Source organism: Sphingobacterium sp. 1.A.5 (assembly GCF_002734235.1).
Classification (GTDB): domain Bacteria; phylum Bacteroidota; class Bacteroidia; order Sphingobacteriales; family Sphingobacteriaceae; genus Sphingobacterium; species Sphingobacterium daejeonense.
Genome location: NZ_PEBA01000056.1, coordinates 57672 through 115342 on the forward strand (window position 1 = coordinate 57672; position 57671 = coordinate 115342).

The following is a 57671-nucleotide window of genomic DNA, read 5'->3' on the forward strand; positions in this document are numbered from 1 at the left end:
ACTAAAGATGACGCACTATGGTATAACAACAAGATCACCATAGACAAAAAGCTCAATAAAGGCAGGGTTTTATTGAATTTCGGTGCTGTTGATTGGGAATGTGACATCTATGTAAATGGAAAGCATGTTGGAAATCATCAAGGAGGATTTGATCCATTCAGTTTTGATATTACAGATGCCATAAAAAAAGGTAAAACACAAGATATCGCCATCCGTGTATGGGATCCTACATCTGACGGACCTCAACCTAGGGGAAAACAGATCAACAACCCACACGGAATTTGGTACACGCCAGTATCCGGAATTTGGCAAACTGTATGGTTAGAATCAGTTCCTGAAACTCATATTGTAAGGACAAAACAGACTCCAGATGTTGACAATTCTGCTTTGAAGGTGTCAACAGAATTATCATCAGCAAAAGCAGGTGATGAAATTTTGGTGGAGGCCTATGATAATAACAACAAAATTGCAGAGGTTAAAGCCAATGCTGGTGAAGAAGCTCAACTGAAAATCAGCAACCCTCAATTATGGTCTCCAGATTCACCAAAGCTTTATGATCTTAAAGTTAAAGTACTGAGAAAGGGTAAAGTTATAGACGAGGCAGATTCCTATTTTGCTATGCGCAAAATCACGTTGAAAAAAGATGCAAAAGGTATCCAAAGGATGTACTTGAACGATAAATTTGTTTTCCATTATGGACCATTAGACCAAGGGTGGTGGCCAGATGGTTTGCATACTGCTCCTTCTGATGAAGCTTTAAAATTTGATGTGGTTAAAACCAAAGAAATGGGCTTTAACATGATCAGAAAGCACATTAAAGTAGAACCTGCAAGATGGTACAGACATTGTGATAGTTTAGGAGTTTTGGTATGGCAAGATATGCCGAGTGGGGATTTAGGCGGTAATATTTGGGATATGAATCCTGGAAAAATTCGCGCTGGTAAACATGATAAAGACCGTACTCCAGAATCTGAAGCTATCTACAGAAAAGAGTGGAAAGCTATTATGTCGACTTTACACAACTTCCCTTCTATTGTTGTTTGGGTTCCATTCAATGAAGCTTGGGGACAGTTTAAATCTAAAGAAATAGTGGATTGGACTATCCAAAATGATCCTTCAAGAATTGTTAATGGAGCATCTGGCGGTAATTTTGGAGCACCTGGACATATTTTTGACATTCACAATTATCCTGACGCAGCGATGCCTAGCCCAGAAATTTATGGAAGTCAATATGTATTGGCTTTAGGTGAATATGGTGGACTAGGATTACCGGTTGAAGGCCATACTTGGCAACAAAAAGATAATTGGGGTTACCAATCGTTCAAAAATGCAGAAGAATTGAAAAAGAGATACAACGAAGTTGTAACTGATCTTAGCAACTTAATACCATTAGGTCTGTCTGCAGGTGTATACACCCAAACTACTGATGTGGAAATAGAAACAAATGGATTGATGACTTATGACAGAAAGGTTATCAAAATTCCTGCAAATGAATTAAAAGAAATTCACGATAAGCTGTATAATAACGCTAGTCAAGTTAAGTAAAATAAAAATGGGCAGGTAAAACTGCCCATTTTTATTTTTGTTATTTACTCAAAGTTCAGTATTAGTACCTCACTTTCAAAGCTATTTTACCTAATTCATCTAGTTCCTCTTGAGAAGTAAAGAAAGATCTTCCGCCTTTTGACAACACTTCCCAAGCAATAGTTGAAACGATATCATCAACAACACCAGGTTCTTTTGAATCCTCAGCTAAATCAAATGTTCTATCGGAAGTCATCTTAACAGGTTGCTCAAAATCTTGATTTACGATTAGCAAATCACCGCGACCATCTATAGCTGCTTGATAAATATCCTGTAAATCTGTCAGAACCTGTCCAGAAGATACGGCTTGTTTTAATTCGCCTATTGCTACTCCACGTTCTTCTTTTTGAATCTCTTTAATTGATTCAAACGCTTGTTTAGCCATATTATCTGCTTCCGAAGCATCATAATTTTTATTGTCATGGCCAATATACATTTTAGGGATATCAGCTACTTCCATCAGCATAGCATAGTTGGGTTCAGTACAGATTACCACAACATCTAAGTCATTGGAGTTATGAACAGCAACAGTTGCTTTGTCAATCTGATTGAAATATTCTTTTAGACGATTTTCAATCTTTTTAGTGTCGGAACCTGATACTTCCAATGGATTTGCGTCAAAAGGGAAATCATCGTTAGTAATTTCTTTTTCAATGGAATCATTTAATGCTTGATATAAATGAGCACCACCTTGAGCCAACGATAAAATCATGTATTCCTTGCTTCTATTCAAAGCCTTGATCAAAGGTTTTACTGCAAAATTATCATCAATAAATACACCTTCCGTGTCAACAGGCCATGGAGATGGGACGATTTCGTCTGTATCTTTAGAAATAAATATATGCAAGCTATCCATCAACTGCAATCCTTCCAAACGTTCAGGAAGCTCGGCAATCTTTTCTAAAATCTCCTCAGATTCTCTCTTCCCAAATTCTTCAATAACCCTGTTTTCAGCCTCTTTGGTAAGATTTTTTAAATTGATACCATTTTTCTCCCTATCTGGGAAAGTTTTATAAGTATTGTATGAAATAGTGATGCTAGGAGATTCATTTTTTTGTGTCAATGAATCAATAATATCTTTTAGTGCCATAAAAATTTTGTGTATAATTTTATATTAATCTTCAATAATATAACAGAAACACAGCGATTTAGTTTTGAAAATTAATGTCTCTCCATTGTAAAACCATGAATTCAACTGCTTCATACAGCAGGAATGCGAAACCCACTTGAAATAAACATTCCTATATTTGCATAAAATTCAAAAATGTGAAAGAGAAAAAAAGGAATTGGCTTCAAAGGCAACTTTTTGAAATAAGAGAGACTATTTTTCCAGAGGATGCAAATGACACAAAAGCTCAGAGAAGAAGTAAACAGGTTGGTTGGGTAATGTTTTTAATATTGATGTCATGTGGACTTACAGCTATGTTAATCGCCGTGTCATTCGCGCACTAGCGTTATTTTTAATAGATCCATTTTTTGTGTTTTATTGTTTATGCTGGATAATTATTCGCTATTTTAGAATATCAGGCAATCCCATTCCCTACCTCAATGATTGGTTAACCGACATTGTTTTTATACCACTTATTGCGGATTTTTCTTATTGTTTGGGGTTATTTATTTTAAGGTTAGAGCATGGTTTTAAATATTCATTAAAGCAACTGTTCCTTTTGGCATTTTTAACTTCCATATTTTTTGAAGTTTTAAGCCCAATGTTTACGGATTATAATACAGCTGATTTTATGGATGCCATCTGTTATTTTCTAGGAGCATGTTTTTTTTATTATATACATCAACCTTATTTGAATAAGAAAATATACAAATACAAAAAACAATTATTTTAAAAGCAACTTAAAATATCCTAACCGTTTATCCTCTTCAAATCCAAAATAAGTATTCCTAAAATAAAGCTCTTGATCTGAATACCAAAAGATATCCTTTAAAGTACACAGGTCAAAACCTTCCTCCGTTAGATGAATTGGTATTCTAGCAAGCACATTATAGGTATCCCCAATTTTTTCCTGAATAAAATAATCGGAGCATTCTTGACCTGGAAACCAACCATTTAATCTGTATTTCTTGCTTGGAGAATATTGGATGTACTGGGGATTTCCGACCTCCATAATATCTATGGACCCATTCTTAAGATCGATAGCGTAATCTGATGTATGTCCACCTTCAAAAAGAACTATATTTTCAGTTGGATAATATCGAACAAACCCTACATACGCAAAATCTTGATTGGACTCAATTTTCAGGGTTTCACCAGAGTCCGCAACGATATAAGAAATATTGGCCCCCTCTTTTAGGGTATCTACCGAATGAGAATCCATGTCGTAGTCGCCAAACTTAACCTTTCCTTTTAACAGTTCTTTAGCTTTTACAAAATCTTCAACATAGACCAAGGTATCTTCATTTACTATTGAGGTTGGTTTATTCTCCATAAACGCTGAAGAATCTATTTTATAGATAGCAATGGTATCATTTTCAAAAATAGCTGTATCAACTTTTACTGTTGTGGAATCAGCAATTTCTGGTGTACTATTTTTTGTTTTTACCTGTTGACATCCTTGCAGGATTAATACAAAGATTAATAAATGGATTGTTTTCATAAAAAATTATAAGTTACCATCTTCCTCCAGCGCCGCCGCCTCCTGAGGATCCGCCACCAAAGCTTCCACCCCCACCACCGGAAGAACCTCCACTAGATGACCCACTGCCGTCACTAGAACTCTTGGTCTTTTTAGGGATGGTAAATATATCAATAACATTCCTATAACTGCAGTTGAGGCATTTTTCTATAGTTTCGCCTGTACCGGTAGCAGTATATGTTGGATTCTTAACTGTTTTATTGATTTTCTCTAAAGTCATATAATGACATTCTGGACATTCTGTAAATCTCTTCTTTATATCCCAAGGAATCAATTGGATTTTGTTTGTTTTTGTGTTTCGCCAAATCTCATATTTCCTGGCTCCGACTTTCTCCTCTTTAATATTCCCTTGATCCAAATAACTGCTTGTCTCTTTCTTGTTTGAGGTTCTCTTAATCCTTTCCCATTCCCCAGATTGATCAGGTGGAGTAAACCTTTTTTTATTCTTAATGGTCTTATTGAAAATCCATCCTAATCCAAATAATGATAATGGAGCTATAATTGAGGGAATTATAGCATAGGCAGAAAACTTCTTTAAAGCTAATTCTTTATCTTTTTCATCCACATAACTTTTATTAATAACTTCCTGTGTGTCAAATATTTTTGCAGATAAAATCAATCCTCCAAGAACAAACGCGAAATAAGGTAGATTTTTAAGTTGATACACCTTTTCCAAATTATTAAACAAGAATGCAAAAATGAAAAGCGTAATAAACATGAGTAATAACATACATCCCAATCCAAAAAAAATCGGGGCAATAGGTCTTAATTTCTTTTTAGGGCTTTTTAATTTCTTACCTATTAGGTGTATATAGACATAAAGGGCCAAAAAAAAACCTACAACCAATAAAGTATTTTTCAAGATTGGATTTTTCCAACTGAAAAACGGCATAGCTTCAGGCATCATCCGCTCCAATTCTTTAATGGAGTCTGGAGATTTTAAAATTTGTGCTATAAATTCACTAGCCTCTAAAACCCCTCTATCGTAATCTTCATTTTTGAAATTTGGCACTAAAAACTTTTCTCCTACTCGTTTTAAATAGGCATCGGGAAATATAGACTCCATTCCATAACCTGAAATAAATCTGTACATTCTTTTATTTTTGGCTATAAACAAAAGCAATCCATTGTTGGTCTCGCTTTTACCAATCCCCCATTTATTAAACAAATCATATGCAAATTGAAAGTCGTCGTCTCCCTCAAAATCATCTACAATAACAAGGGCATATTCCGAACCAGTTGTTTTATCAATATCCAACGATATACTGTCTAGGATAGCAACTGTAGCCTCATCTAATATATGGTCGGGATTACTGACATAATAATCTTGCCCAGCTGCCTTCGGGCTTGGAACTTGGTCTACTGTATAGATCTTTTGTGCTTTCAGGCATGGCACAAAAAATAGCATGAAACCTATTAGTAAAATTACACGGTTTATTTTGTTTAGATTGATCATTATACAATTCATCAGTAATATGTCTTAGAAAGCATGATTAAATTTAAGAAAATAATACATGCTATTATCTAAGATATATTAGTTCATATATATAATGTAGATAAACATTCTGTCATGTAAAACCTGACATATATTAAGAAATTGTAATTAATTGGTTACTAATCAGGTATTAACATTACCATTACAGTTTCTTGACAGAAGAAAATAGAAATGGTCTGTAATTTGAGAATTGTAGTTTATGACAAAATTGCTAAAAATATTAATCATCTTAGGATTGATTATAGGTATAACGTGGTTTGTATGGGAAAGGATAAAACCTGGGCCAACGAAAGAAACTAGACACCAGGTTTTGGTTGAAAAAATCGAAGCTATGGGTAAACTAGAATTAGTGAAGTATAGACTGAGTGATGTGGTCGAGCATAAAAACATGACAGCTTATCTTCCTGATGCAAGTGTATTATTAATAATAAAAGCAGATGCTGTTGGTTGTATTGACTTGAGCAAGTTGACTCCTGAAGATGTTAAAGTAATGGAGGATTCAGTTACCATTAACCTTCCAAAACCTGAAATATGCTATGTTAAGATAGATCACAAATCATCTAAGGTCTATGATACCAAGATGGCTTTCTTCAGAGAAGCTACTTTGGTAGACGAGGCATTTAAGGCTGCGGAAGAGGAAATCACTAGACAGGTGAATAAATCCGATATCCTAGAACAAACCAAAAATAATGCTACCCATGTACTTAGGCCATTGTTGGAAGGACTTGGGTACACCAAAATAAACCTAACATTTGATTAGTAATCTATGAAGGATCTAGAAAAAAAGAATGTATTTAAGGTCTATGATATTGTTGGGGATTGGTTTTTTGAAAACAGAAGCCAATCCCTTATGGAAAAAGACCATCTCGACTCATTGATATCAAAACTGCCTGCAAATGCAAGAATCCTAGATCTAGGTTGTGGAACAGGAAAACCAATCTATGAATATTTAATCCATAAAAAATTCAAAGTCGTCGGAGTTGATGCAAGTGAAAAAATGATTGGTATTGCTAAAAAGAATTTTCCTTCAGGGGAATTCTATGTACAGGATATGAGAGAATTGGCTTTAAATCAAAAATTTGATGCTATTATTGCTTGGCATAGCTTTTTTCATCTTCAGCAACCTGATCAAATAGAAATGTTCTCTAAGTTCAAGGAATTACTTTTTCCAAACGGGTTGCTATTACTAACTACTGGAACTGAAAAAACTGAAGTTTGGTCAGAAATCAATGGTAAGCAACTCTATCATTCATCTCTTTCCACAGAAGATTATAATGAATTGCTGAAAAAGAACAATTTTGAATTGATCAACTATACCGCCAATGATGTTCATTGTGGTGGTGCAACAGTATGGCTTGCCAAATATTTACCCTAAACTTCATGAAACCTTACTTTCTTCATGTTTGGCAAGAAATAAGCCATAATACCAATCAAAGGTAAATAGGAACAAACCAGGTAAATATTTTCTAAGGATGTATGATCTGCCCAATATCCTAAAAAGGCAGCCCCTAGACCTCCCATTCCAAAGGCAAATCCATAAAATAATCCTGACACCATCCCCAATTTTCTTGGAAGCAGCTCCTGAGCATAAACTAAAATGGATGGAAATGCAGATGCCATAATTAAACCAATAATAAATACCAATATTCCAGTCCAGAACAAACTAGCAAATGGCAACAACAAAGTAAATGGAGCACAGCCTAATACCGAGAACCAAATAATATATTTTCTACCCAAATAATCTCCAAGGAATCCTCCAAATAATGTTCCTAACGCAATGGCAATCAAGAAATAAAACAGATATACTTGGGCTTGAACATCAGTAATAGCAAATTTTTCCATCATATAGAACTGCAGATAACTTGTAATACTAGCTATATATACATATTTAGAAAAAATAAGCAGCAATAGAATAAATATGGAGAAGTTAATTGTAGTATTTGATAGGTCAGGTACCTTAATAAGCTTTTTAGTTTGTCCTTTTACAGATTCCAAAACTTGTTTGTACCAAGATGCAATATAGCCCAGAACAAACTGAGCAACAATTGCAATAATTAAAAACCATAGAATATAGCGTTGCCCATGGGGAAGGACAAACAGTGCAAGTAATAATGGTGCTAGCGCCGAGCCAGTATTTCCACCGATTTGAAATATAGACTGAGCCAAGCTTCTTTTCCCACCAGAAGAAAGAAATGCAACCCTCGAAGATTCAGGATGAAAAATGGATGAACCAATTCCAACCATGGTAACCGAGAATAACACCGAATAATAATTATTGGAATAGGCAAGCGCGATAATACCAATAATACTGAAGAACATAGCAAAAATTTGAGAATAAGGCTTTGGATTTTTGTCTGTATATGCACCTACAATCGGTTGCAGCAAGGATGAAGATAATTGAAAACAAAACGTAATTACCCCAATCTGCGCAAAACTTAAATGAAAGTTTTCTTTGAGTAAAGGATATGATGCCGGGATGATGGCCTGAATCATATCATTGGATAGATGGGCTATGGCTATAGCAATTAGTATGGAATACGAAGTTTTGGTTTGATCAAATGAAAAAGTCTTTTGTGGCATAAAATGATAAATAAATTATTTGCTGACTGCAATTATTAAACATCAAAAGTATATCCAGACAATAAATTATTATTGGGAGGGTAAACTAAAACTGAGACAAATGTAAGCCTTAAAATATCGTTAACAAATAAATCAAAGGCTAATTTTAGCTTTAGTAAAAAACATTACGGTAATGTTACAATAAATTAACAATAACCAAAAAAGGCACACCTTGCAGTGTACCTTTTTGGTGTCTATTAGAAAATTATTTCTTCAAGGCGGGCTCAATATCATTGTATACTGCCATATATTTAAAGCCTTCTTTGGAACCATCAGGTATAACATCTCCTTCAACCATCGCCTTGACTCCTCCTTCCTTATTAGGAACCTCAAACACTTTGGAAATCTTTACATGTGAACCTGCTGGAATTTCTGCCTTCAGCTCTGCATTTGGAACTGAACTCTCTCTTGATAAAAAATACCCTGATTTTCCACCATCGGAATGCGTGTAATGATAATAAAACAATGGTCCATTGGTGATGAAAATATTATTTGCAATATCAGCATATTTAGGATCCTTTGTCATATCACCTTTCTGACCTGTACAGGATGCTATCATAAACAAGCCGAACACAATAGCAATTAACTTCAAATTTCTAATTTTCATAATGTATTTTATTAATTTATTCTATTCAATAAATTTCTTCTTAAAAAGCGTTTAGAAAGAATTTTCAGTGACACATTACATATACATAGTCAAAAAATTTATATACAGCTTATATACTAAATTATCTAAAAATCTAATAATCAACAGTAAAACAAAAAAGCCAGGAAAATCCTGGCTTAATTATAATAGTATGTTAGACTTTAAATATTTTGAAAGAACTTAATGACTTCATTTAAGTTAGAATCTTTTAAGATTACCTTTTTATCCTTGTCTAATAGATAAATAGTTGGAGTTGCTTTGATCATATACAACCCTTTGCTTACTACAGATTGATCAGAATCTAAGCCATTGATCCAGTTTGTTGGAATATTTTTTTGGTAATTTTTCCAGATATCCATATCACCATCTGGATAAATAGCTAATATTTTAAGAGCACCATTTTCAAGAACTGAATTAAATCCTTGATTGTTCTTGATATGTTCGATGGTTTCTTCACACGTACTACATCCCGGTTCATAAAACATCAACAATGTAAATGGAGCCTCTATTGACTTTAAATCAGAAGTTGTTCCATCAGTCATTAAATATTTAAAGTCAGTTGCTTCTGTACCTGGCTTGTTTTTGCGCAATAAAGGAAGCAAGGATTCATATTTTGTTACTTCATCCGGAGTTAACTTGCCGGAAGCAATTAATTTATCAAGAACAATTTCATAATATAAATCATTCCTTGCAGGAGAATTAGGATTAGAGAGGTAATTTTCAAATTGATATTTAAAAAAATCGAAGACTTTGGGTTCAATTTTAGCCTCATTCAAAACGTTTTCAACACCTTCCTTTAACGTATCAATTCCTACCAAAGGAAAATGTCCAATATAATCGACTATCGCTTGTTCTCCGTAATTTGGATCAAATACTTTGGCAGTATCTCGGAAATTGAAATCGTCCCAAAAATGAGTGAAAACATAATTGATTTTAGCACTTTCACCTTGGATATTCTCGGGAGCTTTAGGAACAGTATAAGTATTAGATTCTAGTTCTGTTGAATTGCTATTGTCTCCTGATTTTTTGTTTTGATTACATGATGTTGCAAAAAGGACAATTGCAGCCATGAACATGTAGTATAGTCTATTTATTCTCATATGTTTTATTAAGCAAATAAATATATGAATAATCTACTAAGCTAAAAAAAAGAAGCCTTGATATCGGGCGAGACCAAGGCTAATTATTAATAGTTAGTGAATCTAAGCTTATCTATTGAGGGTGTATTTTACTCCTACCGAAGTAGAAGCTGCCCCTTCAAAATTTCTTCCTCCAACCTCACCGTCGAATTCATCACCATATAAATTTCCTCTAATGTCTAGAGTTAAATCCAATGCGTCTGAAAGACGGAATGTTTGCAGGATACCCAAGTTTGGACTGAACTTTAATGATCCTGGATCTGATAGTACTGCTCCAAAACCAATTCCAACATAAGGGATCAGGTTATACAAACGGGCTGGATCATATCCTAAGGCATCGTTTGTCCAGTTGAACATAAAATCTGCATGCACATTGATGAAGTTGAATTTTTGATACTCTAAATTCTGTCCAGCATGAAAAATCTCTCCTGTGCCATACATCGAAGTCTGGGTAAGACCTTTGTAATTAATTCCATTTAATCCAAGTCTTAAACCAAATCTTTCGTTCAACCATTTACCTGCGTAAATTTCAAACTGTGGGGTTATTCTCTTTCCAAATGACAATTGTTTATCGTGGTCACCAAAATAAACTTGCCCCCCTACACTTGCACCCACAAACCAGTGATTTAAATCTGAAGTCTCTTGGTAAACTTTTTCTGCCATGAATTTCGTTTTCCAAGGATCTTTCTCAATAGGTTCCTTCGCGAAACCACCTAAAGCAAACAGCGTTGCTAGAATAATAGTACTTATCTTTTTCATTAATGTTGTTTTATTTTAAAAAGAAGAATTTATTTAAATTTTAATTTTCAAGTTTAGTGATATTCTTTCTTCTTTTTATTATCGCCTCTGAACGTATGGTTTAAGCATTATTATAATAACACCGAAACCTAATTGAAAAAACTTATTTTGAAAAATTAACAGCGTGTGTGACCGAGCATTATTTTCCAAATTTCTCTGAACAACACTACGAATATACAGCCTATTTCAAAAGCAGCAAATTTTTTTAAATCACTTAATTGTACTATTAGTTAATTTTAAAAAACAAATATTTTATTTAGTTTCATCAATTATTTAAAATACCTTCAAATTTAAAGGTTAAAAAGAAATAAAAATATCATATTATGATATGAATCTACTCATAACATTTTTATTTAACAATAAGAACACCTTGGCTTAAATATTATTTGTAAATGATTGACTACAGTAGGTTGACAGCAAATAAAATTCAAAAACCAGTAAAAAAAATTGAGAAATAAAAACAGGCTATCCCCAATGAGATAGCCTTAAACAATAATAATCGTTATACGCTATTCGTTTCTAACACACCTTATATTCTCAGCACCTCCCCAAGAAGACTGAGCCCAATGCTCAAAAACATAATCACCGGTTACTAAAAACTCCCTAGTATCACTTACCCTATAGTTATTAACACCTGTTAAAGCGCCTCCAAAAATTCCAGTTTCATTAACCCAAAAATATCCATCTTGCTTATCATCGCTAAGAAGTCCAAATATCCCCAATGCAATATTGTAATAACCCATTTTATTAATTCTAAGCTTATTACTTGGATAAGGTGCCGCAGTGCCAGTAGCGGTATATTCTACATAATCCGCATTCAGTGTTCTTCCACTATCTTTAACGGCAATCAAATTCCGCGTTTCATCCCCATTAGGCATTCTCCATTTATTTTTTGGATAAACTAAAGTACATGGATCTTGAGCACCGATTGTACCATTAGGGAATGGCGCTTTGAAATTCCAATATTCTTCAGTACTTCTGTTATATGGATCATGAATCTGATGTCTAAATCGATATGCCCTATCTGCTTGACTAAAATATAAATTTGTTCTAGCCCATTTTATCCCGTTTACTGTCAATGGTGATTCAATTAAATCCAAAAACACAGTTCTTCTATAACCCCAGCTTAAGTCTACATTGTCTGAAAACTGCATATTTGTAAATACCCGAGTATCTCCAAGATCCAATTTTAATGTCAATGCCTGAACATTTACTTTAATTGCTGAATTTGCTCCTTGTCCAGCAGTATAATAATAAGCAACCTTAATTGTATCTTTAGTTGCTGCACTAAAAGGAGTAAACACCAAGTTACCTACATCAACTGTAGATGTGGATTCATATAACCCTGTCAACAAATTTAGATTGCCTTTTTTGATATATTCGGAACTTGCGAAACTAGCAGATACGCTTTCAATTCCAGCGAAAGCTCCTCTAGCACTTATTTCCGCACCCACTCTTGCAGTGCGATGGGCAAATTGCACTCTCAAAGGCTTGTCAACAACGCCTTCGCCAGTAACCATTACAGTCCCACTAGCATATAGTAATGGCTTATCTACCTTAGATTCTACGGTTGGAGCTGAAGTATTAGTTACATCCGGAATATCATCTGTACTATTATATGAAAATGCATACCAATTATACTCCACATCTTTACTAACCTCCACATGAGATGCAACGCCAGATTCAGCAGCTACAGATTTAACAAATGTCCCGTTTAAGTAAAGTAATAATCTATATTTTATACCCGGAGTCATGACTGCAGCACGTAATTCAGAGTTTGATCCACTGTTTTTTCGATTGTTTGCCACAATAGATCTTGAATCCCTCTTCTGATCGATCCGCGAACTTATAATAGCATCTAATCCTTCATATGATACTTCTTTAGAGCTTAATATTTCACCATAACCAGTAGAATTCATGGCACTTTTACTAACAGATGTTTTCTTTTCTCCTTCTTCTTCATCATTAACACCTGCAACATCAATACTTAAGGTAGCATCGCCTGTAGGTAGGTCTACAGCCGAATTGGTTTCCTTGTTACAACTAGCTAATAAACTAGAGAACAAAACCCCTAACAATAAAGCCTTAATAAAACTATTAGCATGTGGCCTTTTTAGATTTGATTTCATTTCTTATAATTTCAGATTTTTTATAATTCAATTTCTTGATGCCCAGTACTGTCATACCAATCATCTACCTCTGGAGTATAGTTTCCATCTGTACCATCACCAGGAGTGAATGTAGCCGATGAAGCAAGGATACCTTGCTCTAGCTCAATCTTTAGCTCCACAATACGCGGAGACACATAGGTTTCAATCTTATTTCTTTTCATTCTTGTATTGATAGATATTTAAATTGCCCTGTCAATAAAATCAATCTTAAACGCTTTAACTTTAATTAACTATTTAGACAAACTTTTAATATTAATAAATTATTAACAATTAACACTGCAAACATATATCAATATTTAAACAAATAAATTCCTGTAATTTAAATTATTCACCAATGTAGTAATCTATTTACATTAGAATTTTATGCATAAACCATTGGTTAATTTTTGAGAAATTCAGTAAAAATTTAGCGCTTAAAAAATCTTCTCTACGCTAATAATAATCTTAAGTATTGTTACTAGGAAGTTAACTTCACTTAAAATCAAACTAGTTTTAAAAATATATTAGAATGAAGAAACTAAAGATTAATCGATATATTTCTTAACGTTATTATTTATTAATAGATAAAATAATTTCCTCGCTTAATCGTTCAGCAATACTTATTCAAATAAAAAATCACACAATCCAAGGTGTATGGATAGCAAAAAAGCCACTGATTTTTGGGAACAATCCCGGCAAAACGTCGAGTTGAACCCAATTTTTACTCAAAAATATTCAGTAAATTAGAATATAACCGTTCGAAAGGAGGAAAAACCATGAAGATAATAACAAGGATTTGGCACGGAATAACCAAAAAAGAAGATGCTGATGAGTACCTAAATTATTTATTCGATACAGGTATTAAAGATTACCGCAGCATCAAAGGAAATCTATCCACCAAAGTACTCCGACGGATAGATCACGACATCTGTCATTTTATGACGGTTACTGAATGGGATTCTGTTGATAGTATAAAAGAATTTGCCGGAGAGAAGTTTGAAAAAGCTCGATACTATAAAGAAGACAAAAAATACTTATTGGAATTTGAAGAAAATGTCACTCACTTTGAAACCTATCTGATAGATTAAGTATTTATTACCGGTATCCTAAAAGAAAATGTGCTCCCTACCCCTAATTCACTTTCGACGGAGATCTTTCCACCTTGGTTCTCAATAAAATCCTTGGAAATGGAAAGCCCAAGCCCAGTTCCTGTCCGTACGCTGCCTGGAATCTGAAAATATCGATCAAAAACTTTGTTTTTATAAGCCTCATCAATTCCTTTACCATGATCTTTTACTGAGAAAATCAGTTCCTTAGAGTTATTTTTTAGACTAACTATAATCTTACTGTTTTCAGGAGAATATCGGATTGCATTGGTAATAAAGTTTGTCAAAACCCATGCAGTTTTCTCTTCATCCACATAAATCTTCGGCAATGTCTCATCGATTTGGGTTTCAATGTCAATTTGTTTCTGTTCCGCTTGCATTCTGGTAGCATTTATTGCGTATTGTACAATAGGTATAGGACTGGTGATTTGAGAATATAATTTTATATTGCCGGTCTCAACTTGCGAAACATTGAGCAACTCACTTGTAATCCGCAATAACCTCAAACTATCTTCTTCAATGCCAGAAAGTAGTTTTTTCTGATCGTCAGACAAGGTGCCAGTTCTAGGATGCTTTAACAATTCTGAACTCAATTGTATAGACGCTATTGGCGTCCTGAGCTCATGAGAAACAGTAGCAATAAAATTAGTTTTTGCCACATCTAATTCCTTAAATGCTGTTACATTTTTTAAGACGATCAACTCCCCTATTTTTTGGCTCTTTGTCTCTCCTGTTGGTGTTATTTCCATTGGAATTATTTCCTTGTCGAAATAGGATTCTTTATTGTCTACGACTATTTTAATTGTCGACATTTGGTTTGAAGAATCTGTTAAGTCTCTGATCAGATCGTTCTTCATGATTAAATCACGGGTGTTTAATTGCAGTAAGTCAGTTCTTTTTAATCCAGAAACTTGTAATGCCTCATCATTGATAAAGGTTATTGTTCTATTTTCGTCAAGACCGATTACAGGGTCATGCATACTGTTCACCAATGTTTCGACGCGTTTTTTTTCTTCAAGAATTTGGTCCAATTTACTGTTGGAATATTCCTGAAGTTTCTCTGCCATAACATTAAATGAACCGGCCAATTCAGCAAATTCACTTTTACCCTCTATATACACCCTCTGATTATAGTTCTGACGAGAAATTTCCCTAATACTGTCACTGAGCTTTTTGATAGGATTGGCGATATTACTTGGAAGATTTACAAACAGAACGAAGCCAATTAAAAAACAAAGAGCACCAACAACAGAAATTAGCACAAAGGCATTCCCCGCAGTTTCCTGAGCGTGATCGCTTTTTTTAACGATCGCATCCATATTGACTGTCATAAGCTCTACTAAAGCAGTTCGAAAGTTTTGATTAATAAGGGGATCATTGGGATTGCTTTTCAATTTTTCTAATTGTTGTGATAACTGATCTGTGATTTCCCTCTCACCAGGTTCAGTAACATTCAATTTCTGTTTCTCAAAATTATCCTCAAGCTGCAAAATCGCATCATTTTTTAGTTGAATTTCTTCAGAAGCTTTGAGCATATTTCGTGCATATTCTACTGAATTATAGTTTGCAGATAGCACATTTTCCGTGTCTTTTTTGAGTGAACTGACAAACAGCGTACTTACTGTTGCCTGAATTAGAATCATCAAAAACAACAATCCTATTCCTAAATAAAGTTTAGCTTTAATTTTCATGACAGAATAATTAAGTCCACTTGAATTTTTTCTAATTTTTTCATTAATCTCCTGAACATACCCATGGCCCATAATATTCTTAAGAATGGCCAATACGGTCTACCTATACAGACTGTAGTTATTCTCATCCTTAGTACTTGATCCACTATATTCTCGGGGACATCTTTTCCTTGAACTTGAATAACCTGTCCGCCCAATTCCGTTGCCAATTTAAAATTATTAATTAGATAACGTTGCTTATCCAATGCAATTTTATTGACGCTCTCTTTGGGTGTTTGAATATATAGGATGTACCACTCAGCCTGATAGTAACTAGCCAACCTGCACGTTCTTCGAATTAAATTTTTGGCTTTCTTTTCATCTGTGCCTATACACACCATAAACCTTTCAATTTTATGCTTTGAATCCGAAGGTTTTTCCTTTTCATGTTTTTTGATAGCATGAACTGCAACCTCCTTCAGCGCTAGCTCTCTTAACAACAATAATTGCTCGGATTGAAAGAAGTTTCTTAATGCCGTTTCTATTTTTTCTTTCTTATAGATTTTCCCTTCTTTTAACCTACTCAAGAGATCTTCTACAGAAATATCGACAAATAGAACTTCATCTGCCGATTGAATAACACGGTCTGGAATTCGCTCATAAACTGGTACTGAAAGCATGTCTCCAACTTCTGCTTGAAGACCTTCCAAATGCTGAATATTGACAGCCGATATAACGTTTATTCCAGCATCCAAAATTTCCATTACATCCTGCCATCGTTTCTCATTTTTACTTCCCGGCACATTTGTATGTGCCAATTCATCGACGACTACTACTTCAGGATGCTTCTGTAATACCAGATCCACATCCAAATCATCTAATTCATTTCCTTTATAATAAATTTGCTTTCTTGGCAGCAAGGGTAAACCAGCCAACATTTTTATGGTATCTTCTCTGTCGTGGGTTTCAATATAAGCTATTTGAACGTCAATTCCGTTTCTCAATAAGTCATGAGATTCCTGAAGCATTCTGTATGTCTTACCCACGCCAGCACACATACCAAGATAGATCTTAAACTTCCCCCGACGGGATTGTTTGATCAAATCAAGGAAATGTTCTGCCGATTTACGCTGTGCTTCCATATTATTCTAGAATTTCCAACCTATTGCTGTACTTACAGTATAGGATTTATCATAGCTCTCAGACTTTCGATCTGTAAATGTATTCTCTGTTGAATTCAAACCCCTAAATTCAGTCCGCCACATCAATCCTTTATAAAGATCAACATCTATCCCCAATGAATAACCCAATATATTGGTTCCCAGATTATCAAAGCGTCCGAAAATCACACCATCTTCATCATTGAAATATTCAAGCCTAGCATTGCCTTTCAATTTTGGATGGAACAAATAATTAGATTGCAGTCCAGCATTCCACCACTTAAAATTTTCAGATATGAGGGGTTGTGTTTGAACTCCATAATCCCAATTTGCCAAAAGATTGAATTTGGAATTTATATTTACTTGACCATATAGATCGTGAAAAAATCTAGTACTGTCTGTTCCTTCATCTCCATAATAAGAGCTACTGTTTAGAACAATGGATTCATTTGGTTTGTATTGAATCTGATGACCTAAAGACATTCCCTTACTAGAATTTGGCAATTGAATTCTCTGCCAACCATTTAGTACCAAAGCAGCTAAATAAAACTTGCCATTATCTGTAGTATAAGACAATCTAGCCCCTGTTTCAAAATAAGGCGAATTCTCAGCTGACAAACTTCTAGATAGGCTAATATTGTCCAACCCAATAGCACTCTCACCACCAATATGGGAAGGCAAAACACCAGCATCTATCCATAGTTCATGGTTTTCTAGCAATTTATATCCTAAATTGGCCTCATATACATTCTTCCAAACTCCTTCTTCGGCAGCATAATTGGCATTTATATAACTACCAACTGCCAAAGCTAAGTTGCTCCTAACCCTTGAATTAGAAAAGTTAGCCTTTATCATCGCGAGGTTTACAGACAATTCATTGCTTCTATGATGACTGTAAATAAATCCTGGCCTTTTATGATCTTCCGGTTTATTGAAATCATAGGTATAGTAGCTTTCAACATATCCACCGAAAGTCAAGTTCGATTGTAATGAGTCCTTTGATTCCTGTGCTTCTGCTATGCCTAGTCCTATGAAAAATGTAGCGCATCCTAAAAACTTATTTAACATCTTCCACTCCTTTCTTTCCAGCCATTTTATCTAAGGCAATATTAAGTTCAAGGACATGAACCTTTTCTGGTCCTAGAAATCCTAACAATGGTGATTCGATGTGATTTTCAATTAATCTTAAAAGTTCTGTTTCCTCTATATTTCGCATTTTCGCAATCCTAGGAACTTGAATTTCCAAAGCTTTAACAGAAAGATGTGGATCAAGACCACTACCACTAGCGGTAACTATCTCAGTCGGGATTTGGCCTCTTTTAACCGTTGGATTCTGTGACATAAAATGGGCTATCCGGTCCTCTACCTCCTTTATATATTCTGGATTAGATCCCGACTTGTTGCTACCACCAGAACCTGCTGCATTATAATCGACAGCAGATGGACGTGACCAGAAATACTGGTTTTCAGTAAATTGTTGTCCAATATTTTCGTAATAGGATTTCCCATTGTTTTCAATTAGGAAACCATTTCCATGGTTTGGGCTCAACTGTGCAAAACCCCAAACAACCAATGGATATAATATTGCGAATAAAACAAATGTTAAAATGGTCATTTTAATCGCAGGTAATACATGTGTTTTCATGATTAATTATATAAATACAGATAATAAAACATCTATTAATTTGATGCCGATAAATGGCACGATAAGACCTCCAAATCCATATATTAGGATATTTCTACGCAATAATGCGGATGCTCCTATAGGTTTATAAGCCACACCTTTTAATGCCAAAGGAATAAGCATAGGAATTAGGATCGCATTAAATATAATAGCGGACAAAATAGCGGATTCTGGACTTTTGAGATCCATAATATTTAAGGGTGCCAAGGCTGGAATAAAAGCCACAAAAAGAGCTGGAATAATCGCAAAATACTTGGCAACATCATTGGCGATACTGAAAGTGGTCAAAGTACCTCGGGTCATTAGCAACTGCTTACCAATTTCAACTACCTCAATTAGCTTGGTAGGGTCATTATCCAAATCCACCATATTTCCGGCTTCCTTCGCAGCTTGCGTTCCGCTGTTCATCGCAACCCCAACATCCGCTTGGGCCAAGGCAGGAGCATCATTGGTACCATCACCCATCATAGCAACCAACTTACCCTCACCTTGTTCCTTACGGATATAATTCATTTTATCTTCTGGCTTTGCCTCTGCAATAAAATCGTCAACCCCAGCTTTTTTAGCAATATACCCTGCAGTCAATGGGTTATCACCAGTAACCATAACAGTCTTGATCCCCATCTTCCTCAATCTCTCAAACCGCTCTTGTATACCTGGCTTCACGATATCCTGCAGTTCAACAACTCCCAATGGAATCTCATTTTCTGAAACTACCAGAGGCGTACCTCCGTTTCCTGAGATTTTTTCAACTATATTCATCACCTCATTTGGAAAAGCATGACCAGCACCTTCTACTAATTTTTTGATGGAATCAGTCGCTCCTTTTCTAATTCTTTGGTTACTCATATCTACTCCAGAGCATCTTGTTTCTGCAGTAAACTTGATGAATTTTGCCTCCTCCGATTTAAAAGGAGTAACATCCAAGCCTGCTAATTCTACAATAGATTTTCCCTCAGGAGTTTCATCATACAAGGAGCTTAAAGTTGCTGCTCGTATCAAATCCACATGATCAACTCCCGGAGCAGGATGGAAATTGGTTGCTTTACGGTTACCAATAGTAATTGTACCTGTTTTATCTAATAATAGAACATCCACATCTCCAGCAGTTTCGACAGCGCGCCCTGATTTGGTCAAAACATTTGCCCGCAATGCTCTATCCATACCTGCAATACCAATGGCCGATAATAAACCACCAATAGTAGTCGGTATAAGACACACAAACAGCGAGATAAATGCTGCAATACTTATCGGCACGTTGGAATAATCAGCAAAAGGCTTCAGAGTCACACAAACCAAAATAAAGACTAAAGTAAATCCTGCTAGAAGAATGGTCAAAGCGATTTGATTTGGAGTTTTTTGTCTTTTGGCTCCTTCGACCAAAGCAATCATCTTATCCAAGAAACTCTCCCCGGCAGTTGCAGTTACCAATACAGTGATTTCATCAGACAAAACTTTTGTACCGCCAGTTACAGAACTTCTATCACCACCAGCTTCTCTAATTACTGGTGCAGATTCACCTGTAATAGCACTCTCGTCAATAGTTGCCAAACCCTCAATGATTTCTCCGTCACTTGCTATGATATCTCCAGCAACACATATAAATACATCACCTTTCTGCAATTGTGACGACGAAATTGTCCTACCATCTTTTAATTTTGCGGGAGTTTCCTCTCTTGTTTTACGTAAGCTGTCTGCTTGGGCTTTACCCCTAGCTTCAGCCAATGATTCCGCAAAATTGGCAAACAATAAGGTGATCAGTAATATCAAGAACACTATAAAATTATACCCTAAAGAGCCTTGACTTTTATCCCCCATTAATATTGCGATACATACAACGGCCATCACAACAGTACAGACCACTACAGTAAACATCACCGGATTTCTAAGCATATCCTTTGGATTGAGTTTTATAAAAGCTTCTTTAAAGGATACCATCAATAACTCAGGGTCAAAAAATGGATTATTTGATTTCATTACTATTCTTATTTAATTGTGAAATATTCAGCTATCGGACCTAGGGTCAAAGCTGGAAAAAATGCCAAGGCAGCAACAATTACGATTACGGCGAGTACCATAAAACCAAAACTCCCAGTATCAGTTTTCAAAGTCCCTGCACCTTCAGGGATATATCGCTTTTCTGATAACAACCCAGCAATAGCTACCGGACCAATTATCGGAATAAACCTTCCGAATAGAAGCACAATACCTGTACTGATATTCCACCACAAAGTATTGTCGCCTAAGCCTTCAAATCCACTACCATTATTCGCTGAAGCTGATGTAAATTCATATAGCATTTCTGAGAAACCATGAAAACCAGGGTCATTTGTTGTATTTGCTCCAATACTAGGGTAAGCTGCTGCTATCGCTGTGCCTACTAATATTAGAAAAGGATGAATTAATGCAACCATCATCGCGATCTTCATTTCCCTTGCTTCAACTTTCTTCCCCATGAATTCTGGAGTCCGGCCTACCATTAAGCCAGAAATAAAAACTGCTAGAATGATAAATATGAAAAAGTTAAGTATACCGACTCCATTACCACCATAAAACGCATTGATCATCATGGCCAGCATTTGGTTCATCCCTGATAGCGGCATCGAACTATCATGCATAGAGTTTATGGAACCTGTGGAAATTACTGTAGTTACTATGGACCAAAAGCCCGATGCAGCAGAACCTACACGAATCTCCTTACCTTCCATAGAACCTAAATCTTGATTGATTCCCAAGCGCTCTATAGCAGGACTGCCCTCGCTCTCCATCAAAACATTCGGAACTGCTAAACATAGAAAACCAATAGTCATTACCCCAAAGATCATCCAGGATAGCTTTTTCTTATTTATAAAAAACCCAAGAGCAAATACCATGGCCACTGGGATTATAAACTGAGCCAGCATTTCAACGATATTGGTAAGATAGGTTGGGTTTTCAAGGGGATGGTTTGAATTAGCACCATAAAAACCTCCCCCATTCGTACCCACATGTTTTATAGCGACAAATGCCGCAACAGGACCTCTGGAAACTTCAACGGTATCTCCTTGAAGATTGATCATACTGTCCTTGCCTTCATAAGTCATCGGAGTTCCTTGAAAAACAAGAATTAAGGCAACAATAAAAGAAATAGGCAATAAAATACGGGTACATGATTTCAAAAAGATATCATAGAAATTACCCAATGTTTTACTTCCTTTATCCTTTAATGCCTTGAACAGTACCACTGCCGCAGCAATGCCAACACCTGAGCTGACAAACTGAAGGAACATTAATCCTGTTTGGGAAAAATAACTAACCCCAGTCTCTCCTGAATAATGCTGCAAATTACAATTCACCAAAAATGAAATGACTGTATTAAAAGCCAGATCAGGTGACATATTTGGATTACCATCGGGATTCAGTGGAAGATTTGCCTGGAACATTAAAATCAGCATACCAACCACAAACCAAACAAGATTGATGGTCAACAAAGCGATCAAATGCTCTTTCCAGCCCATTTCCTTTTTCGCGTCAACTCCAGTCAACTTTAGAATTACTCGTTCTAGCGGACCAAATATGCGATCTGAAAAACCTGGTTTATCTGAAAACACATTTGCTATATATTTTCCTAAGGGAATCGCAATAATGATTGTCATGAAAAACATGGCAATTACTCCCCATACATCTGTATTTATTAAATTCATTTTTTATGTCCTTAAAATTTTTCAGGATTCAAGAGCACATACATGGTGTATAGAAAAACCATGATGGCTACAATTAATAATGCTACCATATCTCTAATTTTCTAAAATGGTTTTCATATAAATGGATCTCATTTCTTTGGGAAAACATGCAAGGTGCTTTCTTAAACTTGCTGGCGATTCACTTGTGGCAAGTCGTTCCAAAAACTCATTTTCAATGGCATTTTTAATATGTAGGGATCCACCTCCATATAAAATACCTATGACATGAACAGCCTCCTTAGCAAGTTTCTGATCCTCATCAGACCCATCAAAGTTCATCAAACAATATTCTGCCACATGTTGAAGAATCTCATATTCAGACTCCTCCTTATCATCATGGAAACATCCCGGTATCCACGCTTTTACGGTTGATATTATTTTATTTTCCATAGTTTTAGATCTTATCAAAAAAATCAACTGATTTGTAAAAAATGGCAAAACAAAGAATGCCCAAAATCAATAATGCGATAGTTAAAATCATGTTACTTAATGTGTTTATTTATCTTTTCTATTTCATTTTGACCTTGAATGCCAAACTTGTTCCAATGAAAAACAAAAACACAACAACCAACTGTATACCAAATAATTACAAATATTTTTTAGAGATTGAGCCATAAAAAAACCCTATCATTTTGATAGGGTTCTTATCATTTTGAGAATGATTTATCCGTATTTTAAAACATTAAGAAATCTTATATTCTTCAATTTTTCTATAGAGTGTAGCCACTCCAATTTCCAAAAGCCTTGCTGCCTCAGCTTTATTTCCCTTAGTATAAGCCAATACTTTTTGAATATGCTTTCTTTCAATTTCTGATAGTGACATCTTGGCGCCACTTGCTGTACCTTTATCATCAATGGAGAATTCATAAGGCAGCGACCGTTCATCGAGACTATTTCCTTCTATTAAAATCAAACTTCGTTCAATAACATTCTTTAATTCTCTCACATTACCTTTCCAATTGTGCTTGCCCAAAAGATCAATATATGATTGTTCAACCTCGGGAATTTGAACATTCATTTTTGCAGCATTTACCTTTACAAAGTGCTCAATTAATAGCGGAATATCAGATTTCCTATCTTTTAAAGCGGGTAAGTTAATTGTAAAAACAGAAATCCGGTAATATAAATCCTCCCTAAAGTGCCCTTCTTCAGCTTCCTGTTCTAAGTTTCTATTAGTTGCAGCTATCAATCGAACATTCACTTTTGTAGGGGTTGTTTCGCCGACTTTAAGAAATTCGCCAGTTTCCAAGACACGAAGTAACTTTGCTTGTAGTTCCAATGGCATCTCGCCTATTTCATCAAGAAATAATGTACCATCATTAGCTTCTTCAAATAATCCCTTCTTATCTTTGGCAGCACCAGTAAAGGATCCAGCAACATGGCCAAACATTTCAGATTCTAATAAATCTTTACTGACTGCAGAACAGTTCAAAGCAACAAATGATTTTGAATTACGCTTGCTCTCATAATGGATAGCCTGAGCGAAAACCTCTTTACCAGTTCCAGTTTCTCCCAATAACAAAACAGAAGCATCTGTCTGAGAAACCTTTTTACCCAGATTAATTGCGTTATGGATCTCTTTGGAGTCTCCAATAATTTGATCAAAGGAATATTTTTTGCCTACCTTCTCCTCTAACTTTATAAGTTTTTTTACTAACTCAACTTTTTCAAAAGCTTTATGCAATAATGGAATAACTTTATTATTGTCATCTCCTTTAGTGATGTAGTCGAAGGCACCATTTTTTATGGCCTGCACTCCATCTGGAATCTGACCAAAAGCAGTCATCAATATAACTTCAGATTGAGGTTGATATTTCTTAATCTCTGAGACTGCCTCAACACCATTCCCATCTGGTAATTTAACGTCGCATAAGACAACATCAATTTCCTTAGTCTTCAATATCTGATAACCTGATTTTAAGGTAGAAGCTTGAAATACTTCAAGATCTTCCCATTCTAGTTGGATAATTCTCGCCAATAACTCTCGCAGCTTATCCTCATCATCAATAAGTAAAATCTTCTTATGCATAAACGAAGTTAGTATTTCCAATATGAATAACAATAAAATCCCAAATACTGCAAAATAAAAATCCCGCGGCGGGGAGCCACGGGATTTATCAAACCAATTATTAACCTAAATTATGAAATTTATTACTACTCTAACGCATCTAAACACCAATTCGCGTCAATGAAATTTGTTCTTAACATATTTTAACATTTTAAAAACCCATATTTCTTCCCTTTTAAAGCAAAGTAAACTTTAATACACTGATTTTAAACTCATTAAAAATGCAACAGGATAAAATCAAATTATTTACCTAAATCATGCCTTAAAGGTTATTTTTGCAGGATGTTTACCAAATCAATTTTCTATCTATTTCTAATTCTTTCAATTTGTTTTCAACAAGCATATGCCCAAGAAATATTAAAAGGAAAAGTAGTTCGAATTTCCGATGGTGATACAATTACTATTCTAGATAGTTTGAATCAACAACATCGTATAAGATTGCATGGAATAGATTGTCCCGAAAGAAAACAAGATTATTATCAAGTAGCCAAAGATTATATTGGCCAGTTATGCTTTCAAAAAGAGGTAAATGTAGAAATCCTTAAATATGACCATTATAAACGAGCAATCGGAAAAGTGTATATCGATTCCCTGGAAATCAACCTTGCTTTATTAAAATCAGGCTTGGCATGGCATTTCCTTCAATTTGACAAATCAACAGAATATGCAGCTGCTGAGGCAGAAGCTAAACTTTACAAAAGAAATATCTGGTCTCTAAAAAATTCAGTCGCACCTTGGGAATTTAGAAAATACCAACGTGAGATGAGAAAATTAAATGCTAAATAATTATTTGTTCTCCGACCGCTTTAAGAATAGTTTAATGATTTCATTGACGATCAACGGCACCAATCCTAATCCCAAGACCATCAACCAATCATTAAGGCCTATTAATTGAAGCTTGAATGCATTCCGCATCAATGGAATAAAGAGAACCATCAATTGCAATCCAAAGCCTAAAATTATTGCTACTACCAAATACTTGTTTGAAAATATTCCCACTTGGAATATAGATTTATATTCGCTTCTAAAGGACAAGGAATAAAACAATTGTGATGCAATAATCGTTAGGAATGCCATTGTCCTTGCATAGGCATGAATATCATCTGGAATATCATCGTTCATAGGATTATATCCATGTTCAAAATATCCGATTAAAAAAGCAACCACAGTCAATAACCCTATCAATATTCCCCCTATTAATATTTTCCGTGTTCCGCCATGCGAGAAAAAATTCTCATTTATAGTCCTTGGCTTTTCTTTCATTACCGCAGGATCTCCTGGATCCATGCCTAATGCAACCGCCGGAAGGGTATCCGTAATTAAATTAATCCATAAAAGTTGGGTTGCCAATAAAGGAACAGGCAAACCAGCAACAATGGAAACCAACATTGCAACAACTTCTCCTAAGTTACTAGCCAACAAGAAAATAACAGACTTTTTTATGTTATTAAAGATATTTCTACCTTGTTCAATAGCACCAATAATCGTAGAAAAGTTATCATCTGCCAAGATCATATCCGAAGCATTTTTTGCCACGTCAGTACCTGTAATCCCCATAGCAACGCCTATATCTGCAGCATTCAACGAAGGAGCATCATTTACACCATCACCAGTCATGGATACGATATTGCCCTTAGCTTTAAAAGCCTTCACAATATTGACTTTGTGTTCAGGAGAGACTCTTGCAAAAACCCTGTACTCGGAAATATGACTCTCCAAATCCTCATAACTTGCATTGTTGATTTCCTTTCCCGTAGTAACCTGATTTTGATTATCCGCTATGCCCAGTTCTTTTGCAATGGCAAAGGCAGTATTGGCATGATCTCCAGTAATCATTATGGTAGTTACTCCAGCATCTTTTGCTTTTTGGATAGAATCTTTTACTTCATCCCGGGGTGGATCAATCATACCAACAACGCCAATAAACACTAAGTCTTCTTCAAATTTTTCTTTTTCAATTTTCGAACTGGTCTTTTTATAGGCTACCGCCAACGTCCTTAACGCTTTGTTGGACATTTCTTCCACCGCCTTCGACACTTCCTTTTTATGGTCTTCAGTTATTTCAATTTCCTTTTCATCTTGAAGTACATAGTTACATTGTTCAATCAAATTATCTACTGCTCCTTTGGTGTAAAGAATATATTCCTCATCAACAGAATGTAGAGTTGACATCATTTTACGGTCAGAATCGAATGCTAATTCATCAACTCTAGGTTGCTTGTTACCTAATTCTTTTCTATCCATTTCCCATTGATCCGCAAGTGACAACAAAGCTACCTCAGTAGGATCACCGGTCTGTTTATCATTTTCTAAAGTTGCATCAGAAGCTAGTACCATAGCTTCCGCCAGCAAATTTTCCTCAAATGTATTTTCCGCTTCATCATCTACCGAAATCAATCCGTCACTAAAGGTAAATGCTTCCTGAACTGTCATTTTATTTTGGGTCAATGTCCCAGTTTTATCAGAACACACTATGGTAACCGAGCCTAAGGTCTCCACTGCTGGCAGCTTTTTGATAATCGCATTTTGTTTTGCCATTTTGGTAACCCCAATGGATAATACAATGGCAACAATTGCTGCTAATCCTTCAGGAATAGAAGCTACAGCCAATGAAACTGACGTTAAGAACATCTCAGTGAGATCTCTACCCTGAAAATATGAGATGATAAAAATTAAAATACAGACTCCAATTGCTATTTTTCCTAAAGTCTTACCTAAATGATCCAATCGGATTTCTAAAGGTGTTTTTTCATTATCATCCGTATCTAAATAGCCTGCAATTTTACCTACCTCAGTATTGTTCGCTGTACCTATAACAACACCAGATCCTCGACCATAGGTTACTAAGGTGGACATATAAGCTAAATTTATGCGATCTCCCAATGGGATATAATCCTCTTCCAGCTGCACTTCAGCATCCTTTTCTGCAGCAACAGATTCTCCCGTCAAAGCAGATTCATCAATTTGAAGACTTGCAGATTCTACCAGCCTTAGGTCGGCAGGAATAATTCGCCCGGCTTCAAGTAAAACAATATCCCCAGGCACTAAAAGCTCAGAATCAATCTCCATTGTCTTTCCGTCTCGCCTAACCAAAGCCTTCGGATGCGAAAGATTTTTTAAAGCATCAATAGCATTATTCGCTCTTATTTCCTGAAACAAGCCCAGGAATGCATTGATAAAGATTACAATCAATATGATGATTCCATCTGTGTATTCACCCATAAAAAAGGTAATGGCAACTGCAGCAAATAGAACATAAATAAGGTAATCATTCAATTGTTCAACGAACATCATAAAAATGGACTTCCTTTTTTTCTCCTCCAGCTTATTTTTACCATATTCATTTAGCCTTGTTTCAGACTCAGAAGTAGTCAGTCCGTTCTTCGGGTCTACCTCTAACTGAGACAAAGACTCTTCAATTGATTGTGAATAAAAATTTGGTTGATTGATTTCTTTAGTTGATGCCATACCTACTTAATACCTAATAATCAAAAATAGTTCTATATGATCATAAATTTGATGACACTTATCACTTTTAAGTATTGAATCTCAATAAAAAAATATTTCGTAAATTACATAGACATTCATAACCTTATTGTATCCTATGAAAAATTCCATTCTCTTACCTACAGACTTTTCAGAAAATGCATGGGTAGCCACTAATTATGCAGCAGAATTGGCGAATAAATTCAATTTTGATTTACATATTCTGCATGTATATCAAACTTTTGGAAAAATTTTGGGCACTGCAGAATTCAATGAGGTAGTCGCTAAACATTATGAAGACGCTGCTTTCAGTGAGATGGATAAGTGGGAACACAAAGTGAAAACTAAATATCCCCAACTACAGATCTCATTTGCCTGCATGGAAGGAAATCTGACTGATACTGTCCTTAAGGTAGCAGAAGAAAATCACGTTGCCTTTATTGTAATGGGCACCAAAGGTGAAGGAGGATTTAAAGGCTATGTCTTGGGTAGCAATACTTTTGAATTAATTCAGCATTCGCCTATTGGCGTGATCGCTGTTCCGCAAGATTATAAAGAATTCAAATTTCAAAAAGTCGGTATACTTACGAATTTCAAAAATCAAGAATTAGAATTACTAGATAGCTTTATAAACCGTACAAGCCCTGGATTGGAATTAATTCTATTGCATGTAACCGAAAATGGAAGAAATATTGACACAGAAAATATTCTTTTTTGGCAGGATAGAATTGTTAAACAAATGGGAATAAACAACATCGAATATAGAAGTAAGGAAATGATAAACCGTATCGATATCAATGAACCTATACCATATATTATCAATCAAATGATAGCCGAGGAAGGAATCGATATTTTATTGGTTACCTATACTCGCAAGAGTTTTTTTGCAAGTCTTTTTTCAAAAGATCTAGCAAAAACCATTGCAAATACCTTAAGTATCCCTACGTATTTTTTGAAAAATTAATTTACTGTGGCGTGTGTTGGCAACCACCACAGTAAAAAATATCTATTTGCAGTCGTATTAAACAAAACCTCCCATCAAAGGGTCTGTAATACTTGGTTTCCCATTTTCAACATGGCCAGCAAATCTCAAATAAAGACTCGGATCTTGTTTCGATGTAACCTCAAAATCATACCACCCATATGAATCTTCAAGAGACCAAGATAGTTCTGAATTTCTATTTGCCCTTATAGTCTTTGCTTTTCTACCATAAGAGGCATCTCTTATCAGTAATTCAACCTTTGATTTACTAGTTGTTTGAAAAACATCTTTTTTACCAATGGTCTTTGATAAAACTGAAGGAAAGCTTGATTTCACATTGCCCTTGAATGCTCTGTAAAATCCATTAGGACCATGCACTGAGAAACAGAAAGTTTCGTTTTTGATGTCTGACAAATCAATTTCATAATGCAGAGGTTCAGAAGAATTTACAGCAAAATTCCAGGTTTTACCAATCTCATTAGAATTGCCATAAGCTGTATGGGATATTAATTGAAATGGCACCCCAACATTTTTTGTTTGAGGCAGTTCACCTTTAATTAAAAATTCAAACTTCAGCCTGCCGGATTCAATGCGCATGTTAACATCCAAATCGTAAGGAATTGCACAAGCAGGTTTAGTACCTCTCTCTTGCAGGTTTAAGCTGGTATTTGCTGAAAGATTGTTCTGAATCGAAGCGAGGCTGCCAATTGATTTGGCCTCAAAATTTCCTGGAGCTGATTTATCTCTTGCAGAATAAATACGTTCTACATATTTATTACGATTTACAAAATCAATTGCTGGGCGCTGAACATCTGGCAAAGGTCTAAATGCAGATGTTAAGTTCCCACAAACCAACCGCCTCCATTCTGTTAGATTTGATTCGACAACAGATTTGTTGTGTTTTTTTTGAATGAAATGTTCCAAAAACTGCAAAGTAGAAGTATGATCAAAAACTTCTGAATTGACCCATCCCCCTTTTGACCATGGAGAAGCAATCACCATCGGTACTCGATATCCTAAGCCGATTGGGCTATCATGTAAAGCCACCGTTTTACCGGTTCTTTTATTTTCCTGATCAACTGTTACGTATTCATCCTCTGTCTTCAACCCCTTCGGAACTGCACCTGTCCCTTCTTTATTGGTCAAAGGAGGAACAAATGGAGAAATATGATCAAAATAACCATCATTTTCATCATAGGTCAGTATAAAAATGGTCTTCTTCCAAACCTCAGGATTAGCTGTTAAAATATCCAAGGTTTCTGAAACATACCACGCTCCAAACCAAGGTGAACTCGGATGGTCCGAAAAACGACAAGGTGCAACCAACCAAGAAACCGTCGGTAGGTTACCTGATTTGACATCTTCCCGAAACTGGTGAAAAATATCTCCTTTCGGTACTTGTATTTTTTGACCATCAGGACCATCAATCTCTGTTAACTGATGATAATCTGCTGCTTTTACATTTGTAGTAAATGCACGCAAATGAATCTCTTGCTCCTGTTGGCTCAATTTCTTGAAATTCTCTGGAGAATATTGCTCTATATCAGCCTTATAGCCGTTTAATTCTTTGACAACTTTTTCATAGGCCTCTTGATTTGCAAATTTCGCCACGGTCAAGAGATGCTCAATTTCCTTTACTTTCTTTTGGGCAACTGCATAATATGCTGGATGGAATTTTACCTGATACTGTTTATGAAATTCAAGGTTATTATCTGTGAAATTTGCCAACCAATCTTCTTCCTCGCCCTCAAAACCAACTTGTAAGCTTAGTTCATTTTGATATACTTTCCAAGGAATACCAGCTTCCTGTAGACGTTCTGGGTAGGTCTTCCAAGAAACATCCTTATAATTTATCTGATAATTGTCGACATGCGCGGTAGATTCTGGATTAAAAGGTTCCTCACGGATAGTACCTGACCAAAAATAAGATCTATTGGCACTAGTTCCTGTCAATGATGAACAGAAATGTTGATCACAAACTGTAAATGCATCTGCAAAGGCATAGTAGAATGGAATATCTTTCCGCTCATAATATCCCATAGTCAATGGGATATGCTTATATTCAGGATCACCGGGCCTTTTGGCTTCGAGCCAATTATTCATTTTTCCCTCATTCCTTGCCATGACCATGTCGCGCCAACCATGTGGAAGATCCCCCATCCAGGTAGCTCTAGTGTTGACAATGTCAAGATGGAATGGCGAATAAATCTCTTCGGTTTTATTTTGCTGAAACCAAACTGGTAAACCATTCGGCTGACGCATGGCTCTTGGATCATTAAATCCACGAACTCCCTTTAATGTCCCAAAACAGTGATCAAAAGAACGGTTTTCCTGCATCAAAAAAACAATATGCTCCGCATCCAAGTAGGTGCTGCCAGGATTTGCATCAATGGCTAAGGCGCGTTGTATAGATTCAGGTATGAAATTGATTGCTGCAGTTGCTCCTGCCAACATAGACGCTTTTTTGATAAATTCTCTCCTAGTATCCATTAAAATCAGTTTAGGTCGCTAATCTACAATTTATATCAGTTGAAAATTCAATTTAACCAATTCAACCTTAAAAATTAATCGAAACTTAGTAAATCCTTAACATTTTTACACAAAAAAGCCCAACCTTGAGGTTGGGCCAATCTATATACTTACCTAATCCTATTGGTAACCAGGATTTTGTACTAATTTGGTATTCCTGTTGATCTCATCACGGTTGAATGAACTGAAATACATCTTGTCATTCCAACTTCTATTTTCAATCCCCGGGTTCAAGTTACTAACTGTATAAGTATAAGTGTAATTGTTAGGGTCATACTTATAAACTGATACCGTTTTACCTGGTTTCAAAGCACCGAAAATATTGACCAAAGTTACCTTACGGCCTAATGTAGTCGGTGCAATCATCCAACGTCTCGCATCAAAAAAGCGGTGCTCTTCATAAGCTAACTCAATTCTTCTTTCATTTCTGTATCTATCTTTCAATGCAGCACCTGCATCTGTAATAGCTGGCATACCAGCACGGAAACGAATTTTGTTTAACCAAGTTTTAGCTTCAGCTTCTTCCCCTAACTCAATACAAGCCTCTACATAGTTCAAAACCGCCTCGGTATAGCGTAATAACGGCCATGGAATTTGCTGTCTTGTGTTTTGGTCTTCTATTCTTGGGTTTGGATCTACGAATTTCCTGTAATAATAGCCCGTATATGAACCATTCCAATCTTCGATAGGGCTATTTCTAGTATCTAATCCAGGAATTACTCGCTTTGTTCCTGAACCACTACCTACTTCATATCTACCTGTTTGGATTTGATTTGCTGGATCTCTCTGTGCTACATCCGCAGTTCTTGGTTTCCAGTTGGAACCATCATGACTAATGGTAGCATAAAAACGTGGATCGCGATTCGTATAAGGTGCTGCTTTATGTGCTGCATTATCCCAACTAAACTTCACGCCGGTACGCATCTCGTAGTCATCAACCAATAATTGTATTGGTGTGTTACCTGACCAGTTATGGTAACCATTCGGACCATTGTCACGGCCAACCCATCCCCCACGCTCATCTTTAATATCCTTAAAGAATCTGCCTAAGATCAAATCTTTCTTGCCATCTACATTCGCAACGTTACTACCACCGCCCATGGCGATATCCATATAATTGGCAGTACCTTCTTCTGCAGTAGCAGGAGCAGTTAAGTCCAACTTATAAGCATAGTCTAATTTCGTCAAAACGACTTTGGCAGCATCTCTAGCTTTTCTCCATCTTTCCGCGCGATTACCAGAAACATAACCTAGGAATTCAGGATTAGAATAACTGCTAATCGTTGCAGACTTGGCTTTTGCCGTTGGCACATCGTGCAAATCACTAGCAGCATAGGTCAATACCCTAGCCTTTAACGCAAAGGCAGCTACATCACTAGCACGACCGTCCTGTTTTGACAAACCAGTCAATAATGTAGATGCTGAATCACAGTCGCTCACAATCTGCGTTACACACTCTTCATAGGTATTGCGCTCAGCTAAATAATCTGCATCTTCAAGCTTATAAACCTTTTTAACCAATGGAACAGCCCCATAAAAACGCAATAATTGCTGATAAAAATAAGCCCTAAGGAAATATGCTTCTCCTAAAAGTTCATTCGCTCTCTCTTGGTCGAATTTTGGAGATCGTAAATTTTCTATGGCGATATTAGTAGCACGAATTCGTGCATACATATTACCATAAGAATACGTATCCATAATATAGCCTTGGTCGGCTGCATTCGATCTACTTTCAGTAACCGTATTAATACCACGGCCAGGGTGAGTAAAGAATGCTTCATCGGTCATTGAAGCCATTTGTTGCTCATAAAATCCCCCTACTCCAAAACCATTGTATATGTCATAGACAAACGCTTGGGCAAGCGCTGGGTCTGACCACACCAATTCCTGTGGCACCTCATTTAATGGTTCTGTATTGACAAAATCATCATTACATGAAGCCAATAATCCAACGAAGGCCAAGGATATATATCGTAAATTATTTTTTAATTTCATAAAATCAATTATTAAAAGGAAACCATGATACCGGCATTGATAATGCGTGCTTGAGGATAATATTGTCCTAATGCATTATCAGATTCTGGATCTAAAACCTTGTTCTTACTCCAAGTCAATAGATTTTGACCACTCAAGAAAATTCGTGCACTCGAAATGCTCGCTTTCTCTGTCCATACCGTAGGAAAATTATACCCTAACTCCACATTTTTCAAACGGATATAGTCCGTACTTCTCAACCAATACGTATTGTTATTAGAGAAATACTGGTCACTTCGGTCTGTAATACGAGGATATTCACTGCTTGGATTATCAACTGTCCATCTATTTTCATAAAAGTCAATCAAATAGTTACCAATTGCTCCTGACTCGTCAGTACCTACACGTTGTTCCGCACCTGCAGCTCCTTGAAATAGAATAGATAAATCAAAACTTTTGTAGTTGAATCCAAAATTTACACCTCCTTGGAATGTTGGGATATTATTCATATCTCTACGTACACGGTCATTCGGTGTAATTTTTCCATCACCATCGTAATCCTGATATTTCATGTCCCCAGGACGTAAGTTCCCAGTGATATCAGAATAATCTATTGTATTGGCGTCAATTTCTGCTTGATCCCTGAAAATTCCATCATAGTTATAGTACAAGCCTGCATTGATGGCCCTACCTGTACTTTTTTGCCATTCTGGTGCACCTGGTGCCTCATCCCAAAAGATGATCTTGTTCTTAGCATAACCGGCATTAACAGCAACATTAAATCCTAATTCACCAAATGCCTCACGGTAACCTAAGCTTACATCAAATCCTGAGTTATCTACTTTACCTATGTTCTCAGCTGGTAATGTCATACCAGTACTTTGTGGAATAGAAGCATTTCTCTGCCATAATATACTTTCACGACTGTTCTTGAATAAGTCGATTTCGGCATTGAACTTGCCTTCCATAAACTGAAAATCAAAACCTAAGTTATAGTTATTGGCAACCTCCCAAGTAATAAAGCTATTTGGAACACGGCTCTCACGTAATGATTTAACCATATCATCATTGATAATATAAGACCCAAATCCATACGTCGAGAAGTATTGATATTCTTGAAGGGCACCATTATAGTAAACATTATCATTACCCATCTGTCCATAAGAAGCGCGGATTTTGAAATAGTTTACAAATGGCACGTTGTCTTTCCAGAAATCTTCCTCAGATACAACCCATCCTAACATGGCTCCTGGGAAGAATCCATAACGAGTATCCTTTGGAAACATATATGAACCATCCACACGCCACAACAATTCAGCAATATATTTGCCTTTGTAATTGTAGTTCGCGCGACCAAAGTAATTTAAACGTGCTCGTTCCCAAGCGCCGCCACTATTATCTTTTTCAGCATCTCCTCCAGCAAATAAATAATCAATATCATTAGAGATAAAGAATCTACGGAACGCAGTAAAGTTGTCATTGCGAATAGTTTCTCGGTTCACACCAGCAAGGATATTGAAGGTATGATCACCTATTACTTTATCATAATTTACAACCGCACCTAAAAGCACGTTCAATTGGTCTTCATTACCCTGTGTCAAACGCGGATCTGCAGGACCTCTTTTTCCTTGAACTAATTTTGGAGTTACTCCATCATCTTCATATTCATTTTGCCATGTATACAAGAACCAAGGGGTTTCCCATTTCTTATTATTGCGCAAATATTTATCAACGGCTGCTGTACCTGTTACTTTCAGCCCTTCAACACCTGGAATTTGGATATCGATCTGTCCATTAGTTTGGAAGTAGTATCGTTTATTACGATCGTACCCAGATGCATCTGTGGAGATGACAACAGGGTTTTCACCGTTCTCAATATCAGGTCCTGGCATTCCATTCGGCCAATAAGCAGGTTGAGTAGGGTTACCGCGCATCGTCATACGGAAAATCGTCGCAGCAGATTTCGTAGGATAATTCCTGTCCTCTTGTCTACCCATCATACCAAATTGTAACTTGACGTACTTATTGACATTCGCATCTAAGTTCAAACGAACATCATACTGCTTATAACCATTAGCAGAATTCTTATAATATCCGTCTTGATTTAAATAACCCAAAGACATCAAATAGCGGAAGTCTTCAGAACCTCCGTCCAATTGAAGATTATGCTTGGATTGTGGAGACCAATTTTTTAGAGTTTCCTTATACCAATCAGTATTAGGATGTCCCCAAGGGTCTGATCCATCAGCAAATTTTTGCATGTCCTCTTGTGTAAATGGAGCATTTAATACATCCCCATTCGCTTTAGTGTAAGAGCCTGTGCTGTTGAAAGCATCTAAAGCAGCTTTCCATTCCTCCACTGGTAATTTGAAAATTTCCAATTCATTTCTCATCTCTGCATATTGCCTAGCATCGGCTAATTCAGGGATAACTGTTGGTTGGGAATAACCTTGGTTAAAAGTATAAGAAAGAGTTGGTTTTCCAGTTTTACCACGTTTGGTTGTTACCAGGACTACCCCATTCGCTGCACGGGCACCATAAATTGCTGCAGAGGCATCTTTTAATACCGAGATATTCTCGATATCTGCAGGATTCAGGCGTTCGAAACCACCGGCACGGGCTGGAACACCATCGATTACGATCAGTGGTGATGAATCACCCAGAGTGTTCGTACCACGGATACGGATACCAGAACCATCACCACCTGGCTCACCACTGCGGTTAACAGCAGTAACCCCGGCTACACGACCAGCAATAGTATTCGATAAATTGACAGTTGGAGATTTCTTAAGCTCATCCCCTTTTACTGCAGAAACAGCACCCGTAACGGTTGCTTTCTTCTGCGTACCATAACCAACAACAACAACTTCATCAATATTGTCTGACGTTGCAGTCAGCTCCATATTAACGGTTGTTTGGTTGGAAACTGCAACTTCCCGACTTTCCATCCCGATGGATGAAAAAACTAAGGTAGCAGAACCTGGAACTCCTTCCAGTTCATAATTTCCTTGGTCATCGGTTGTGGTTGCTTGGTTAGTACCTTTCACAGTAACAGTTACTCCAGCCAAGGGTTGACCAGATGAAATGTCTTTAACTGTTCCGCGAACGGTAATTTGTTCTTGCCAATACGATGCATAGGTTGTTGCATCTTTGGCCAAATGGGCAAATGCGGTGGTAGAACTGATGCCAAGAAGCATACTAATCCCTCCAATCCGAAGCATTTTAATCCCATTCTTTCCATTGAAAAGATGGCGGCGTTTAACCATAGAATTAAGGCGTTTAAGTTATTATAGATTTATGTTTAGTAGCCCTAAGATAGGTAAATGCCCATGCTTTCAATACTCATTCATGGAAAAAATGGCTTTTTCTTTTATTTTTTTAACCTAATAAATAATAAAATGTATATATAACAATTCCTAAACCATTGGAAATCATAATGTTAAAATTTTCATAAATTTTTACGGAATTTTATAAATATTGTAACAATTTGCTGATTTATTGAAATATCTTAAAATGAGTTCCACCCGAAAAACACCTTAACACTTTTCAAGACAAAATAATTAAAATGAAATTAATAAAATTTTAACATTAAATATTGATTTTTAACATGTTATTTATTAACTTAGAAGAAACAAACCGATATTTTAATTTTAAAAGGATGAAAGTTATTATAATAGCCCTTTTCTTTATGAAATCCTTTATTTTAACAGCGTTATACTCTTATTATAATTATACGCTGTCAAGCGAATGGATTATGTTTTTAGCATTGTTGATAACCTCGATATTTTATCTATCTATATTTCGAAAATCTAGAAAAAGAACTTTTAAGCACTATTCAAATTCACAAAAAAAAGCCACCATTTGGTAGCTTTTATCGGATTTGATCTAATCTCTATTATTTCAGGATTTCATCTAAAAACATAAGCGTATGGTTCCATGCTCGCTTCGCCATTACTGGATTATAATCTGCTGACTCAGGATTTGTAAAAGTATGCTTAGAATTTGCATAGGTGATGATCTGCCAATCTGCCTTTCCCTCGTTCAATTCTTTAACCAGTCCATCATAATCTTCTGGTTTTACCGAAGCGTCATCAGCAGGATGTTCTACCAATACTTTACTCTTGATTTCAACATTAGGACGATCGGCAGCCTTTGCCAAACCTCCATGAATACATACAACACCTTCAACAGGCAAACCTCCCCTTGCAGCTTCCAAGGCACCAGTTCCTCCAAAACAATAACCAATAACCGCTATCTTAGTAGCACCTGATTTTTTCAGTTCATCTAAAGCAGCTTGGATTCTTCCTTGGTAAGATTTGTAATCATTCTTGTATTGAGAAGATAATTTAGAAGATCCCGCATTGTCCGTTGGTGTGTTGCCAACTCCATATATGTCAGCAATAAATGCGATATAACCTTGCTTCTCCAAAGCAATCGCTGCATCTTTTGCCTCTTGATCGATTCCTTTCCAAGCTGGAAGTATCAATACGCCAGGTAAATTCTGACCTGAATTATTGGTAACCATCCCCTTCAACTCTTGGTTACCATCTTTATAGTTCACCTCTTTCAATTCCTGAGCAATGACCATATTTCCCAATAGGATGCTCATTAAAACTAGAATAGCATGTGTTTTCATGTTTAGATATTTTTAAGTTTAATTTATTTGGCCAAAAACTTCAATAAGGGTTGTATAAACCTTTCGAACACCTCGATATGAGGAAGATGACCTACATTATCCAACTCAACCAATTCAGAGCCTTTTATTTTCTTTTGAGTCTCTTTACCCAAAATTTGATATTGACCCATCTTATTTTGAATCTCAGGATCCTTGACCCTGTCTTTTCCAATGGCAGTTCGATCTCGTGTTCCAATGATTAATAAGGTAGGTAAATCCAAATCTTGGAACTCATAAACTACAGGTTGTGTGAAAACCATGTCGGTAGTTAAAGCATTGTTCCAAGCCACCTTTTTATAATTAGGGTCTTTCACCCAGCCCGTTAATAAATAAACCCATTCATCGTATTCTGGCTTCCACTTATTATCGTAATAGAATTTCAATTGATAAGCTTTTGTACTTTCGTAATTAGCCTTTAATTCAGTCTGATAGCTTTCATCGATTGTAATATATGGAGCATATAACTTCCAATCCTCTAAACCAATAGGATTTTCAAGAATCAATTTCTCCACCTTCTCCGGATACATAAGCGTATACCTTGTTGCCAACATACCACCCATGGAATGACCTAAAAGTGAAAATTTATCTATGCCCAAATGCTTGATGACCTGATCAGTATTGTATGCCAATTGCTGAAAACTATACTGATAAGAATCAGGTTTTGAAGACTTTCCGAAACCGATTTGATCCGGAACCACTACTCGGTAACCATTTTTTGTTAATGCCTCAATGGTTGTCTTCCAGTATGCACCATTAAAATTTTTCCCATGCAATAATACTATGGTTTTGCCATTGGAATTACTGCTCGGCTTTACATCCATGTAAAACATCTTCAGATCTTGTTGCTGATTGGGCGTAAGATCAATCGAATCTACAGGATAAGGATAGGTATAATTAGAAAGATTAATATCTAAAACAGATCGGCCATCTTGAGCATAAATGTTGGAACAACTTAATAAGATAATAAGGATATAATAAATCTTTCTCATGTTGTATTAATTAGGTTTTTTATCTTCCATAAATGGAATAACACTCATTACGTCATAAGTAGCAAAACCTGCATCTTTAGCTCCCTGATAAGTTTTTAAAACACTATCTGTCAATGGGTATTTCGCACCTGCCTCAACAGCTAGTTTCACATCTTTCAACATTAAATCGATTGAAAATGCAGCCGGATATTCATCCTTGATGATCATAGATGTCTTTACTTTGGAAGCTCCACTTCCACTTGCACTTTCATTTATTATGCTCATCATGTTTTCACGAGAAATCCCCATCTTTTCAGCAAATAAAACCGTCTCGGCCATGCCTTGATAGAGGATCGACAAATAATAATTAATACATAGTTTCGCATTGACACCCTGACCATTTGCACCCATATATTTTACCTCCTTGCCCATGATTTCCAAATAAGGCAAAACTTTCTTCTCATCCGCTTCATCACCGCCGACCATAAATATTAAGGTCCCATCCTTTGCCGGCTGCGTACTTCCGGCAACAGGCGCATCGATAAAACTTGCTCCTTTCAATTTAGTGGTTTCTGAAATGGCTTTGGAGGCATCTTGTGAAATGGTACTCATATCCACAAACAATTTACCAGCAATGTCCATGGATAGAATGGTTTCATAAACAGCATGTACAGCGTCATCATTGGTCAACATCGTGAAAATAATATCGCACTCCTTTACAAGTGAATAAATATCATTACAAGGGATACTCTTCTCTGAGAAATCATTCATCTTTTCAGGAGTCCTGTTATAAACATACAAAGGTACCCCTGCTTGTTCCAAATTCTTGGCCATCGGTTTACCCATGTTTCCAAGACCTATAAATCCGATTTTATCTTTATATTCCATACCGCAATTTAAGCATTTGGAACGGGAGCTTCCTCAATGATCAATTTTTCACTTTTCAGTTCATCCCAAAATCCTTTCGGCACCTTCGCTTCAAATGATGCCGCATTTTCTTTAGCCTGTTCTCCTGAACTTGCACCAGGAATAACTGCTGATACTACATCAGGTGCCGCTGAGAATTGAAGAGCCGCAGTCCGCAAATCAACTTTATGATTCGCAGCAACTCTTTCTAACTTTTCTAATTTCTCAGCCGCAAATGCTGGAATATCCTTCCCATATAAATATCTAGGACGACCCGCTAAAAATCCTGCACACAATGGCGCTCCAACAACAATAGACATCCCTTTTTCGGCTATTTTAGGAAATACTTGCTTTAAATCATCCTCATACTTGATCAATGAATATTGGCATGCTGAGAGAAAAATATCTGGATCTGCAACCTCAATGGTCTTTAAAATCGGTTCTATGGTATTAACTCCCAATCCCCAACCTTTGATTAATCCTTCTTCCCTCATTTTGGTCAACTCCTTGAATGCTCCGTTTTTCGCAGTTTCAAAATATTGTAACCAATCCTTACCCATATCTCCATTATCGGGTGAAAGGTCATGAACGAAAACAATATCCAATGAACCAATGCCCAAGCGTTGTAAACTATCTTCGACTGATTTCCTTGCCCCATCTGCAGAATAATCATAGGTATATGAAGCATTCATCTGTCCACCCCACATCAACCCTTTCTGCTTATAATTATCATGAGGAACCAATAATCTCCCAATTTTTGTGGAAATTGTATACTCATCCTTCAACTTATCTTTTAAATACAGCCCCATCCTACGCTCACTAATGCCAAGGCCATACCAAGGCGAGGTATCAAAATATCTAACCCCAGAATTCCAAGCTTGGTCCAATGCTTCATGTGCAGCAATATCCCCATGATCTACATTAAATCCGTTTCCAATAGCTACTCCCCCAAATCCACTCATGGTTTTTGGACGAAATTTATTCGTTTGTGCTGTTTTACTCATAGTTTTTGTGTTTCCAATTAAATCAGTAGGTAATTTGCTGTTCCCAACAGCTAATCCCCCTCCTAATAAAATACTTTGTGTAATAAAATTCCTTCTATCCATCATTTAGGTGATATAATTTTAATATGTCAGTGTTTTTTTATCTATTATTAAGAACAGACTTTATGAAGATTTGTTGTATTAAAATAAAAAAAGCCTATCATTATGATAGACTTACTTTTTGTATTTGTCATGCAATCCTTTCCCTGAAAGGACCAAAGGAATTATTTTTTCAACCCTTGAAATTTTTGTTTTTTCCTGTTTTGCTTCCTCAATATATTCAGCATATTCCTTCTGCTTTCCGGGAGTAAGTTGGTAATAAGATTCATGAAATTTTTTATCCTTATCCAAATACTCCTTAAGTATCCCACTTACCTCTTTTGCTGGAGATTTTGTTGGTTTAATTTCTTTTCCATCTCTAACCGTTTGTACAGATTCCTCAATATAGGCTAGAATATCCTTTTCTTTCATATCCCTCACATCGGTAAACCTCCACTGCCGCAATGATTTGGTTTTTCCTTCCGATGCTGTTACTAAAACATTTAATTTATCCTCCAGAAATACACCATTATAAAACCATAATGAAAAGAACTCTTTAAACCCTCCCCATCCGATTATATTTTTACCATTGAAAGTGTAAACATCAGTGCCCCATTTGATCTCTTTTTTTAATGGAGTTTTAGTCCTAGACATCAAATCACTCATGAATTCTTGACACTCATCCCATTTTGAGTTTTTATGTTCCCAACTCGGATATTTCTTTTCCTTCAAGAGCTCTGCATTAAACCTTACGATATCAGAGATTAACTTTTCAGGAAGTGGTGAATCCAACGGAAATTGTACAGCCCCTTTTGAAGTTTTGAATGGCTTCAATTCAGGTTCAAAATGGTTGATTGCTGCAGTACCGGGGTATAAACCCAAATGGTTCTTGAACATAGCAAAGTGAATCAAGTTGCCATTATAACGAAAAGTAGGCATCTTATAATTGATAGTCTCCTTAGAATCTTGTGGTGCCGCCTGCTTGATAATAGAATATACATCACGAAGGTATTCCTTTTGTTTACCTTCAAACTCTTCTATATATTCAGCAATATTAGTGAAATCGCTCATACATTAATTTTGGGGTCTCATAAAATCAAAAGCACCTTTTCGTAGGTTAATACCATATTCCAAACTTGCTTTTAGGCACGCCAAGAAGTTTGACCACCCTTCAGTCTGACCAATAGCTTGTTGAATTCCTTCATCATTCATAGGCATAAAGCTCTCTTTAATACGGACTACTGTAAATATATCTTTATAGGCTTCCAAGAAAACCTCCACTTTCATCCCTTCTGCACCACCACTCCAATCAAAGGAAATATATTCATAAGGGCGAATATCAATTCCCGTGACTGGAAATATATCATCAAATTCCGGAAATTTCCACTCCACTGTTACCCCTTCTTCAAGCCTACCTGAAGACTTCTCAATAAAATAATTACTCATTTTATCTGGATCTATGATTGCCTCAAAAACCTCCTCAATAGGTTTTAAAATCTCAATGGATGCCCTGGCTGTTAAAAAATCATTCATAATATCTTTTTTTATATTTCTAATAAACAAACTAAAATCTAATTTAGGGCTAAAAAAATCTTAATTTCATTTTTGTACAAGTTTTTCTTGCCATATGGCAAGAAAGATTAAAAATTATAATCCTATTTTCGAATAACACTAATAAACTATAAAATGGAAAAGAAAAGAATCCACATCGAATCCCTGATCAATGCACCTTTGGACCTTGTTTGGGATACCTATAATAATCCCGAAGATATTAAACAATGGAACCACGCATCAGATGACTGGCACTGTCCATCTTCACAGAATGATTTGCGTGTGGGTGGAAAGTTCAACAACAAAATGGCAGCTAAAGATGGTAGTTTTGAATTTGATTTCGAAGGAACTTATACTGAAGTAACTCCAAAAAACAGTATTTCTTATGTCCTAGGCGACAACAGAACAACTGACATGAAATTTCAAGACGAAAATGGAATGACAAAGGTTCTGATTGATTTTGACGCTGAAGAAACTAATCCGGAAGAAATGCAAAGGGAAGGATGGCAATCTATATTAGACAATTTCAAAAAACATGTAGAGAGCAAAGCTTAAAATTATGTCTGAAAAAAAATATAAAGTTGGACAGATCGTTTGGGCTGACCTCACGACTAATCAAGCAGATTCCCTAAAAGAGTTCTATAAAGATGTGCTAGGCTGGAAAGAATTCCCTGTAGCAATGAAGGATGGTGAAGAATCATATAATGATTATGCCATGCTGATCGATGAGAAAGAACCCGCTGGTGGAATTTGCAATCAACGTGGCGTAAATGCTGGCATACCGCCACAATGGATTATGTATGTATGTGTAGAAGATGTAGATGCCACTTTGAAAACAGCAATTGAAAAAGGTGGAAAATTAATCCATGAAAGCAAAAAATCCGACGGAACTCTAAATTATGTCATTGTCCAAGATCCTGCAGGAGCAGTATTTGGATTCGGAAAATTTCAATAACATGAAAACAATATATTTTACAACAACAATCGAAGCTGATCCACAAAAAGTTTATGACTTAATGTTGGGTCATGATACATATAGAGAATGGACTAAACCATTTAGCCCTACTTCTGGTATCAAAGGAAATTGGGAAGAAGGTTCAAAAATGTTCTTTACCTCAACCGACCAAGATGGTCTTGAAGCAGGTATGATTTCTATGGTTGACAAAAATATTCCAGCAGAAATAGTTATTATTAGGCATATTGGAATGTTTAATCATATTGGTGAGCTGTATGAAGGTGAAATGATTGATAATTGGAAAAACGCACTCGAAGTATACCGGTTTAAAAAAATAGATGGAAAAACAGAATTGATCTGCTCTGTGGAGGTTTCCGCTGATGAAGATGCAAATATGTTTGATGAATCTTGGCCCGAAGCTTTACGTCTATTAAAAGAAATCTGCGAAAAATAATTATGGCCAAGCTAAAAACCCAATTCACCGCAGTGGATGTTGAGGAATTCATCAACAACTTAGATAATGAACAAAAGAAAAAAGATTCCTTTGAATTAATAGAATTGATGGAAAAAGCAACTGGCGAAAAAGCCAAGATGTTTGGTCCTACAATTATAGGTTTTGGTCAGTATCATTATAAGTATGCAAGTGGACACGAGGGTGATGCGCCCCTGCTAGGGTTCTCACCCCGCAAGGCGGCCATTTCTTTGTATGTCACCACAGGTTGTGATGACCAAAAACAATATCTAGAAGGATTGGGGAAATACAAAATGGCCAAAGCTTGTATATATATCAAAAAACTAGATGATATAAATATTGAAGTTCTTAATAAGATCATGAAAGAATCAATTGAGTTCGTTTCAAATAAATACGAAAGAATTAATCCTAAATAATATTACTGTTGACATACCTTTGTCAGATAGACCTCCTAAATTAGAATATAATTTAATGAAGGAATACTATGAAACAACATACTACAAACTATTTCAACACATTGATCACGGTTGCTGAAGACTGCAAAGCTTTGAAAGGCGAAATGCCACCAGTTAAAATCGATAAACTAACTGTAGCTAACCTACAATTTGACCGTTTGATAAAACATCCTAATAAAATTAATTCCGACGATCTGATTTTTGATATCTTCGCAGAAAGAAATGAAATTCTTGAAGATGATATCGAATCAGAAAGAACAAAATTCTATTCCAAAGGTCAAGCATGCCTGCGAACCTCTCCCCTCGCCAAAACTTATGGTTGGGGAATATATTATGACCATGAAGGTAAAATTAGATTAATTGATAGTGCGTCTGAAGAATATGAAAAAATGTTGAAGGACGACAAAATCAAGAAATTACCAGCAATGAGGTCATCCAAAAAATAAGATTCCCGGAAAAAATTAGTATAATTTTTTAAGGCACATGTCAGGCCAACCTGCAACTCAAAGCGCTAAGATTTGCACTAACAATGCTGACGATGGTTGGTGGAGACACCAACCATGGCGTTGGAATGTTTTCAGTGTCAGGTGAGTAAACCAGCCACGGCTCTATCCGCCATACCACCCCAGAGGGGTGTCACTATTATAGAATTGACATTACATTACCATTCAACCCTGTAGGGGTGTCACTATAAATTACTGGTTATTAAATAGCTATCCATGTTGCCGAACAATCTAATTTCCTGTAATTCAACAAAATAGTTTCTTGAGCTAAAGCTCAAGAATGACACGCATTCCTGTTGGGGACTAAGGGGGAATTGGGCGTGTCATTCCCTCTCGTAAGAGAGGGAAACTATTTACTGAACTATTCACCACTGTTTTGAATGAAAGAAGTTTACTTGCCGCCGTGACAACTATCCCCACCTACCACAACCAACCCAATTAATTTTTCAATTCTTGTCTTATGACAAGTGTATTTCTTCTATTTCCCCATAACTTAGTTTTAGAAAATGAAGGATCACATTAATTAATACTATCATGGAAAAGAAATTTAATTATCAGATCAACGACAGAGAAGTCATCATCACGCGACCATTCGAAGCCGCTCACACGAATGTGTGGGAAGCCTTCACAGACAGCAGGATTCTTGATCAATGGTGGGCTCCGAAACCATGGAATTGCCATACTAAAAGTCAAGAATTCAAAGTAAATGGCCGATGGCTTTATTATATGGAAGGACCAAATGGCGAAAGGCACTACTCCTATTTTGATTACAAATCCATTGATCCGCAAAACTCCTATTCAGGACTAGATGGATTCTGTGATGAAAACGGAAACTCAACCGAGGACCAACCAAGTTCTGAATGGAAAATCACCTTCAGCTCTGACAAGGGAATCTGTACAATGAAAGCTAGCTGCCAATATCCGGATGAGGAAACAATGAAAACATTCCTCGACATGGGATTTTTAGAAGGTTTCGAAACAGGCCTTAACCAACTCGAAGAGTTATTAAAAAGATAATCTAACTGACATATAGCTGTCACTAGACCACCTTATTTTTATAATATTAAACAAAAACATAAACCACAAAATTTTAAGATTATGGCAAAGGTACATGCTTATTTAAACTTCAATGGAGATTGTAATCAAGCTTTTGATTTTTATCAAAAAGTGTTCAACTCTGAAAGGCTGGGAACATACTTTTATGATGATATTCCTGCAGAACCAAATCAACCACCACTACCGGAAGATGCAAAAGGTAAGGTCATGCACACTGCAGTGAAAATCAACCCTGAAACTATGTTGATGGGTTCTGATGTCGTAGAAGGATTTGGACATGCTCTGACTAATGGAAACTCAACTTACATCATGCTCGATGTCGAAAGTCCTGAGGAGGCAAAACTATACTATGATGCTTTGTCGGAAGGTGCTAGAGTGATGGAAATGGAACTGGGAGAAACATTCTTCGCTGAACTATATTCATCTTTCCAAGACAAATTCGGAATCAATTGGATGATTCACTTTGAAGGAAACAAAAAAATGGGATAAGGAAAAACCTTGTTTTTCACACTGGATTATAATGATAACAGTGGTAAACTCCAGGGTTTATCACTGTTAATTAAATGATTTGAAATGGATAATATAATCTTTAGAGCGGGAAACAACATTGCAATCAAAATACCGATTGAACTTTATGAGGAGACACTCCACTTCTACCGAGATATCCTGCTATTAGAAACCGAAGAACAACAAATTGAACACCCAAGTATTATTAAATCAACCAAAGTAAAATTTGGAGATATTAATCTTTGGTTGGATGCCGTACCCCAGAAAAAAGAAACAAAAATCTACCTTGAACTCAATACCAATCAAATGCAAAATGCGTTGGATTATTTAAGCACCAATAAAATCCAAATCGCTGCAGATGAAGACGAACAAAGTCCAGATATTCAATGGATCAAAGATCCTGCTGGAAATACACTGCTATTACATACTAATAATCTAGATAATCAAGATCCAAAAATTAAGATTATCTAAACTTTTCAAACAGCATGAGAAAACTAATCGTACAGGAATTTGTATCAGCAGATGGATTTGCTGCTGACCGGGACAAAACTACCAGCTTTTTTGATGGCACTAAAATGCATGTCGGAAAAGAAATCGACTTATACCAAGTTGAATTTATCAAAACAATTGATACAATTTTACTAGGTAAAAATACATATGAGATGTTTCTTGAATTTTGGCCAAATGCAGACCCCAATGAAGAACCTGTCGCTGATCCTCTAAATAGCACCAACAAACTTGTGGTCTCAACATCACTTAAAGAGGTAAGTTGGGGCAAGTGGAATAATGCTGCTATTATTAACGAAAATATCATTGATTCTATTAGGGAGTTGAAATCTAAACCAGGAAAAGACATAGTCGTTTGGGGAAGTCTGACTCTTGCAAAATCGCTTTTTAAAGCCAAACTGGTGGATGAGTTACATGTATTGGTTTGCCCTGTTGCAATTGGAAAAGGCTACCATTTCATCTCTGAAGATGAAGAATTAATGAAATTAAAATTATTAGCTAACAAAACATTTACTTCCTCTGTTGTAAGTTCTGTGTATCAAGTAATCCAATAATTCCAATAAAAGGTAGGTAATATAAATATTTTAACCATGTCCTTTATCGAAGAAATCATCCTATTATCGCAATTTAAAAACGCTTTAAACCACAATATTATGTCAAATAAAATAATACCATCACTTTGGTTTGATAATAATGCCAAAGAGGCTTTCGATTTTTATACGGATGTTTTTCCCAATAGTTCCATAATCAAGGACAGCCCAATTGTCGTTGAGGCTAACATCATGGGAATGGATTTTATTGGCATCAATGGAGGTCCCATTTTTCATCCAAATGCGACCATTTCATACATGCCAATATTCGAAAGCAAGGATCAATTAGATCATGCATGGAATAAGCTCTTAGATGGTGGGCAAATTTTAATGCTACTTGATAAATATCCATTTTCCGAACATTATGGATTCATCGCTGATAAATATGGATTTTGTTGGCAGTTGTATTACGGTAAGGTAGACAATACTAATGGCCAAGCTGTTATCCCTACATTTATGTTCTGTGATAAACAACAGGGAAACTGTAAAGATGCCCTTAAGTTTTATGCAGACCTATTCCCAGATTTTCAAGAACAGGGAGCATTGGAATATCCCGAAGGCCATATGAAAGGACAGATCATGCATGCACAATTTGTAGCCAACGGCGTTACATTGGCTGCAATGGATTCTGGAGTGCCTCAAAATTTCAACTTCAATGAAGCAAATTCTTTGACAGTGACCTGCAAAAATCAAGAAGAAATAGATTATTATTGGAACAAGATCACAGCTGATGGCTCAGAAAGTCAATGTGGATGGTGTAAAGATAAATTCGGAATTAGCTGGCAGATTGTTCCGAAAGACATTTCAAAACTATTGAAATCTACAGAAGCTAATCAAGCGCTTATGAAAATGAAAAAAATCATAATTGCTGACCTAGTGGAAGCATAAATATCTTTTTGATGAACAAGTACATTATATTTCTACGGGCAGTCAATGTATCCGGAAAGAATATTATTAAAATGACAGACCTCAAAGAAAAGTTGAGTTCCGTAGGTTTTGAACAAATAAAAACTTATATCCAAAGCGGCAATATATGTTTGGAATCTAAATTAGATCCTTCGCAAGTTTTGAAACAGGTCAAAAGCTTAATTAATAAAGAATTTGGTCATGATATAGATGTATTTGTTCTCACTGTAAACGAGATTCAACAATCCCTCGATAATAATCCCTTTTCAAAAGAATTACCTCCCAACAAAGTCTTCGTTACATTCATGGATAGAATTCCTGAAAAAAATTTAATAGAAGACTTTAAAAGTTTAAAATTACAACCTGAAGAATTTCACGTTACCGAAAAGCTGTTTTACTTCTATTTGCCTGATGGAATGGCTAATAGCAAATTGAACAATAACCTTATTGAGAAAAAATTAAAGGTAAAATCAACCGGGAGAAACCTAAATACAATCAATAAAATTTTAAATTTGATTAAACAATAATTTTAATTACAAACCAATTTTATTAATCATGAAATTTTTAAAGTATTTTCTAATTACAGTATTAGGAATAGTTGCAATAACCTTATTGGTTGCAGCATTCTTGCCTAAGGATTTTCACGCAGGTAGTGAAATTGAAATCAACAAGCCAAAAGCTGAAGTTTTTGAATATGTAAAACTTATCAAGAATCAAGGTAATTATGACAATTGGTCAAGGATGGATCCCAACATTGTTCGCAATTATGAAGGTACAGATGGAACCCCTGGATTCACTTACACCTGGCAAAGCAAAAAAGTAGGTGATGGAAAACAGGTTATTACTGCTGTTGATTCAGCAAATGGAAGAATTGATATGGATCTGTTCTTCGATGGTTCAGAGGTTGCAAATAAATCATTTATGAAAGTGACTGAATTAAACCCTAATAAATCAAAAGTAGAATGGAAAGTAGATGGTAAAATACCTTATCCATTTAACCTTATGGGTCTTTTCTTTGACATGAACAAAGATTTTGATGCAGGTCTAAACCATTTAAAAGAAATTTTAGAAAAATAAAACGAAATGAAACTAATCACTCCAAAGGATTGCGACAATGCTCCAAAACGAAGAATAATTAGGGATCTGAATATCGCATTTGCTAAAGCAGATGTTCAAAGCCTCAAAGAATTCTTCCACCCAGAAATAGAATGGGAAATGATTGGAGATAAAACAATCAGCGGATTCGATGGAGTGATTAAGTTTTTAGAAAATATTAAAGATTCTAAAGCCACTGCTCTAGAAATTAAACAAATCATAACCCACGGAAAACACGCAGCAGCAAGTGGAATATTGTCTTTCAAAATTGAAAATATAGTCTTCCATGATTTTTATGAGTTCGCTTCTGCTAGTTCAGATAAAATAAAGAAAATCAGCAGCATGGCTATTTCTTTAAAATAAAATATCAATATATTTTTTCAAGAATTATATCTACATTTATCCTACTAATTATTAACGGTATGAAAAGATATATCCTGATTGCCCTATTGTTTGGCACCATATCTTGCCAAAACAAATCCGCTCAAAATTCTACAGCACAAGTTGATTCCATTGCAAACCAAGATTTCGACAAGAATCCTATTGGTGAAGCTGCTGGATGCAAATGGATAAAAGAGAATGTTGAACAATTCTTCAACAACGAAAATGGCAGCAACAATAAAATGCAAGCCCTAACAACACCAGAATATTACGAATTTAAAATGGATGCTATCAATACTGGCCTAAGTATGGACAGCAGCCTTACGGAATTCGAACTTAACCAAAAGTGGAAATCTAAGCTTGATGTTGCAACCGCTGGTGTAGGTTCAGGTTTTTTGATCTCAGGTCAAGATTGGAAAAAAATTGAAGTATCAAGCTGCGAACTACTGGATGAAAATGCAGAACAGATAAACCTGAAAGTATTGATTTCAGACTGTGAATTTCAAACTGATTTTCACAGGGACATAAAACTAATCCTACAAAACAACCAGATTAAAATCGCCGATATTAAAGAATATGACTAAAACTCATTCATGTAAGCTCTAGACAACCAATTAAATACAGATTTACCTTCCAAGCCCTTGATCTGGATGTCGAGTTCCTTTAATAAGTCATCTATAAAGGATACTATTTTCTGATCATCACGATTACTGAACAAACTGATATGGATATTTCTATCTGGAATTGATAGTACAAAATTGTTAAAGCCGGTACTCTCACCAGAATGAAAATATACTGTATTCCCTAAATTATCCTTACCGACAAACTTACCGTAAGAATATGAAATATCCTGATTGATCGGTGCTAAATTATTCTTGAAAAAGATGGAAAATGAAGATATTGACCCCAACGCTTGGAAGTATTTGGCATTCCATAAAAGATATTCTTCCGCTGATGTATAAACTCCTCCATCTCCTTTCGTAGCACTTGTCAAACTTTGATCAGCAAATCTAAATCTATCATCTTGCAAATGATAACCGTATGCCCTATTGCTGATTTTGTCTTCAGGATTATAAACCAAAGAATTACGCATTCCAAATACACTGAAAATTTTTTCCTTTACATAATTGCTATAATTTTTACCGGAAACCTTTTCAATAATCAACGCTAACAGGCAATAGCCCGTATTGCTATAACGCCATTTACTACCGGGTTGAAAATAAACACTATCCAAAGGTTCAATTATTTTCAAAACATCCAGATCAGATAATTGATCTTTTTGGTTTACAGGAATAAGTCCTTCGTAATCCAAAACTCCTGAGGTATGATTTAATAAATAATAAATATTACAGTTTGCAATAGGACCTTTTAAATTTGGGAAAAACTCAATCAGCTTCGTATTATAAACATCGATCTTGTATTCATCTACCAGCATCCAAACAGCAAAAGCAGTAAACTGCTTACTGACGGAGGCCATTCTAAAATTAGTTTTAGAACTAATAGGCTCAGAAGTTTCTAGGTTGGCAATTCCGTTGGATCCAGAATAAAGAATTTTTTCATTATTATCATGTACTTGCAACATGATTCCAGGATCTTTTTGGTTCGGATAGTGTTTTTCTATAATTGCATCCAATTTAATCATCAGATTATCCTGAGCATAAGAGGCTGAGCATATCAGAAATAAACAGAAAAATGATAAGAAACCTTTCATTAAATAGAATTGGTTTATGATATGCAGTAAATTTAATAAAATTAGGACATAAAAAAAGGCGCCGATCATTATCAACGCCTAATCTTAAACTTATACTTTAACTATTGAATTAATTCTTACAGTTGTACACCAGTTTTCTTGAATTTTCTATATCGATCAACTTCATCAGCAAGTTTCGAAATAGCAAAACCCACAATCGAAACATCATCTACCCATCCAAGAACTGGAATGATATCTGGAATAGCATCAATTGGAGATATTACATAAACAATAGTACCAATGATAATAGACATATTCCATTTATTCATTTTGTATTTTCCTGAGAAAGTATCTTTGATCATAGAAATCAAAAGATTGAACTCCCCAGTTTTGCCTTCGAGATGTTGAGCTTTGTCTTCAGCAATCTCAAGGTCTTCATTTGTTAATTTTCTATTTTTAAAAGTATTAAATAGCAATAATGCCCTTTTAAAATATGTTTTCTTCATTCTGTTTTCCATCAGTTTTATATATGACACAACAAATTTAAAACGGTTTAATTTACAATTCATTGTCCTATTAATTTTTTTGGGTATATCCCTCCCAAAACAATTCTAATGTCTTATGTCTAATGTCTCATTTTGTATCTCATATCTCTATTCTCCTTCCTATCTCCGTCCTCCCTCCTTCCACTCTCGTTCGTCTCTTGTTCGGACTTCCTTCGGACCTCGTTCGGAGCTTCTTCGGAATTAACCCGAACAAGGTCCGAACGAGGTCCGAATGAAAGAGGACTGAGAGTGGAACAAGAGTGGAAGGAGAGTCGAACAAGAGTAGATCAATAAAAAAGCTAGATATTAAAAAAAGATTAAAAAAAAGTTAAGACCTATACAATATTTCAAATACAGGGTCGTTTCTATTTATACAAGAAGAGTTATTTTGTTTTTGATTATAACGAGAGTTATATGAAAAAGAAGAAGATAACTTTTTAGAGAAAGAGGTCGACTGTAAAAAGTTGACCTCTTTTATTTTTGAACAAATCAATATTATTTTGGCTCTTAAAACCCCTAAAATCCAATGTTATTAAGCTAAGAAATAAGGCCATTGGCATTTTTTCAGTGGCAGGTGGGGACACCTGCCACGGCTAGAAAAATGTCATACAAACCCCATCGGGGTTAAATGCCTGAGGCATGAAATATCTCTTAAATGCCATCGGCATGCCATATCTATAGAAATGGAACTAACCACAAACACCAGCGCCGTAGGTGTGGCATGTTTGTTAAATTCCCTATAATAGTGTCATCCCGATGGGATTTCACCGCCTTGGCAGGTGTCTCCACCAGCCACATAAGGCATTCCTATAGCATTTAATCCTTTACCCTTCCGCGGATGTGGAACCAATATAGAAATGACCAATTCGCGCCGTACCACCCTGTAGGGGTGCAACTATTCTAGAAAAATATCATGCTAACCCATTCAACCCTGTAGGGGTGTAACTATTCTAGAAAGGTATTCAGTGGTCGGTGAGGACACCGACCAAGGCGAACACCCAAAAACCATAATTATTAAAAAAATATTAAAAAAAAGTTAAGTCGTACACAATATTGGAGATACATAGTCGTTTCTATTTATACAAGAAGAGTTATTTTATTTTTGATTATGACGAGAGTTATATGAAAAGAAAAAGAAGATAACTTTTTAAAGAAAGAGGTCGACCGTAAAAAGTTGACCTCTTTTATTTTTTAGCTTATTTAGTTCACTGTGGATTCATCGTTTACTAATTATTAAAAAAAAGTTAAGCTTTATACAATAATTTAGAAGACCTATCGTTTTTAATTATACTAAAGAGGTTATTTTAAAATCCTTAGTATGAAAAAACTAAGAAGAAAAAGTTAAGATAACTTTTTAAACAAAAGGGTTGACAATCGAAAAATGTCAACCCTTTTACTTTTTGTCATTATCTGCCAAATGCAAAATAAGGAGTTAATGGATTTGTTTTTCCGGCCAACCAATCGGAGACCATATCCATTCCGGTTACTGAGAAAGTTATGCCGTTTCCACCAAATCCAAGAACAAAGTATGATCTTTTAAAATCAGCATGAGTACCTATATAAGGAAGGCCATCCTTGGTTTCACCAAAAGTACCTGCCCATGAGAAATCAGTGATAAATTGATCATTATGGAATACTTTTTCATAATCTTTTTCTAATTTCTTTGATTTGGCAGTAAGCAGTTCGTCTCTTTTTTCAGGATCGCGAAACTCTTCATCCTCCCCTCCTATCAAAAACCTGCAATCATCAGTCGTACGCATGTATAAATAAGGCTCAGCCGTATTCCAGATTAAATAATCATTATAACATTCATACAGGTCTTTATTGATTTCAGATACGATAGCATAGGTGCTCAATAAATCTACAAACTTCTCTTTGATCATATTGGCACTCTCATAGCCTACACAATAGATGATATGTTTGGCTTTTATTTTGGCTTTCGTATCTAAATGGACTAGATTAAATCCTTTTTTCTCTTCAACTTTCACTAATTCAGTTTTATCAAAAACTTCCAGACCTTTTTCGCAATTAAAGTGGATCAATTCATGAGCCAATCTGAAGGCATCAACACTCCCACCTTGATCCGAAAAAATGCCGCCATGAGAATCTTTGATCTTGAATGTTTTTTCAATTTCAGGTTCTTCTAGCCATTTTACTTTAAATCCAGCTTCTTTGCGTGCATTAAATTCTTTTTCGAGCCAGGTCACATCTTTTTTTCGAGATGCATAATAAAGTGAAGTCTTTTTCTTGAACCCGGCTTTTGATTTTATTTCTTTAGCAATTTTCCCTAGCTTGTCTATAGAATCCGAACAAGCCTTATAACTCATGATAGCGGGTTCTTTACCAATCATTTCTTCGAGCTCATAAAGCGGGGTGTCAATTTCATATTGGAGCATGGACGTAGTTGCTGACGAACTTCCATTCACGATCTCCCTTTTATCTATTAAAATAGTCTTGTAACCATCCTTGATACATTGATGTGCAATTAAGCTTCCTGTGATTCCAGCTCCAACGATCAGTACATCACATTCCTTATCCTCTCTAAGTGACGGATACGAATTAAGTATACCATTTTTAACTAACCAAAATGGTTCGTTTGATTTAAGATCCATAAATTTAATTTCTGTTTTAAATAGCCAATCATTAAACCAGAAATTATACATGAATGTTTGGAAGACAAGAAGAAAATTAAGAAAGCCTTTAGGAGTACTATTATAATCTAGTTGAATGTGATTTCTGGATAAGAAAAAGAGTAAAAAAAGATGTTATTAGATATCAAACAGGCTTAATTTTTGTGCTTAAATAATTGACCATAAATTAAATACAATGTTTTTATTAGAACTATTTTAATATGAATAAATTATTTTTATTTACAATATTATTTCTGGTATCCTGCTCTAATAGTATTGACAGAAAATCCGTTCAAATCTCTCAAAATCAAGAGGAAAAAATATCTGATAAAAGTTCAGTTAAATTTAAACTAATAGAACGTGATGGGTATTGGGCTTTTAATAAAAATAACGAAAAACTATTCAAAGTTTACATTTTCGATAATGGACCAGACAGGATTAGCGATGGTTTGTTTAGGATAATAGACGATAAATCAGGACTAATTGGATTCGCTGATTTGGAGGGGAAAATCGTAATTCCTTACCAATTTAAACAGGTGGATTCCTTTTCTGAGGGGTTAGCCGGAGTATGCATAGACTGCATAAGTGAAAAGCACCAAAACCCTAAAGTATTCACTAAATTATTGAAGGGAGCTTTTGGATTTATTAATAAAAAAGGAGAAATAGTTATAAAACCACAATTTGGACTTATAAGTAAATTCGAAGACGGACGTTGCAAAGTTTGGAAGGATAATACTCAATACTTTATTAATAAAAAAGGTGAAATTATTGATTAATTTTTCCCAAAAGTCGATTTTGGCTGATATAACCAATTTACATTTATGCTTCTATTGCTTTTGTATTGCCTAGCTTCTCGTGCAACAAGTCTTCATCAAGGCCTTTTTCATATTTAGCGACCACGATGGTAGCAGTTGCATTTCCGATAATATTGGTCAATGCTCTTGCCTCACTCATAAATCTATCAATTCCAAGGATCAATCCTACAGCATCTACAGGTATATGTCCTACGACAGGCAGTGTTGCTGCCAAAGTTACAAATCCGCTCCCTGTGACACCGGCAGCACCCTTAGAAGTTAACAATAGGACTAACAACAAGGTTATTTCCTGTTCTAAGGAAAGATGCATATTCAAGGCCTGAGAAATAAAAACGGCAGCCATGGTCAAGTATATACAAGTACCATCCAAATTGAAGGAATAACCAGTTGGGATAACCAATCCTACGATCGGTTTTGAACATCCAGCATCTTCTAATTTCTGCATCAATCCGGGCAAGGCAGATTCGGAGGAAGAAGTACCTAACACGATCAGCAATTCTTCTTTGATATATTTCAGCAACTTAAAGATGTTTACATTCACGTAGAAGTACAGGACAGCTCCAATAATGCCGACAATAAACACGATACATGTGCCATAGAAACTAAGCATCAATAACCCTAATGAAGAGAGTGCCTCAATACCGTATTTCCCGATAGTAAATCCCATAGCCCCCATTGCTCCAATTGGCGCCAAATACATGATCATTTTGATGACAGCAAATAAACCTTTCAGGAATGATTGTAGTACATTAATAACTGGCTCCGCATTTTTATGACCAATTTTAGTAAGCCCTATGCCAAACAATACGGCAAATAGAAGTACCTGTAATAAATTATCTGAGGCTACTGCTGCAATAACATTGTTCGGGATAATGCTCAGGATAAAATCCATTACAGATTTATGATCTTCAGCTTCTTGGATATAATGGGAAACTGCTGTTGGATCTAATGTTGCAGGGTCAACATTCATTCCAGTGCCGGGTTGAATAATATTGACAAACAAAAGTCCTATGATCAGAGCAACCGTAGTCATGATTTCAAAATAGATCAAGGAGCTGAGCCCTATTTTTCCGACTTTCTTGATATCCTGCATTCCTGCAATACCAATAACGATGGAACTGAATATCAATGGCGCAATGATCATTTTGATCAATTTAATAAAGCCATCACCTAACGGTTTAAGCTTAACCGCGAAATCTGGGTAAAAAACACCACAGAGAATACCGATAATAATGCCTAGGATGACCTGAACATACAGACTGGAAAAAATTTTCTTCATATAAATTGTAGAACCGAATTAATGATTTACATAGGTTTATTAATAAAATTAATTAAAAAATAAATTTTATCAACATTAAATTTTGCATTAATTAACCGTTCAACGTAATTTATTGATTATCAATAAAAAAAATTTTACAATTTTTCAATAAACTTGGGCAGTGAATCGCCCAGAATTCTTTCCCAACCTGATTCGAAACGCTCTTGTGTATATTGTTCACCAGCATTTCTAAAATGTTCTAATCCTTCATGCGTCAGATGTAAGGTCGTTGCCCCGCGCCTAGGAATAAATCGCCATGTAATGATGGAATTCCCATTGGACTGTTTAGGATGTTTCCATGTAAAGCGAAAAAGTTCTTCAGGTTTAACCTCCAATACACGGCAATGATGGAACTGACTGTGAGAATTTTGAATTTTAGCAAATTCAAATTCAGCACCTACCTCTGTACTGAAATTAGGAATATCGAAAAACCAATCTTTTAATTTTTGTTTATCAGTCATTGCTTGCCATAATTCGGCAGTAGAAATTGGATATGTACGCTCAATATGGATAATGTCTTGGCTCATCGATAACCTCCTTTGTAGTGTATCTAAATATATGATTTTTCTAGTTCATTTAAATTAAGTTTGAGTTAACAGAACGT

At 35.7% G+C, this 57671-nt stretch carries 55 protein-coding genes (1 of these 55 only partly in view); 22 read left to right on the forward strand and 33 right to left on the reverse strand.

Annotated features, from left to right (window positions below; genetic code table 11):
• A protein-coding gene (locus tag CRT24_RS16000; RefSeq protein WP_218962651.1) for a glycoside hydrolase family 2 protein crosses the window boundary here: on the forward strand, nt 1–1545 show its 3' portion. 309 nt of this gene lie to the left of the window's left edge; the window shows 1545 of its 1854 coding nt (coding positions 310–1854); its start codon lies off the left edge, out of view; its stop codon occupies nt 1543–1545.
• 61 nt (nt 1546–1606) lie between these two features.
• On the opposite strand, the gene CRT24_RS16005 is transcribed toward CRT24_RS16000, so the two are convergent.
• Nucleotides 1607–2674 (reverse strand): hypothetical protein, encoded by a 1068-nt coding sequence (locus CRT24_RS16005; protein ID WP_099372191.1) that lies wholly within the window; start codon nt 2672–2674, stop codon nt 1607–1609.
• Nucleotides 2675–2990: 316 nt separating this feature from the next.
• Between CRT24_RS16005 and CRT24_RS20725 the strand changes: the two genes are divergently transcribed.
• Nucleotides 2991–3425, forward strand: a complete 435-nt coding sequence (locus tag CRT24_RS20725) for a hypothetical protein (RefSeq protein ID WP_144034600.1) — start codon at nt 2991–2993, stop codon at nt 3423–3425.
• Here the strand turns inward: CRT24_RS20725 and CRT24_RS16020 are convergent.
• Together CRT24_RS16020 and CRT24_RS16025 are read right to left on the reverse strand one after the other, a co-directional pair.
• Nucleotides 3417–4193, reverse strand: a complete 777-nt coding sequence (locus tag CRT24_RS16020; protein ID WP_099372194.1) for a hypothetical protein — start codon at nt 4191–4193, stop codon at nt 3417–3419. The two genes, CRT24_RS20725 and CRT24_RS16020, sit on opposite strands and share 9 nt — an antisense overlap.
• Nucleotides 4194–4206: 13 nt before the next feature.
• Nucleotides 4207–5640 (reverse strand): YgcG family protein, encoded by a 1434-nt coding sequence (locus tag CRT24_RS16025; protein ID WP_180269154.1) that lies wholly within the window; start codon nt 5638–5640, stop codon nt 4207–4209.
• A gap of 286 nt (nt 5641–5926) precedes the next feature.
• Between CRT24_RS16025 and CRT24_RS16030 the strand changes: the two genes are divergently transcribed.
• Nucleotides 5927–6487 carry a DUF4230 domain-containing protein gene (locus CRT24_RS16030; protein ID WP_099372195.1) on the forward strand — a complete coding sequence of 187 codons (561 nt, stop codon included), beginning with the start codon at nt 5927–5929 and terminating at the stop codon, nt 6485–6487.
• 6 nt (nt 6488–6493) lie between these two features.
• Nucleotides 6494–7102: a trans-aconitate 2-methyltransferase gene (locus CRT24_RS16035; RefSeq protein WP_099372196.1), complete on the forward strand. Its 609-nt coding sequence runs from the start codon at nt 6494–6496 to the stop codon at nt 7100–7102.
• Here the strand turns inward: CRT24_RS16035 and CRT24_RS16040 are convergent.
• From CRT24_RS16040 to CRT24_RS16065, 6 genes are all read right to left on the reverse strand, one after another.
• A complete protein-coding gene (locus tag CRT24_RS16040; protein ID WP_099372197.1) occupies nt 7099–8307 on the reverse strand; it encodes an MFS transporter in 1209 nt (402 codons plus the stop codon). The two genes, CRT24_RS16035 and CRT24_RS16040, sit on opposite strands and share 4 nt — an antisense overlap.
• Nucleotides 8308–8551: 244 nt before the next feature.
• On the reverse strand, nt 8552–8953 hold the full coding sequence (locus CRT24_RS16045) for a hypothetical protein (protein WP_099372198.1): 402 nt from the start codon (nt 8951–8953) through the stop codon (nt 8552–8554).
• Nucleotides 8954–9153: 200 nt separating this feature from the next.
• Entirely contained in the window at nt 9154–10092 is a 939-nt protein-coding gene (locus CRT24_RS16050) for a DUF5106 domain-containing protein (RefSeq protein WP_099372199.1), read from the reverse strand.
• Nucleotides 10093–10200: 108 nt separating this feature from the next.
• A complete protein-coding gene (locus tag CRT24_RS16055) occupies nt 10201–10890 on the reverse strand; it encodes a hypothetical protein (RefSeq protein WP_099372200.1) in 690 nt (229 codons plus the stop codon).
• Nucleotides 10891–11438: 548 nt separating this feature from the next.
• Entirely contained in the window at nt 11439–13058 is a 1620-nt protein-coding gene (locus CRT24_RS16060; protein WP_099372201.1) for a hypothetical protein, read from the reverse strand.
• A 20-nt stretch (nt 13059–13078) separates the two neighbouring features.
• Entirely contained in the window at nt 13079–13261 is a 183-nt protein-coding gene (locus CRT24_RS16065) for a hypothetical protein (protein ID WP_099372202.1), read from the reverse strand.
• A gap of 594 nt (nt 13262–13855) precedes the next feature.
• On the opposite strand from CRT24_RS16065, the gene CRT24_RS16070 reads away from it, so the two are divergent.
• The gene (locus CRT24_RS16070) at nt 13856–14167 is read left to right on the forward strand and encodes a hypothetical protein (RefSeq protein WP_218962652.1); all 312 of its coding nucleotides are present in this window, start codon (nt 13856–13858) and stop codon (nt 14165–14167) included.
• On the opposite strand, the gene CRT24_RS16075 is transcribed toward CRT24_RS16070, so the two are convergent.
• From CRT24_RS16075 to CRT24_RS16120, 9 genes are all read right to left on the reverse strand, one after another.
• Complete coding sequence (locus tag CRT24_RS16075; protein WP_099372349.1) at nt 14164–15876, reverse strand: ATP-binding protein; 1713 nt, start codon at nt 15874–15876, stop codon at nt 14164–14166. The two genes, CRT24_RS16070 and CRT24_RS16075, sit on opposite strands and share 4 nt — an antisense overlap.
• Nucleotides 15873–16997: a histidine kinase gene (locus tag CRT24_RS16080; RefSeq protein WP_099372203.1), complete on the reverse strand. Its 1125-nt coding sequence runs from the start codon at nt 16995–16997 to the stop codon at nt 15873–15875. The genes CRT24_RS16075 and CRT24_RS16080 overlap by 4 nt, the downstream gene beginning before the upstream one ends.
• 6 nt (nt 16998–17003) lie before the next feature.
• On the reverse strand, nt 17004–18083 hold the full coding sequence (locus CRT24_RS16085) for a porin (protein ID WP_099372204.1): 1080 nt from the start codon (nt 18081–18083) through the stop codon (nt 17004–17006).
• Complete coding sequence (locus tag CRT24_RS16090; protein ID WP_099372205.1) at nt 18073–18660, reverse strand: K(+)-transporting ATPase subunit C; 588 nt, start codon at nt 18658–18660, stop codon at nt 18073–18075. The genes CRT24_RS16085 and CRT24_RS16090 overlap by 11 nt, the downstream gene beginning before the upstream one ends.
• A gap of 6 nt (nt 18661–18666) precedes the next feature.
• Nucleotides 18667–20676: a potassium-transporting ATPase subunit KdpB gene (gene kdpB, locus CRT24_RS16095; RefSeq protein ID WP_099372206.1), complete on the reverse strand. Its 2010-nt coding sequence runs from the start codon at nt 20674–20676 to the stop codon at nt 18667–18669.
• An 8-nt stretch (nt 20677–20684) separates the two neighbouring features.
• On the reverse strand, nt 20685–22373 hold the full coding sequence (gene kdpA / locus CRT24_RS16100; protein ID WP_099372350.1) for a potassium-transporting ATPase subunit KdpA: 1689 nt from the start codon (nt 22371–22373) through the stop codon (nt 20685–20687).
• Nucleotides 22374–22393: 20 nt separating this feature from the next.
• Nucleotides 22394–22471, reverse strand: a complete 78-nt coding sequence (locus tag CRT24_RS21455) for a potassium-transporting ATPase subunit F (RefSeq protein ID WP_099372351.1) — start codon at nt 22469–22471, stop codon at nt 22394–22396.
• 4 nt (nt 22472–22475) lie between these two features.
• Nucleotides 22476–22811, reverse strand: coding sequence for a hypothetical protein (locus tag CRT24_RS16110; protein WP_099372207.1), 336 nt, complete (start codon nt 22809–22811; stop codon nt 22476–22478).
• 292 nt (nt 22812–23103) lie between these two features.
• A complete protein-coding gene (locus CRT24_RS16120) occupies nt 23104–24450 on the reverse strand; it encodes a sigma-54 dependent transcriptional regulator (protein WP_099372209.1) in 1347 nt (448 codons plus the stop codon).
• A gap of 321 nt (nt 24451–24771) precedes the next feature.
• Between CRT24_RS16120 and CRT24_RS16125 the strand changes: the two genes are divergently transcribed.
• Nucleotides 24772–25275: a thermonuclease family protein gene (locus CRT24_RS16125; RefSeq protein WP_099372210.1), complete on the forward strand. Its 504-nt coding sequence runs from the start codon at nt 24772–24774 to the stop codon at nt 25273–25275.
• Here CRT24_RS16125 and CRT24_RS16130 read toward each other — a convergent pair whose 3' ends face one another.
• Nucleotides 25276–27957, reverse strand: a complete 2682-nt coding sequence (locus CRT24_RS16130; RefSeq protein WP_099372211.1) for a calcium-translocating P-type ATPase, PMCA-type — start codon at nt 27955–27957, stop codon at nt 25276–25278.
• Between the two features lie 136 nt (nt 27958–28093).
• On the opposite strand from CRT24_RS16130, the gene CRT24_RS16135 reads away from it, so the two are divergent.
• Nucleotides 28094–28939 (forward strand): universal stress protein, encoded by an 846-nt coding sequence (locus CRT24_RS16135; protein WP_099372212.1) that lies wholly within the window; start codon nt 28094–28096, stop codon nt 28937–28939.
• A 57-nt stretch (nt 28940–28996) separates the two neighbouring features.
• On the opposite strand, the gene CRT24_RS16140 is transcribed toward CRT24_RS16135, so the two are convergent.
• The 9 genes from CRT24_RS16140 to CRT24_RS16180 form a co-directional block, all read right to left on the reverse strand.
• Entirely contained in the window at nt 28997–31447 is a 2451-nt protein-coding gene (locus CRT24_RS16140) for a phosphocholine-specific phospholipase C (protein WP_099372213.1), read from the reverse strand.
• A 159-nt stretch (nt 31448–31606) separates the two neighbouring features.
• A complete protein-coding gene (locus tag CRT24_RS16145; RefSeq protein ID WP_099372214.1) occupies nt 31607–33481 on the reverse strand; it encodes a RagB/SusD family nutrient uptake outer membrane protein in 1875 nt (624 codons plus the stop codon).
• Between the two features lie 11 nt (nt 33482–33492).
• Nucleotides 33493–36726 carry a TonB-dependent receptor gene (locus CRT24_RS16150; RefSeq protein WP_257214067.1) on the reverse strand — a complete coding sequence of 1078 codons (3234 nt, stop codon included), beginning with the start codon at nt 36724–36726 and terminating at the stop codon, nt 33493–33495.
• A 629-nt stretch (nt 36727–37355) separates the two neighbouring features.
• Nucleotides 37356–38096, reverse strand: a complete 741-nt coding sequence (locus tag CRT24_RS16155) for a dienelactone hydrolase family protein (RefSeq protein WP_099372215.1) — start codon at nt 38094–38096, stop codon at nt 37356–37358.
• A gap of 23 nt (nt 38097–38119) precedes the next feature.
• Nucleotides 38120–39124 (reverse strand): alpha/beta fold hydrolase, encoded by a 1005-nt coding sequence (locus CRT24_RS16160; RefSeq protein ID WP_099372216.1) that lies wholly within the window; start codon nt 39122–39124, stop codon nt 38120–38122.
• A 6-nt stretch (nt 39125–39130) separates the two neighbouring features.
• Nucleotides 39131–39991, reverse strand: a complete 861-nt coding sequence (locus tag CRT24_RS16165; RefSeq protein WP_099372217.1) for an NAD(P)-dependent oxidoreductase — start codon at nt 39989–39991, stop codon at nt 39131–39133.
• A gap of 8 nt (nt 39992–39999) precedes the next feature.
• Complete coding sequence (locus CRT24_RS16170; protein ID WP_099372218.1) at nt 40000–41118, reverse strand: aldo/keto reductase; 1119 nt, start codon at nt 41116–41118, stop codon at nt 40000–40002.
• Nucleotides 41119–41226: 108 nt separating this feature from the next.
• A complete protein-coding gene (locus CRT24_RS16175) occupies nt 41227–42162 on the reverse strand; it encodes a DUF1801 domain-containing protein (protein ID WP_099372219.1) in 936 nt (311 codons plus the stop codon).
• Between the two features lie 3 nt (nt 42163–42165).
• A complete protein-coding gene (locus tag CRT24_RS16180; RefSeq protein ID WP_099372220.1) occupies nt 42166–42624 on the reverse strand; it encodes an SRPBCC domain-containing protein in 459 nt (152 codons plus the stop codon).
• A gap of 153 nt (nt 42625–42777) precedes the next feature.
• Here CRT24_RS16180 and CRT24_RS16185 point away from each other — a divergent pair, with 153 nt between their 5' ends.
• The 14 genes from CRT24_RS16185 (at nt 42778) to CRT24_RS16250 (ending at nt 50653) form a co-directional block, all read left to right on the forward strand.
• Nucleotides 42778–43197, forward strand: a complete 420-nt coding sequence (locus CRT24_RS16185) for an SRPBCC family protein (protein ID WP_099372221.1) — start codon at nt 42778–42780, stop codon at nt 43195–43197.
• 4 nt (nt 43198–43201) lie between these two features.
• Nucleotides 43202–43597, forward strand: a complete 396-nt coding sequence (locus CRT24_RS16190; RefSeq protein ID WP_099372222.1) for a VOC family protein — start codon at nt 43202–43204, stop codon at nt 43595–43597.
• A 1-nt stretch (nt 43598) separates the two neighbouring features.
• Nucleotides 43599–44051, forward strand: a complete 453-nt coding sequence (locus tag CRT24_RS16195) for an SRPBCC domain-containing protein (protein WP_099372223.1) — start codon at nt 43599–43601, stop codon at nt 44049–44051.
• A gap of 2 nt (nt 44052–44053) precedes the next feature.
• A complete protein-coding gene (locus tag CRT24_RS16200) occupies nt 44054–44485 on the forward strand; it encodes a DUF1801 domain-containing protein (protein WP_099372224.1) in 432 nt (143 codons plus the stop codon).
• A gap of 68 nt (nt 44486–44553) precedes the next feature.
• The gene (locus CRT24_RS16205; protein WP_099372225.1) at nt 44554–44970 is read left to right on the forward strand and encodes a DUF6157 family protein; all 417 of its coding nucleotides are present in this window, start codon (nt 44554–44556) and stop codon (nt 44968–44970) included.
• 591 nt (nt 44971–45561) lie between these two features.
• Entirely contained in the window at nt 45562–46044 is a 483-nt protein-coding gene (locus tag CRT24_RS16210; RefSeq protein WP_099372226.1) for an SRPBCC domain-containing protein, read from the forward strand.
• Between the two features lie 81 nt (nt 46045–46125).
• Nucleotides 46126–46572, forward strand: a complete 447-nt coding sequence (locus CRT24_RS16215) for a VOC family protein (RefSeq protein WP_099372227.1) — start codon at nt 46126–46128, stop codon at nt 46570–46572.
• Between the two features lie 84 nt (nt 46573–46656).
• Nucleotides 46657–47061, forward strand: coding sequence for a hypothetical protein (locus CRT24_RS16220; RefSeq protein ID WP_099372228.1), 405 nt, complete (start codon nt 46657–46659; stop codon nt 47059–47061).
• Between the two features lie 14 nt (nt 47062–47075).
• Nucleotides 47076–47651 (forward strand): dihydrofolate reductase family protein, encoded by a 576-nt coding sequence (locus CRT24_RS16225; RefSeq protein ID WP_099372229.1) that lies wholly within the window; start codon nt 47076–47078, stop codon nt 47649–47651.
• 99 nt (nt 47652–47750) lie between these two features.
• A complete protein-coding gene (locus CRT24_RS16230; RefSeq protein ID WP_180269155.1) occupies nt 47751–48575 on the forward strand; it encodes a VOC family protein in 825 nt (274 codons plus the stop codon).
• 11 nt (nt 48576–48586) lie between these two features.
• On the forward strand, nt 48587–49120 hold the full coding sequence (locus tag CRT24_RS16235) for a DUF1697 domain-containing protein (RefSeq protein ID WP_099372231.1): 534 nt from the start codon (nt 48587–48589) through the stop codon (nt 49118–49120).
• Nucleotides 49121–49148: 28 nt separating this feature from the next.
• Nucleotides 49149–49670 carry an SRPBCC family protein gene (locus CRT24_RS16240; protein ID WP_099372232.1) on the forward strand — a complete coding sequence of 174 codons (522 nt, stop codon included), beginning with the start codon at nt 49149–49151 and terminating at the stop codon, nt 49668–49670.
• 6 nt (nt 49671–49676) lie between these two features.
• Entirely contained in the window at nt 49677–50051 is a 375-nt protein-coding gene (locus CRT24_RS16245) for a nuclear transport factor 2 family protein (RefSeq protein ID WP_099372233.1), read from the forward strand.
• 59 nt (nt 50052–50110) lie between these two features.
• On the forward strand, nt 50111–50653 hold the full coding sequence (locus CRT24_RS16250) for a hypothetical protein (protein ID WP_099372234.1): 543 nt from the start codon (nt 50111–50113) through the stop codon (nt 50651–50653).
• Here the strand turns inward: CRT24_RS16250 and CRT24_RS16255 are convergent.
• The 3 genes from CRT24_RS16255 to CRT24_RS16265 form a co-directional block, all read right to left on the reverse strand.
• Nucleotides 50650–51780, reverse strand: coding sequence for a serine hydrolase (locus tag CRT24_RS16255; protein ID WP_180269156.1), 1131 nt, complete (start codon nt 51778–51780; stop codon nt 50650–50652). The two genes, CRT24_RS16250 and CRT24_RS16255, sit on opposite strands and share 4 nt — an antisense overlap.
• A gap of 116 nt (nt 51781–51896) precedes the next feature.
• Nucleotides 51897–52265, reverse strand: coding sequence for a YkvA family protein (locus tag CRT24_RS16260; RefSeq protein WP_171017626.1), 369 nt, complete (start codon nt 52263–52265; stop codon nt 51897–51899).
• 1445 nt (nt 52266–53710) lie between these two features.
• Nucleotides 53711–54916: an FAD-binding oxidoreductase gene (locus tag CRT24_RS16265; protein WP_099372353.1), complete on the reverse strand. Its 1206-nt coding sequence runs from the start codon at nt 54914–54916 to the stop codon at nt 53711–53713.
• 239 nt (nt 54917–55155) lie between these two features.
• On the opposite strand from CRT24_RS16265, the gene CRT24_RS20945 reads away from it, so the two are divergent.
• On the forward strand, nt 55156–55710 hold the full coding sequence (locus CRT24_RS20945; protein WP_180269157.1) for a WG repeat-containing protein: 555 nt from the start codon (nt 55156–55158) through the stop codon (nt 55708–55710).
• 43 nt (nt 55711–55753) lie between these two features.
• On the opposite strand, the gene dctA is transcribed toward CRT24_RS20945, so the two are convergent.
• On the reverse strand, nt 55754–57028 hold the full coding sequence (gene dctA / locus CRT24_RS16275) for a C4-dicarboxylate transporter DctA (protein ID WP_099372237.1): 1275 nt from the start codon (nt 57026–57028) through the stop codon (nt 55754–55756).
• Between the two features lie 134 nt (nt 57029–57162).
• Entirely contained in the window at nt 57163–57594 is a 432-nt protein-coding gene (locus tag CRT24_RS16280) for an SRPBCC domain-containing protein (RefSeq protein WP_099372238.1), read from the reverse strand.
• Between the last annotated feature and the right edge of the window lie 77 nt (nt 57595–57671).

Excerpts from the sequence above, each read along its gene's own strand:
- CRT24_RS16005 (WP_099372191.1), bottom strand. The coding sequence starts at position 2,674 with ATGGCACTAAAAGATATTATTGATTCATTGACACAAAAAAATGAATCT.
- CRT24_RS20725 (WP_144034600.1), top strand. The coding sequence starts at position 2,991 with ATGTGGACTTACAGCTATGTTAATCGCCGTGTCATTCGCGCACTAGCG.
- CRT24_RS16020 (WP_099372194.1), bottom strand. The coding sequence starts at position 4,193 with ATGAAAACAATCCATTTATTAATCTTTGTATTAATCCTGCAAGGATGT.
- CRT24_RS16025 (WP_180269154.1), bottom strand. The coding sequence starts at position 5,640 with ATGCTATTTTTTGTGCCATGCCTGAAAGCACAAAAGATCTATACAGTA.
- CRT24_RS16030 (WP_099372195.1), top strand. The coding sequence starts at position 5,927 with ATGACAAAATTGCTAAAAATATTAATCATCTTAGGATTGATTATAGGT.
- CRT24_RS16035 (WP_099372196.1), top strand. The coding sequence starts at position 6,494 with ATGAAGGATCTAGAAAAAAAGAATGTATTTAAGGTCTATGATATTGTT.
- CRT24_RS16040 (WP_099372197.1), bottom strand. The coding sequence starts at position 8,307 with ATGCCACAAAAGACTTTTTCATTTGATCAAACCAAAACTTCGTATTCC.
- CRT24_RS16045 (WP_099372198.1), bottom strand. The coding sequence starts at position 8,953 with ATGAAAATTAGAAATTTGAAGTTAATTGCTATTGTGTTCGGCTTGTTT.
- CRT24_RS16050 (WP_099372199.1), bottom strand. The coding sequence starts at position 10,092 with ATGAGAATAAATAGACTATACTACATGTTCATGGCTGCAATTGTCCTT.
- CRT24_RS16055 (WP_099372200.1), bottom strand. The coding sequence starts at position 10,890 with ATGAAAAAGATAAGTACTATTATTCTAGCAACGCTGTTTGCTTTAGGT.
- CRT24_RS16060 (WP_099372201.1), bottom strand. The coding sequence starts at position 13,058 with ATGAAATCAAATCTAAAAAGGCCACATGCTAATAGTTTTATTAAGGCT.
- CRT24_RS16065 (WP_099372202.1), bottom strand. The coding sequence starts at position 13,261 with ATGAAAAGAAATAAGATTGAAACCTATGTGTCTCCGCGTATTGTGGAG.
- CRT24_RS16070 (WP_218962652.1), top strand. The coding sequence starts at position 13,856 with ATGAAGATAATAACAAGGATTTGGCACGGAATAACCAAAAAAGAAGAT.
- CRT24_RS16075 (WP_099372349.1), bottom strand. The coding sequence starts at position 15,876 with ATGAAAATTAAAGCTAAACTTTATTTAGGAATAGGATTGTTGTTTTTG.
- CRT24_RS16080 (WP_099372203.1), bottom strand. The coding sequence starts at position 16,997 with ATGGAAGCACAGCGTAAATCGGCAGAACATTTCCTTGATTTGATCAAA.
- CRT24_RS16085 (WP_099372204.1), bottom strand. The coding sequence starts at position 18,083 with ATGTTAAATAAGTTTTTAGGATGCGCTACATTTTTCATAGGACTAGGC.
- CRT24_RS16090 (WP_099372205.1), bottom strand. The coding sequence starts at position 18,660 with ATGAAAACACATGTATTACCTGCGATTAAAATGACCATTTTAACATTT.
- kdpB (WP_099372206.1), bottom strand. The coding sequence starts at position 20,676 with ATGAAATCAAATAATCCATTTTTTGACCCTGAGTTATTGATGGTATCC.
- CRT24_RS21455 (WP_099372351.1), bottom strand. The coding sequence starts at position 22,471 with ATGGTAGCATTATTAATTGTAGCCATCATGGTTTTTCTATACACCATG.
- CRT24_RS16110 (WP_099372207.1), bottom strand. The coding sequence starts at position 22,811 with ATGGAAAATAAAATAATATCAACCGTAAAAGCGTGGATACCGGGATGT.
- CRT24_RS16120 (WP_099372209.1), bottom strand. The coding sequence starts at position 24,450 with ATGCATAAGAAGATTTTACTTATTGATGATGAGGATAAGCTGCGAGAG.
- CRT24_RS16125 (WP_099372210.1), top strand. The coding sequence starts at position 24,772 with ATGTTTACCAAATCAATTTTCTATCTATTTCTAATTCTTTCAATTTGT.
- CRT24_RS16130 (WP_099372211.1), bottom strand. The coding sequence starts at position 27,957 with ATGGCATCAACTAAAGAAATCAATCAACCAAATTTTTATTCACAATCA.
- CRT24_RS16135 (WP_099372212.1), top strand. The coding sequence starts at position 28,094 with ATGAAAAATTCCATTCTCTTACCTACAGACTTTTCAGAAAATGCATGG.
- CRT24_RS16140 (WP_099372213.1), bottom strand. The coding sequence starts at position 31,447 with ATGGATACTAGGAGAGAATTTATCAAAAAAGCGTCTATGTTGGCAGGA.
- CRT24_RS16145 (WP_099372214.1), bottom strand. The coding sequence starts at position 33,481 with ATGAAATTAAAAAATAATTTACGATATATATCCTTGGCCTTCGTTGGA.
- CRT24_RS16150 (WP_257214067.1), bottom strand. The coding sequence starts at position 36,726 with ATGGTTAAACGCCGCCATCTTTTCAATGGAAAGAATGGGATTAAAATG.
- CRT24_RS16155 (WP_099372215.1), bottom strand. The coding sequence starts at position 38,096 with ATGAAAACACATGCTATTCTAGTTTTAATGAGCATCCTATTGGGAAAT.
- CRT24_RS16160 (WP_099372216.1), bottom strand. The coding sequence starts at position 39,124 with ATGAGAAAGATTTATTATATCCTTATTATCTTATTAAGTTGTTCCAAC.
- CRT24_RS16165 (WP_099372217.1), bottom strand. The coding sequence starts at position 39,991 with ATGGAATATAAAGATAAAATCGGATTTATAGGTCTTGGAAACATGGGT.
- CRT24_RS16170 (WP_099372218.1), bottom strand. The coding sequence starts at position 41,118 with ATGATGGATAGAAGGAATTTTATTACACAAAGTATTTTATTAGGAGGG.
- CRT24_RS16175 (WP_099372219.1), bottom strand. The coding sequence starts at position 42,162 with ATGAGCGATTTCACTAATATTGCTGAATATATAGAAGAGTTTGAAGGT.
- CRT24_RS16180 (WP_099372220.1), bottom strand. The coding sequence starts at position 42,624 with ATGAATGATTTTTTAACAGCCAGGGCATCCATTGAGATTTTAAAACCT.
- CRT24_RS16185 (WP_099372221.1), top strand. The coding sequence starts at position 42,778 with ATGGAAAAGAAAAGAATCCACATCGAATCCCTGATCAATGCACCTTTG.
- CRT24_RS16190 (WP_099372222.1), top strand. The coding sequence starts at position 43,202 with ATGTCTGAAAAAAAATATAAAGTTGGACAGATCGTTTGGGCTGACCTC.
- CRT24_RS16195 (WP_099372223.1), top strand. The coding sequence starts at position 43,599 with ATGAAAACAATATATTTTACAACAACAATCGAAGCTGATCCACAAAAA.
- CRT24_RS16200 (WP_099372224.1), top strand. The coding sequence starts at position 44,054 with ATGGCCAAGCTAAAAACCCAATTCACCGCAGTGGATGTTGAGGAATTC.
- CRT24_RS16205 (WP_099372225.1), top strand. The coding sequence starts at position 44,554 with ATGAAACAACATACTACAAACTATTTCAACACATTGATCACGGTTGCT.
- CRT24_RS16210 (WP_099372226.1), top strand. The coding sequence starts at position 45,562 with ATGGAAAAGAAATTTAATTATCAGATCAACGACAGAGAAGTCATCATC.
- CRT24_RS16215 (WP_099372227.1), top strand. The coding sequence starts at position 46,126 with ATGGCAAAGGTACATGCTTATTTAAACTTCAATGGAGATTGTAATCAA.
- CRT24_RS16220 (WP_099372228.1), top strand. The coding sequence starts at position 46,657 with ATGGATAATATAATCTTTAGAGCGGGAAACAACATTGCAATCAAAATA.
- CRT24_RS16225 (WP_099372229.1), top strand. The coding sequence starts at position 47,076 with ATGAGAAAACTAATCGTACAGGAATTTGTATCAGCAGATGGATTTGCT.
- CRT24_RS16230 (WP_180269155.1), top strand. The coding sequence starts at position 47,751 with ATGTCAAATAAAATAATACCATCACTTTGGTTTGATAATAATGCCAAA.
- CRT24_RS16235 (WP_099372231.1), top strand. The coding sequence starts at position 48,587 with ATGAACAAGTACATTATATTTCTACGGGCAGTCAATGTATCCGGAAAG.
- CRT24_RS16240 (WP_099372232.1), top strand. The coding sequence starts at position 49,149 with ATGAAATTTTTAAAGTATTTTCTAATTACAGTATTAGGAATAGTTGCA.
- CRT24_RS16245 (WP_099372233.1), top strand. The coding sequence starts at position 49,677 with ATGAAACTAATCACTCCAAAGGATTGCGACAATGCTCCAAAACGAAGA.
- CRT24_RS16250 (WP_099372234.1), top strand. The coding sequence starts at position 50,111 with ATGAAAAGATATATCCTGATTGCCCTATTGTTTGGCACCATATCTTGC.
- CRT24_RS16255 (WP_180269156.1), bottom strand. The coding sequence starts at position 51,780 with ATGAAAGGTTTCTTATCATTTTTCTGTTTATTTCTGATATGCTCAGCC.
- CRT24_RS16260 (WP_171017626.1), bottom strand. The coding sequence starts at position 52,265 with ATGAAGAAAACATATTTTAAAAGGGCATTATTGCTATTTAATACTTTT.
- CRT24_RS16265 (WP_099372353.1), bottom strand. The coding sequence starts at position 54,916 with ATGGATCTTAAATCAAACGAACCATTTTGGTTAGTTAAAAATGGTATA.
- CRT24_RS20945 (WP_180269157.1), top strand. The coding sequence starts at position 55,156 with ATGAATAAATTATTTTTATTTACAATATTATTTCTGGTATCCTGCTCT.
- dctA (WP_099372237.1), bottom strand. The coding sequence starts at position 57,028 with ATGAAGAAAATTTTTTCCAGTCTGTATGTTCAGGTCATCCTAGGCATT.
- CRT24_RS16280 (WP_099372238.1), bottom strand. The coding sequence starts at position 57,594 with ATGAGCCAAGACATTATCCATATTGAGCGTACATATCCAATTTCTACT.